The sequence below is a fragment of the Pseudomonas sp. GYB4201 genome (assembly GCF_056312595.1).
Genome location: NZ_JBWGIG010000018.1, coordinates 1 through 57,399 on the forward strand (window position 1 = coordinate 1; position 57,399 = coordinate 57,399).

Genomic DNA, 57,399 nt, shown 5'->3' on the forward strand with positions numbered 1-57,399 from the left:
CGCTGCTACAGGGGTGTAGCAGCGGCCGCAGGCCGCGTCCGGGGCGTTACTGGCCCCCCACGCGGTACACGCTGATCAGCACCTCATGCTCGCTGATGCCATCGATGGTACCGGTGAAGATGTAGTCGTTCAGCCACGCATGGGCCCCCGGCGCGGTCTTGAACGACGGCACGGTGCGGCAGTAGAAGTCGCTTTCCTGCATATCCTTGATCGCAAGGCCCTTGGCCTTTTTCGCCAGCCCCGACTCGTTGAGGCGCCAGATGCCGGCGTTGTTGATGATGATCACCTGGCCGTCGTCGGTCTTGAGCCGGTACAGGGCGTTGATGTGGGTGACGCCGTCGTCGCGGGTCACCGACATGTCGGCGCCGCCCGGCACCACGGTGCCCTTCATGCCCTTGCCCGCGAAGGTGCCGCCGATGATCGGGTAGTTGATGCGCGCGCCATCCGGGCCCTTGCCCATGTCTTCCTGCGGGCCGAGCTGGACGTCGATCTGCATCACCAGCTCGTGGGTCAGGCGGTCGGGAATACGTTCCTTGAGTTCGGCGGCCATGGACGGCGCAGCCAGGGCAGCCGCGAAGGCGATGCCGGTCAGGGTCTTGAAAGTAGTGAGCATGGTGTTTCCTCAGTTCAAAGGGTCGGGACGGCAAGGTTGTTTGAGCAGCGCGCCACAGGCCGGCCGGGCCGCTGGCACCGCTACCCCGGTGAGTTCACCCAGCACCAGGCGCGAGGGGTGCGCGGCGTCGTGCAGCACGCTGTTGCGGCTGGGAATGGAGAAGTAATCGAAGCCATAGCCGCCGGTGCCGGACGGCGTGTCCACCCACAGGCGCAGGCGCGAGCCCTTGCGGAACGGGTGCGAGAACGGCGGTATTTCCACCCGGCCCAGGGCGGGCACGTTGGGCAGCATCGGCTGGATGCCGTCCGGGTCGTCCAGCAACCAGGGGCGCAGCGCCGTGGAGCGCGCCTCGTCCAGCTTGCGCAGGGACATGCGCAGCCAGCCGCGCTGCACGAACACCTCCTGGCCGTCGGGCCGCACTTCGGTGACGGTCACCTGCAGGTCGGTGTCCGGCGCCAGGAAGGTGGTCAGCCACAGGTCGGCGCTGGCGGTACCGTAGGTCAGCAGGTCACGCTGCAACGGCGCGCTGGTATAGGCCAGGCTGCCCTGTTTCCACACCGGGTGCTGCGCGCCCCAGGCGTTGTCGTTGAGGTAGGTGTTCACCTCCGGGCCGGGGATGGGGTAGTTGTAGCTGTCTGGCGCACCGCCGCCCTGCCCGTGCTCCACCAGGCTGCCGTGTTCGCCCAGGGCGAAGGTCACCGGCTGCACCGCCAGGGGGAAATGATCGCGCTCGATGGTCCAGCCGGGGCGCGCGGTTTCATTGGGTTCATGGCGGCCGCCGTCGCGCTGGTCGGCCACGGTTTCCTGCCACACCTCCACGCGCGGGCTGTGCTCGAAGCCGTTGGCCTTGCCTTTGACGAAGTGGTCGAGGAAGGCGATCAGCTTCTGCCGGAAGCGCTCCGACTCATACAGGTTGTGGCCGCCGCTGGATTCCACCAGCCACAGCTGGTTGGGGTCCAGGCGCTCCTGGTAATAGCCCTCGCGGGCCAGCACGGCCTCGTCCTGCCAGCTGTGCATGGACAGCACCGGCACCTTGATGCGCGCGGCCTGCTCGCGCGGGCTGCGCTGGTTGGCCCAGGCGTCGCGCAGCGGGTGGCGCAGCAGGTTGTACATCAATGAAGTGCTGACCACCTTGGCCTGGTTCTGGGTGACCTGGGCCAGGCAGCGCTCATCGTTTTCCGCCTTGGCGCTGGCCTTCACCGCGTCCCAGCGCATGTCCACGAACCAGTGCCACGAGGTGGTGAACGCCTGGTTCGGCACCCCGCCCGGCGCCCAGCTGTCGCTGCGCGCGTCGCCGATCACCATGCCCGGGGCGATGGCCTTCAGGTGCGGTGGCTGCGCGGCGGCAGTCATCAACTGCGACATGCCCGACCACGACCAGCCGAACATGCCGATGTCGCCGTTGGACCAGGGCTGCGCGGCGGCGAACTCCACCGCGTCGCGGCCGTCCAGGCCATAGGCCGGGCCCAGGAAATCGAAGGTGCCCTGGCTGCAGCCGGTGCCACGGGCCTGCACGCCCATCACCGCATAGCCCTGCTCCACCAGTTGCTTGTCGGTGGCCACCGAAAAGGTTTCGTTGTCGTGCAGGTACGCCGGGCCGCCGATGCTGCCCGAGTCATAACCGCTGTAGCGCACCACCACCGGGAAGCGCCCCTCGCCCTTGGGCAGCAGCACCGAATAGCGCAGCTGGGTGCCGTCGGCGGCGGCCAGGTAGCCGGTCACGCGCTTGCCCCAGAACGGCTGCCAGCTGCGCGCTGGCCCCTCCTGGGCCCCGGGTTCGGCGGCCTGCACGGCCACGCTTGCCAGCAGCGACAGGGCCAGCGCACAAGTGATGTGATTGAATTTTTTCGCGAACATGGAAGGCCTCGACCTGCACAGTGAAAGACGCCTCAAAAGGATTTGGTCACGGACGCGACCACCGTGGCCGAACAGTCGCCGGCGCTGCCGAACGCCGAATAACATTCGGCCTTGGACAGGTCGGTATCGATGTAGGCCGCCTTCCACAGCAGGCCCAGGAACGGCTTGCTCAGCGACACGCCCCAGTCGCGGTAGGTGCTGCGGAACGAGCCGTCGCCGGCCTGGTAGGCCTGGTCATCGTGGGTGTCGGTGTAGCCGTAGCGCAGGTTGAGCAGGGTCTGGTACGGCAGCGGCACGTTGTATTCCACCCAGGTGATGAAGCGGTCGTTGTCGCGCGGCTTGATCACCACGCCATAGGGCGCCAGCTGCGCGGCCAGGGCCTGGCGTGCCGGCGGGTTCTGCAGGTTGCTGGAATACTTGAAGCCCAGCGTGGCGCCGTAGACGCCGAACGTGCCGATCCATTCGTTGAAGTTCACCCAGCTGTCCTTGGGGTAGTCGTAGGCCACGTAGGCCAGGGAAAAGCGTGTGTTCTGGCTCAGGGGCCGGGCAATGCCGGCGTAGTAGTCGAACTCCCGGCGCGTGGCCGTGCCGAAATCGACGTTGGTGGTGAACACCCCGGCGAACAGCCCGCTGGGCTTGTGCACCAGGGTGGCCGCGGTCAACAGCGCCGGGTTGCCCTGGGTCAGCGAGAAACCGCCCACCCGGTAGTCACTGGCGGCGGTGGCGTCGACGTTGAGCATCACCTCCGGGGTCAGGTCAAAGGCCTGGCTTGGCAACGTGCAGCTCGCACTGGCGAGCCCCACGGCCACGAATACCCACTTGTTCATGTACTTCTGCTCCGTTGTTTTGTTTGAAATGGCAGAAAAGTTCAAGCGACAGCTGTTTTGTTTTTGGTGTGTGAATGTTGCGGGTGCAGCGGTGCCCGGGCCGTGCTCAGGGAGCCGGCCGTGTGGGTTAGCGGGTGAACGGGGTCAGACGTCCGAGCGGATGCGGTTCCACAAGCGCGTGATCAGGCGCTGCACCTTCAGCGACGGCGGCTCTATCTGGAACAGCAGCCCGCGGTCCTTGTCCGGCACGAACAGGTTTTCCTCGGCGCGCAACGCCGGGTCTATCAGCGGCGTGCTGGCCGGGTTGGGGTTGGGGTAGCCGATCTCGTTGCTGACGCGGGCGATCACCGCCGGCTGCAGCAGGAAGTCCATGAAGGCATGGGCCTGCACCAGATTCTTCGCGCCCTTGGGAATGACCATGTCGTCGGACCACATCAGCGTGCCCTGGCGTGGCAACGCCAGGCCGATGTCATTGCCGTTGTGCGCGGCCTTGGCCATGTTGCGCGCCGCCAGCATGCCGCCCGACCAGCCCAGGGCCACGCAGATATCGCCATTGGCCAAATCCTGCGGGTACTTGGCCGAGTTGAAGTAGCGCACGTACGGGCGTATCGCCTGCAACAGCGCGGTGGCCTTGTCGTAGTCGGCAGGGTTGCTGCTGCTGGGGTTCAGGCCCAGGTAATTCAGGGCGATGGGGAACACCTCGCTGGGGCTGTCGAGGATGGCCACCCCGCACTGGCTGAGCTTGGCGATGTTCTCGGGCTTGAACAGCAGGTCGTAGTCGCGCATGTCCACGCCCTTGCCCAGCACCGCCTCGACCTTGGCCTTGTTGTAGCCCAGCAGCGTACTGCCCCACAGGTACGGCACGGCGAAGCGGTTGCCCGGGTCCAGGCCTTCACGTTGGTGCATCAGCACAGGGTCCAGTTGCTGCCAGTTCGGCAGTTGCTGGCGGGTCAGCGGCAGCACCGCCCCGGAGTTGATCAGCGTCGGCAGCTGGCTGCTGCTGGGGAACGCCACGTCGTAGCCGGAGTTGCCGGTCAGCAGCCGCGCTTCCAGGGTTTGCGGGCTGTCGAAGATGTCGTAGATCACCTCGATGCCGGTGCGCTGCCTGAAGTCTTCAAGCACGTCCTTGGGCAGGTACTCGATCCAGTTGTAGATGTGCAGCTGGCCGCCGATGGGTTCGGCCCGGGCGCCCAGCCCCGCCACCGCGCACAACAGCCCGGCCAGGCTTGCAGATAACAAGCGTTTCATCGAAAGACTCCAGCAAAGGTCAGGGTTACAGCGCGGTTGCCAGCGCCCGGATCAGGCGCAGGGTGTCGACGTCCAGCACGCTCTCGGCCACCGGCAGCGAGGACTGCTTGACGATGACCACCTGGCGGCTGAAATCCACGTAAAGGTACTGGCCATGAATGCCCACCGCCAGCAGCGCCTCGCCGGGGTACACGTACCACTGGCTGCGGTAGGTGGCGCCGGGGCTCCACTGGGCGAACGCCGGGTTGGCGGCGTACACCGCCGGGTCGCCGCCGGCCAGCACGTTGTCGATCACCTGGCGCGGCAGCAAGCCCTGGCCGCCGGCCAGCAGCATGGCGCCGAAGCGGGCCATGTCGCGCAGGGTGGCGTTGAAGCCTGCGCCGGCGACGTTGCGGCCCCAGGGGTCGGCGATGAAGAAGCCGTCGCGGTCACAGCCCAGGCCCTGCCACACCGTGCTCAACTGCCGGGCGCAGCTGACGCCGCTGGCGCGCTCCATCACCCAGGCCAGGGCCTCGGTGGTGGCGGTGACGTAGTGGAAGAAGCCGCCGTGCTCGCCGTTCTTGCGGGTGGCGGGCAGGTATTCGTACAGCGATTGGTAAGCTGCCTGCACGTCGGCGGGTGGCAGCGTCAGGCCGCAGGCGTAGCCGAACTGCGAGCTGCCCGAGCGGGGGTCGTCGTAGACCTCGTCGTAATCGATGGCCACCGCCATGTCCAGCAGCTGCCGCACCGTGGCGTCGCCGAAGGCGCTGCCGGCCAGCTCCGGCACGTAGGCCGTGGCCAACGCCTGCTCCACCAGCACGCCCTGGCGCACCAGGTCCTGGGCCAGCAGGCCGATCAGCGACTTGGTCACCGAAAACATGATGTGCCGCTTCATGGGCGCGTGGCCGTTGAAATAGCGCTCCTGCACCACCGCCCCCGCTTTCATCACCAGCCAGCCGTCAGTGCAACTGGCCAACAGGTGCTCCTGCAGGCCCACGCTGGCCCCCGAGGCGCTGTGGAACTGAAAGTTTTCAAGCCGTGGTTCGCCCTGGGGCAGCGGCTGCGCCGGCGCCTGGCCACGGGGAACGCTGATGCTGGGGCGAATACGGCCCAGGTTCAGGAACGCCCAGCGGTTGTACGGCGGCTGCATGAAGTTGTGCCAGGTAACGCGCGCCGCTGGCTGCGGCGGGAAGCCCTGCATCAACGCCGGGTGCGGCTCGGCGTCGGTGGCAGCGTAGGCGCTGCGCAAGGCCTGGTGAAAATCGGTGGTCATGAACGCTTCCCTCTGTCGTGATAGGAATAGTTTTATTGCGATAAAACGTTTTAGTCAAATAAAACATTTGCCTCGACTAATCCTTCGATTAGAATCAAGCACTTAAACCTTCGGGGTGCGGGAGACGGCATGAGCGGATTGCGGGAAAGGCAGAAGCAGCAGCGGCGAGAGGCCATTCTCGAGGCGGCGCTGGGCTTGTTCGACGACCAGGGGTTCGCCGCCACCACGGTGGAGCAGATAGCCGAGCGCACCGGGGTGTCGATCCCCACGGTGTTCAACTACTTCGGCAGCAAGCAGGACATTCTGCTGGCAGTGGTGGAACAGGCCGACCTGCGCGCCGTCAACGATGCGCAGCTATCGATGCCGGCGTTCGATAACGCCGTGGACGCCATGTGCCACCTGGAAGCGCTGATCGTGCAGCACGAATTGCAGGTGCTGCCGCCCAGCATCTGGCGCGAGCTGCTGCCGCTGGGGCTGGTGGGGCCCAAGCCTGCGACCGTGCTGCCGCTCAACGCGCGGCTGGTGGAAGAGATAGCGCGGCTGCTGCGCGACCTGCAGGCGCGCAAGTTGTTGAACCAGGCCATCGACGTGGATTTCGTGGCGTACTTCCTCAACGACTACAGCTCGATGCAGTTCATGCGCCTGGTGCAGGAAGACCCACCGGACTTCACCGCGCACCAGGCGCGGGTGCGGCAGATGACGCAGATGCTGTTCGACGGCTTGGCGCCGCGGCCCGCTACCGCGTAGCAGCTGCCGAAGGCTGCGTCCGGATAACCGCGGTGCCTTCGGACGCGGCCTGCGGCCGCTGCTACAGGGGCCTTGCGTAGCAGCTGCCGCAGGCTGCGTCCGTATAACCGCGGCGCCTTCGGACGCGGCCTGCGGCCGCTGCTACAGGGACCTTGCGTAGCAGCTGCCGCAGGCTGCGTCTGGACAATCCCGGCGCCTTTGGACGCGGCCTGCGGCCGCTGCTACAGGGAGCAGCTGCCGCAGGCTGCGTCTGGATAACCGCGGTGCCTGTGGCCGCTGCTACAGGGACCTTGCGTAGCAGCTGCCGCAGGCTGCGTCTGGACAACCGCAGTGCCTTCGGACGCGGCCTGCGGCCGCTGCTACAGGGAGCAGCTGCCGCAGGCTGCGTCTGGACAACCGCGGCGCCTTCGGACGCGGCCTGCGGCCGCTGCTACACGTGCTTATCAACACTGCTGCTGAACAACCTGCCATTCACCGCTCTCACCCCAGATTCTATTCCTTCTTCTAGACACAAGCTGCCGCAGGCTGCGTCTGGATAACCGCGGTGCCTTTGGACGCGGCCTGTGGCCGCTGCTACAGGGACCTTGCGTAGCAGCTGCCGCAGGCTGCGTCTGGATAACCGCGGCGCCTTCGGACGCGGGCCTGCGGCCGCTGCTACAGGGAGCAGCTGCCGCAGGCTGCGTCTGGACAACCGCGGTGCCTTTGGACGCGGCCTGCGGCCGCTGCTACAGGGGCCTTGCGTAGCAGCTGCCGCAGGCTGCGTCCGGATAACCGCGGTGCCTTTGGACGCGGCCTGCGGCCGCTGCTACAGGGGCCCTGCGATATATGCGGTTGGGTGATGCTGCCAGCCCCATACGTTCACACCACGTAATCCACCTGGTGCCGGGCAATGCGGCAGTCGCCCAGGGCGCGTTTTACCCGCAGGTGCTCGGGGTGACCCAGGGCCCCGGACGCTGCCTGACGGCAGCTGCTACAACACAGTTGCTGCTACGAGGCTGTTTGCCATTTTTGGCGCAGGAAGGTGGCGCTTTCGCGCAAGGCCTGCACAGGGTCGGCGCCATTGGGCAGGCTGCATTCGCTGCTCAGCAGGCCCTGGTAGCCGCCCGCTTGCAGGTGCCGGAAGAAGCTGTCGTAGTCGTATTGGCCAGTGCCGGGGTTGAGGCGGCCGGTGTCGGCCAGGTGCACGTGGCTCAGCCAGCCCGGGTAGGCGCCGACCTCGGCCAACGGCTCGTGCTCCTGGTCCATGTGGTAGAAGTCGGCCAGGCCGCGTACTTCGTTGCGGTTCACGCGCCGCGCCAATTGCACGCCCTCGCCCACGCTGTTGATGAGGTTCGATTCGCTACGGTTCAGCGGCTCTATCACCAGCGTGGTAGGGCCGCCTTGCAGCAGGTCGGCGCACCAGCCCAGGGTGTGGGCGAACTGGTCTTCGGCCTGGGCGCGGCTCCAGCCGGGTGGAATGTCGCGGGTCCAGCCGCTGCCCAGCACCACGATGCGCGTGCCGGCCAGGGCCAGCAGCTGCACCACGCGGTCAAAGTAGCGGCGGTTGCGTGGCTCGTCGCGCTGCGGGCCGACTATCCTGAAGTCCCGCGGAAACAGGTAGCTGGAGGCCAGCGCCGGCAGGGGCAGGTCGCGGATGCGCTGTTTGGCCTCGGCGAAGGCGGCGTCATCTTCAAGGTTCAACGGCACCAGTTGCACCTCGATGTAGTCCAGGCCGGCGGCGGCCATGTCGGGGGCTTTGTCGAGGGTGCCACACCATCCGAATTTCATCTGTGCGTCCTTGTAGCGGGTCAATGTCGTGTGCGGCGAATGGTGAAACCCGCCTGGCGGGCGGTCAAATCGCGGCTCTCCAATCAGCCCACGACACGCTGCCCACAGGCGCGTTCGAACAGCGCTAAAATTCGTCATTTACCATACAGATCAATAGGTTGCATTTATTCCATTGTGGACTTTCTGTTAATTCCACCCCCAATGCCCATTTCCCACAAGTGCGCTGCGTTATGATGACCGCCCTCACCCGCCGACAAGGACCTTCTCGGTGTTAAACGACGTCCCCCTGCGCGACCTGCAGCTGTTCTGCCTGGTGGTGCGCCACGCCAGTTTCCTCGGTGCTGCCCAGGCCAGCGGCGTCACCCAGGCGTCGGTGAGCAAGCGCATCAAGCAGCTGGAGACGGCGTTGGGGGTCAAACTGCTGCACCGCACCACCCGCAAGGTGAAAATCTCGGAAGCCGGCACCACCGTGTACCAGTACGCCCAGGCGCTGCTGGAACAGGCCCGCGCACTGGAAGAACAACTGGCCGGCGCGCGGGCCGAACCCACGGGGGCGCTGCGGGTCAGTTCCAGCCAACGCCTGGGCCGGCGACATATCGCGCCGCTCATCGACGCGCTGCAACAGGCCCACCCGGGGTTGCAGGTGTGGCTGGAACTGATGGACCGGCGGGTGGATCTGATCGAGGAAGGCTTCGACATCGACATCCGCGTTGGCGAGGTGGAAGAACCAGGGCTGATCCCCCATCACATCGCCAGCACCCCGCGCATCCTGTGCGCCAGCCCCGCCTACCTGGAGCGACATGGCCGACCGCGCACGCCCACAGATCTCGCCAACCACGACTGCATGGTGTTCCGCGACCGCGACGAGCCGTTCGGCACGTGGAAGCTCAAGGGGCCCGACCGCTGGGAGACGGTCAACGTGACGGGCAGCCTTGCGTCCAACGACAGCGAGGTGGCGTTGCGCTGGTGCCTCGCCGGCCGCGGCATCGTGATGATGGCGGACTGGAACGTGCAGCAGCAACTGGGCGACGGCCGCCTGGTGCGGGTGCTGTCGAAATGGAGCCAGCCGGCGGATGTGTGGGCAGTAACCGTGGCCCGCACCGACCAGTCGGCCAAGGTGCGGGTGTGTATTGATTACTTGCGCCGTGAGTTGCGTGAGGGGCCGTATGCGTTGAACCAGGCACAGGCGTGATGACCAGGACGCGGCCTTGCGGCCGCTGCTACGGGGTTTTCGCTTACACCACGTAATCCACCTGGTGCCGGGCAATGCGGCAATCGCCCAGGGCGCGTTTTACCCGCAGGTGCTCGGGGTGGGTGGCGTAGGCCGCCAGGGCCTGGGCCGAGGCGAACTCGCTGTACAGCACCACGTCGCAGGCGTAGTCGATACGACTGAAGTCCACCCCCACTTCGATCTTCAGCAGCCCCGGAATCAAGCCCGCCAGGCCCTCGAACTGCTCCTTGAGGAACTGGCAGGCCTGGCGGTGGCGCGCCGGGGTGTCGGCGGCCAGGTTCCACATGACGATGTGCTTGACGGTGCGCTCAGCCATGGCCTTCAGCCTGCGCCAGCAGCACTTCCTGGCCGTTGGCATCCGCCGAGGTAAACAGTGCCTCGAGGATGACGTTGATGTCATGGGCCTGGGTGGCCGGCACGTTGGATGGCGCGCCGGTGTACACCGAGTGCATGAAGGCCGCGGCTTCGCGGTCGAAATACACCGGGTTGCCGATCTCGGCGATTTCCGGTGAATAGACCGTCTTGCGCACCGCCCAGATCTCCGGGAAGCTGTTTTCGTTCCAGTGGGTCCAGCCCTTCTGGTGGCCGTTCTTGCCGTCGTGGTACAGCTTGTACGAGGCCGGCATGGGCGTGGAATGCATCACGCCGTGGGTGCCGTAGGCGGTGATGTCCCAGCTTTCGGTCCAGGGCATCGGGTCCCAGGACATGAAGTCGATGGTCACCAGCTTGTCGTCATAGTTGAGCACCGCGCCCACGGCATCTTCGCGGGCTGAATCGCTCATCTGCCCGGCGAACTTGGTGATGCGCGCGTTCACTGATTTCGGCTTGCCGAAGTGCAGCAGGATGCGGTCGATGGTGTGGCAGCCGATCACGTAGAACGCGCCGCCACGGTCGCCCGGCTGCTTCATGTGGTTGGTGTCGGCCTCGTCGTGGGAGCAGCCGGCGTGGGCGCGTACCTGCAGCACCTTGCCGATCTCGCCGCTCTGCAGCACCTGCTGCATCTTTTCCACCGACGGCGCGTAGCGCCAGCAGTAGCCCACCTGGAACAGACCGCCGGTGCGTTCGACGGCTTCGACGATACGCTGGGTGTCCTGGGTGCCGCGGCCGGCGGGTTTTTCGCACAGCACTGCCTTGCCGGCTTCCAGGGCCTCGATGGCCCACTCGGCCATCAGGTAGCTCTTGGGGTGCACCAGCACGATGTGCACGTTGGGGTCGGCGAGGATCGCTTCCTTGCTGCGCGGCTGCACGTCCAGCGCGTCGCAGAACGGCTGCAGCAGCGGCGTGTCGTCGTAGGCGCCGTGGAACTGCACGTTGGCCAGGCGCTTGAACGCCTTGACGCGGCCCGAGGTGTGCGGGTGGGTGATGCCCAGGCAAGCGACGCCGATGGGGGTGCCGCGCTCACGTTGATAGGTCATGGTCATACTCCTTTTATCCGCGGCTTAAAGCTTGACCGTGCGGCCGCTGGCCACCGATTCCACGCAGGCGTCGGCCAGCTTCAGGGCTTTCAGGCCATCCTGCACGGTGGTGGGCAGCGGCTTCTTGTGCACCAGGGCGTCGATGTAGGCTTCCAGCTCCGCCTTGTAGGCCTGCTGGTAGCGTTCCAGGAAGAAGTTCAGCAGCGGCTCGCGGGCGTCGGTGACGTCCTGGCTCCAGCGGCGGATGGTGGTGGGCCGCAGGTTGTCCATCTGCAGCATGCCCTTGGCGCCGAACACCTCGATGCGCTGGTCGTAGCCGTACACCGCGTTGCGGCAGTTGTTGATGTGGCACTGCTTGCCCGAGGCGGTTTGCATCTGCACCATGGCGGTGTCGTAGTCGTCGTACTTTGCCATCATGGCCGGGTCGATCAGGCGGCTGCCGATGGCGTTGACTTCCACCGGTTCCTCGCCCAGCAGCCAGCGGCCGATGTCCAGGTCGTGAATGGTCATGTCGCGGAAGATGCCACCTGAATGCTGGATGTAGTCTTCGGGGGCCAGGCCAGGGTCGCGACTGGTGATGACTACTTGGCGCACTTCGCCGATGTCGCCTGCGTCGATGGCAGCGCGCATTTCGGCGAAGGTGCTTTCAAAACGACGGTTGAAGGCCAGCATCACGCGGCCGTTCAGGCGCTCCACTTCTTCCACCGCGGCCAGGCTCTTGGCCATGTCCAGGTCGATGGGCTTTTCGCACAACACCGCCTTGCCTTGGCGCACGGCGCGCAGCATCAGGTTGATGTGGGTGTGTGTGGGCGTGCCAATGACGATGGCGTCGACGTCGGCGCGGTCGATGGCCGCCTCGCAATCGGTCATGGCTTCGGCCCCCAGTTCATCGGCCAGCCGCGAGGCGGCCTCGGCGAAGGGGTCGGCCACCACCACCAGTCTGGCCAGTTTGCTCGCGGCCACGTTGGCGGCGTGGATCTTGCCGATACGGCCTGCGCCCAATACTGCGATACCTACCATGTTGTTTCTCCTGAATACGCTGTTGTTGGTTGTTGTCGCGAATCGTATGGGGTTAGAACTTGATGTTTTCAAACTGCGCCATGGTGGTCTCGAAGGCCCGCTTGGCCGCGACTTCCAGGGGCAGCTTGCGCAGCTCGGCGCTGATCAGCTCCACGCCCCACGGGCCGCGGTAGCCGACGTCGGCCACTTGCTGAATGAACTCCGGCACGTCCAACTGCCCTTCCCCACACAGCTTGCGGTGGTGGGTGGAGTCGTTGAAGAACGACTCGACCACCGCATGGTTGGCGTCGTCCAGCTCGATGGACTTGATCAGCTCCAGCGGGATCTTGCTGATTTCGTCGAAGCTCATGCCGCCACGGGCCACGTGCCAGGTGTCCACCAGCAGGCCGCCGTTGGGGCGCACGCCTTCGGTGACGGCGATGGCGCGGTCGATGGTGTTGACGCTGGAGAACGGCAGGAACTCGATCACCACGTTGGTGCCGTAAGGCGCCGCGGCATCACAGAGGATGGCGAAGGCATCACGCATGCGCGCCACGTCGGGGGGGCCTTCCTCGAACAGCCCGCCGGCCACTTTCAGGCTGCGCGCGCCCAGCTCGCCGGCGATTTCCAGCAGCTCGTCGCGAATCACGTGGGAGGCCGCCAGCACGTCACCTTCCAGGTGCCAGTCGGTCAGGAATTCGACTTCCACGTGCTTGATGCCGTTGTCCCTGAGGATGTTGCGCACGGTGGAGATGCCCAGCTTGGCGACGTTGTGCACAAGGTCCGCGTGCACCAGGCCCATGCCGCGCCAGCCGGCCTTGGCCGCCGCCTCGGCACGCGCCTGCAGGGAAAACGGGCTGATCTCGCTGGGCGCGCCGGGGTAGGTATCGCCGGCCAGGGTCCAGTAGGCTGCAAGCAGTTCAACGTTTTTGTCGGGCATGTCGATCACTTTTGATTGTCGTTGAAGATCGGGCTGGTAGGTCAGGCAGGCGTCAGGACGAAGTCCCAGTTCACCGCCAGGTAAGGCACTTGCAGGTCGTAGCGCTGGGCCGTGGCCGCGTCGCGCTGCGTGGTGAATTCGGCGATCAGCTCCTTCTTCACGCCGAACACCGTGTCCTCGTGCAGGTATGGGCAGTTGGGGGTGAAGATGTGGGTGATGACCTGGTCGTAGCCGGGCGCGGTGACGATGAAGTGCAGGTGCGCGGCGCGGTTGGGGTGGCGCCCCAGTTGGCCCAGCAGCTTGCCCACCGGGCCGTCGGCCGGAATCGGGTAATGCCGTGGCTTCACCGTGCGGAAGGCGTAGTAGCCGTCGGCGTCGGTGGTGAACAGGCCGCGCAGGTTGTACTCGGGCTGCACGCCCTTCTGCTGCACGTCGTAGAAGCCGTCGTCGTTGGTCTGCCAGATGTCCAGGGTGGCGCCGACGATGGGGTTGCCCGCGGTGTCCAGCACCCGGCCGCTGACCAGGGTGGGCTCGCCCTTGCCGTCCAGGCAGATGTTGGCGCCGTTCGCATAGCGCGGCGCGTCGGCCACGTAGAACGGGCCGAGGATGGTGTTGGGGGTGGCGCCACTGGGGCGGCGGTGGTTGATGGCGTCCACCAGCATGGTCACGCCCAGCACGTCAGACAGCAGAATGTATTCCTGGCGCCAGTCGGTGCACATGTGGCCGGTGGTGGTGAGGAATTCGATGGCCTTGAACCACTCTTCGTGGGTGGGCTCGATTTCCTTGATGGCCGCGTGCAGGTGGCGGGTGATGACTGACATGACCTCGCGCAGGCGCGGGTCGGCTTCGGCGGTGATGCGCGCGTTGACGATCTCGGCCGAACGCTCTTCCTCGAAGAGCCCGCCTACGGGCGTGTCGGTGTTCAGGTGCGCAGTCATGGCTTGATGTCCTTGATCATTATTGTGGGTGGCCGGCGTACGGTGTCAGCAGGCATTGGCGTTGGCGCCGGCGCGGCGCCAGGTGCGGCCGCCCAGGCGCTGCTGCATGAATTGCTCGATCTGCTCCAGGGTCATGCCCTTTGTTTCAGGCAACCACAAGGTGCAGAACACGATGGAGCCGATGTTGATCACGGCGAACAGGAAGAAGGTCATGCCGCCCATCACGCTGAGCATCAGCGGGAAGGCGAAGGCGACGATGGCGTTGAAAATCCAGAAGATGCCGACGCTGATGCCGTTCATCAAACCGCGCACGTGGGTGGGGAACAGTTCGGACATCAGCAGCCAGTACACCGGGCCGATGCACATCTGCATGAAGAACAGGAACATCAGCACGCCGCCCAGCGCCAGGTAGCTTTGCAGCAGCGAGTGGGGCATGAAGTTCATCACCACGCCGAGGAAGACCTGCGCCAGCACCACCACGGTCAGGCCCAGCAGCAGGATCGTGCGCCGGCCCAGGCGGTTGATCAACCACATGCCGATCAGCGTCGCCACCACCGCCACCAGGCCGTTGCCGATGGTGGCGATCAGGGCAGCGTGGGTGCCCATGCCGGTTTCCTTGAGGATCATGGGGGTGTAGTACATGAAGGCGTTGACGCCGGTGAACTGGATGATGAAGCCCAGGGCGATGCCGATGCCCAGCAGCTTGAGCAGCCAGGGCTCGGCGAGCTTGGCCAGGCTGCCGCCATGGCGGCGCTCGACGTCGCACTGGGCGATGATTTCCTTCAACTCACGGTCCACTTCGCGGTGGGTGTCGCGAATGCCCAGCAAGGTGGCCTTGGCCTCGTCGATGCGGCCCTTGCTGACCAGCCAGCGCGGCGACGACGGCACGAAATGCATGCCCACGTACAGCAGCGCCGCCGGAATCAGCGCGATGGCCAGCATGTAGCGCCACACCTGGGGGCTGTCGAACAAGTGCACCAGGCCGGCGCTGGCGATGTAGGCCAGGCATTGGCCGGAGACGATCATCAGTTCGCTCTGGCACACCAGCCGGCCGCGGTGCTTGGGCGCCGCCAGCTCGGCGATCAGCACCGGCACCGCCGACGAGGCGCCGCCTACGGCGATGCCCAGCACGAAGCGGGTGGCGACCATGCTCCACAGGGTCGGCGACAGCGCGGTGCCCAGGGCGCCCAGGGCAAACAGCACGGCCAGGGCCTTGAGCACGCCCAGGCGGCCATAACGGTCGGAGAGTTGCCCGGCGAACAACGCGCCGAAAGCGCCGCCGAAAATCAGTGCCGAGGCCACCAGGCCTTCAGACACGGGCGTCAGGCCCAGGCCGCCCTGGGCGGGTTCCAGGGCCATGAAGGGCAATGCGCCGGAGATGACCCCGGTGTCGTAACCGAACCCCAGCGAGCCCATGGTGGTGATGGCGGCGATGCGCCAGAGGATTTTCGCGGACGCGCCGGTAGCGGCTTGAGTGCGGGGCATGAGGTCAACCTTTATTGAAGTTATGTGTTCGCTCAGTGGGGTCGAGACTACCGGGGTTGAAGTGGAAGAAAAATGCCGCAACGGCAATTGTGTTTTCCGCTGGGTGGAAGACTGAGGTACCGCGTATTCCCAGCAACACCGCGGCGCGGCCGGACGCCGCCTGGCGGCAGCTGCTACGGGCTACCCCGCCCGCCGCCCCCCCGTAGCAGCGGCCGCAGGCCGCGTCCACGAGCGCCGCACATTTCCAGCCAGCCTCAACGCGTCCAATGACGCTCATATTCGTGCGTGTTGAAATCAGCCAGCAGAAACTCGATGAACACCCGCAACTTCGCCGGCATGTAACGCCGGCTCTGGAACGCCATGTTGATGGTCAGCCGTGGCAAATCCCAATCGTCCAGCACCGGTATCAAGCGCCCCGCCACAAGGTCGGCGTTGATGATGTACCTGGGCTGCACCAGGATGCCGCCGCCGGCCAGGGCGGCAGCGCGCACTATCTGGCCGTCGTTGGTTTCCAGGATCGGCTCGGCCTTGAACGCCGCCTCTTCCTTGCCCCGGGTAAAGCGCAGGGTGCGCGGCTGGTTGGCGTGGCTGTAGATCAGCAGGTCGTGGTCGGCCAGGTCCTCGATGCAGCTGGGCATGCCCTTGCGCTGCAGGTAGCCGGGCGACGCCGCCAGCACCCGGCGGGTCTCGGCCAGGCGGCGGATGGTGATGTTGGAGTCCGGCTCGTATTCCTTGGTGCGGATGGCCAGGTCGATCTCGCTGTCGATGATGTCGAAGTAGCGGTTCTCGCCCAGCAGCTTCACGGTGATGTGCGGGTACAGCGTGCGGAAAGCCGGAATCAGCGGCGCGATGTGCAGCATGCAGAAGGAAATCGACGAGGTGATGGTCAGCGTGCCCACCGGCTGCACCAGCGATTCGCTCAGCGACGCCTCGGCTTCCTTCAGTTCGCCCAGCAGGCTTTTGCAGCGGGTGTAGAACTGGTGGCCGGAATTGGTCAGCGCCAGGCGCCGGGTGTTGCGGTCGATCAGCCGGGTGTTCAGGCGCTGCTCCAGGGCCACCAGGTGGCGGCTGGCGGCAGCGTTGGACAGGCCGAGTATTTCTGCCGCCTTGCTCAGGGTGCCCACTTCGGCGGTCAGTACGAACAGTTCAAGCTCGGTCAGGCGGTCCACTGTGTGCGTCCTTTTTATTTTTTCACAGGTGAAATAAAGAATTCCGATAACGGCCTTTTTTTACATCCTGCGGAACTATAACGTGCGGCGCAACAGGTGAAGGAAGGTGACCATGCGCGATCTGGACGAAACAACCATTACCCAGGCGGTGCTCGCCGCCAACCGTGGCACCCCTGACGCGCGGCTGTGCGCGGTGATGACCAGCCTGGTGCAGCACCTGCACGCCTTCGCCCGCGACATCCAGCTGACCGAGGCCGAATGGCGCCAGGGCATCGCCCTGCTCGGCCAGGCGGCGCCAGCCGACGACGAACTCGCGCTGCTCTCCAGCGTGCTGGGGCTGTCGACCCTGGTGCTAGCCCAGCACGAGCGCAAGCCTGCGGCCTGCACCCCGGCCACTGCATTCGTCACCGCCCCCGGCCCGAACGCGGTGCTGCACGACCTGGGCGCCGACATCACCCCGCACCTGGGGGGCCCCAAGGGCTACGTGCAAGGGGTGGTGCGCGACCACGGCGGCGCTGCCGTGCCCAACGCCCGCTTGCACCTGCAGGTGGCCGGGGTCGAAGCCCTGCTGCAGGCCGACGGGCACGGCCGCTACCACTTCAGCACCTCGTTGCCCGGCAGCCAGCCGGTGCGCCACGAAGGCCCGGCGCACCAGCTGCTGGCCGCGCTCAACCGCCACGCCTGGCGCCCGGCGCACCTGGCCCTGGGCGTGAGCGCCGCCGGCTGCCAGGCACTGGCCACGCACCTGTACCGCGAAGGCGACCCCTACCTGGCCACGGACCCGCTGTTTGCCGTGCGCCCTGCCCTGACCATTCCCTGGCACTGCCAGCCGCCGGGCCCCACGCCCGATGGCGGCCACAGCGACGAGGTGTTCTACACCCTGGCGTTCGATGTGGTCCTGGCCCGGCTTGCCTGACGCTTTTGCGCTTTCACTCAAGGAGACCTGCCCCATGTCCACGCCCCCATTCGTCTATAACGGCCAGCCGTCACGCGTCATCTTCGGCCAGGGCTCGCTGCAACAACTGGAGGCGGAGATCGAGCGCCTGGGCGCCAAGCGCGCGCTGGTGTTGTGTACCCCCGAGCAGCGCCCCCAGGCCGAGCTCATTGCCCAACTGCTGGGCGAGCGCGCCGCCGACATTTTCGCCAAGGCCGTGATGCACGTGCCCATCGAGACCGCCCGCGAAGCCCGCGAAGTGGCCAGGCGCCTGGGCGCGGACTGCGCCGTGGCCATTGGCGGTGGCTCAACCACCGGCCTGGGCAAGGCCATTGCCATGGATTCCGGCCTGCCGATTCTGGCCATTCCCACCACCTACGCCGGCTCGGAGATGACCCCGGTGTTCGGCCTCACCGAAAACGGCCTGAAGCGCACCGGCAAAGACCCGCGCGTGCTGCCGAAAACCGTGATCTACGACCCTGAACTGACCGTCAGCCTGCCAGTGGAGATGTCCATCACCAGCGGCATGAACGCCATCGCCCACGCCGCCGAAGGGCTGTACGCCCAGGACGGCAACCCGGTGATGTCGCTGATGGCCGAGGAAGGCATTCGCGCCCTGGCCGCAGGTTTGAAAAGCATCCACCGCGACCCCGCCGACCTCGCCGCCCGTGGCGACTGCCTGTACGGCGCCTGGCTGTGCGGCACGGTGCTGGGCAACGTCGGCATGGCCCTGCACCACAAGCTGTGCCACACCCTGGGCGGCAGCTTCAACCTGCCCCACGCGCAAACCCACACCATCGTCTTGCCCCACGCCATCGCCTACAACCAGTCGGCGGCGCCGGCGCTGTCGCGCATCAGCCGCGCGCTGGGCGTGGACAGCAGCCCGGCGCAGGCACTGTTCGACCTGTCCAGCTCGCTGGGCGCGCCTACCCGCCTCAAGGACCTGGGCCTGACCGAGGCCGACCTGGACCGCGCCACCGACATCGCCCTCTCCAACCCCTACTGGAACCCGCGCGCCATCGAGGCCACGGCCATTCGCCAGCTGCTGCAGGACGCCTACGACGGCGTGCGCCCGCAGTAATCAGTACGGCAGGTTGAACGGGGTGACGATCTGCACCTGCGACGGTGCGATCGGCCCCGTTTTCCACACCCGGTGGTACTGCAGGATGTGCAGGAACAGGTTGCGTGCATCTACCTGCAGGTTGTGGTCGATGACCGCGGCCATCTGCTGGTGTTCCAGCAGCTGGCGGTTTTCCTCGTCCAGGTCGTGGCCGATGAACACCTCCAGCGGCCGCCCGCACGCGGCGAAGGCGTCGACGATGGCGCGGTTGCCGCCGCCCACGCTGTACACCGCGCGCAAGCCGGGGTGCTGGGCGAGCGCCGCGGTAACCCGCTCGCGGGTGCGCTCGTACACCCCATAGCCGCCGCTGATATCAACCACCTGCACGTGCGGGGCGTGGGCGCGCAGCCACATGCGCAGGCCCATCTCGCGCTCCTCCTCGCCGCGGAACAAGGCGCTGCCGATGACCACCGCCACCTGCTGCGCCTGGGGCGCCAGCCAGCGCGACAGCAGGTAGGCGGCGGTCTGCCCGGCGGTGCGGTTGTCCATGCCCACGTAGCCGATGCGCTCGCTGTGCGGCAGGTCGGTGACAAGCGTCACCACCGGGATGCCGGCCGCGTTCAGTTGCTTCACCGCCTGGTTCACCGCCGGCTCGTCGGCGGCCTTCAGCACCACGCCCTGGCTGCCGGTGTGCAGGCAGCGCAGCAACTGGTCGTGCATGGCCTGGGGCTCGATTTCCTCGAACAGGTGAAAGCGCGGGGCGATGCGGAACGGCGCCAGGCTGCCCAACTGCTGGGTAATGGCCGCCTGCACGGCGGCGCTGAAGCGCCTGGGCGTGTGCATGACCACGTCGACATGGAAGGTGCGGCCCACGGCCAGGCCGTTCTGCTCCTGGGCCTCCAGTTCGCCCAGGGCCTGCTCGATGCGCCGCTGGGTCTGGTAATGCACGCTGCCGCGCTGGTGCAGCACGCGGTCGACGGTGGCCTTGCTGACCCCGGCCTGGGTCGAGAGCTGCTTGATGGAGAAGTGCCTGGCGCGTTCGAGAAGGGTCATGGGCGTGAGGTTTTTCTGAGGTCTTTTTGGGGTTTGACGAGGTCAGCGCAATGCTAGTCTCAGTTTCGCCAGGCGTCGAGCCAGGGCAGCACAACAACAAAAAACCAGGAGAATTCCCATGGCAGCAGCTGACCTCAACCGCCCCTTCCACGGCCAGTATTTCGTCGTCACCGGCAGCACTCAGGGCCTGGGCGCGGCCGTGGCGCACACCCTCGCCCAGCGTGGCGCCGCCGGCCTGATCATCTGCGGCCGCCGCCAGGCCGAGGGCCAGGCCCAGGTGCAGGCACTGGCCCGGCTCGATTGCCAGGCGCACTTCGTGCAGGCCGACCTCGAACGCGTGGAAGACTGCCGCGCCATCATCCAGGCCGCGCGCACCCACTTCGGCACCCTGCACGGGCTGGTCAACTGCGCGGGCATGTCCGACCGCGGCACCATCCTCGACACGTCGCCCGAGCTGTTCGACCGGTTGTTCGCGGTGAACGTGCGCGCGCCGTTCTTCCTCATGCAGGAGGCCATCAAGCTGATGATCGGCCAGGGCGTGGCGGGCGCCATCGTCAACATCCAGAGCATCGTCGGCCACGGCGGCCCGGCCTACCTGTGCCCCTATTCCACCTCCAAGGGCGCGCTGGCGGTGCTGAGCAAGAACGTCGCCTTCAGCGCCCTGCGCAACCGCATCCGCGTCAACGGCCTGAACATTGGCTGGATGGACACGCCCCACGAGGACGAGATCCAGCGCCGCTACCACGGCGCCCAGGACGGCTGGCTGGAACGGGCCGAGCAAGGGCTGCCGTTTGGCCGCCTGCTCAAGCCTGAAGAAGTAGCGCGCAGCGTGGCCTACCTGCTGTCCGCCGAGTCGGGAATGATGACCGGCACCGTGCTCGACCTTGAGCAAGGCGTGGTCGGCTGCGGCGACGACACCGCGCCGCGTCCCAGCGGCCCGTTGACCTTGCCGGAGGGCGCCTGATGAACAGCCCATCGGTATTCGTGAGCAGCGACGCCGTGCAGCTGCAGGACTTCAGCCGCCTGTGCGAGCAGCAGGCGCTGCCCCGGCACTACCCGCTCTGCTCGGAGGTGCAGGCCAACGTGCCCATCTACCAGGCACACACCCTGCGCGACGCCGAGCGCGGCGCGGTGCTCGACGAGCTGCACCGGCTGTTCAGCCAGGGCCCCGGGGTGATGGTGGTGCGCCAGGCCTACACCGACCTGGCAGTGGTGGACCGCCACAGCGAGTTGTTCGACGCCATCTTCGCCCAGGAAGCGGCCCAGGGCGTGGCAGCCGACCATTTCGCCAAGGCCGGCAGCAACGGGCGCATCTGGAACGCTTTGCAGAAGGCCGCGCTGCACTCGCCGGCCTCGTTCATCGAGTACTACGCCAACCCGCTGCTGGGGCTGATCGCCGAGGCCTGGCTGGGCCCGGACTTCCAGGTCACCGCCCAGGTCAACGTGGTGCACCCCGGCGGTCAGGCGCAGCAGCCACACCGCGACTACCACCTGGGCTTCCAGGTGCCGGAAGTGGTGGAGCGTTTCCCGTTGCCGTTGCACGTGCTGTCCCAGTACCTGACCCTGCAGGGCGCCATCGCCCATTCGGACATGCCGCTGGACACCGGGCCGACCCTGCTGCTGCCGTTTTCCCAGCAGTACCCGCTGGGCTACCTGGCCTGGCGCCGCCCGGAGTTCATCGAGTACTTCCAGGCCCACGCGGTGCAGCTGCCGCTGAACAAGGGCGACCTGCTGTTCTTCAACCCGGCGCTGTTCCATGCGGCCGGTACAAACCGCACCGCCGACCGCCAGCGCATGGCCAACCTGCTGCAGATTTCCTCGGCGTTCGGCAAGCCCATGGAGGCCCTGGACCGCGAACGCATGATGCTGGCGCTGTACCCCTGCCTGCTCGAACAAGTGCGCGACCAGGTGCTGAGCGCCGAGCAGGTGGCGGCGGTGGTGGCCTGCACTGCGGACGGCTATTCGTTCCCCACCAACCTCGACACCGACCCGCCCCTGCACGGCCTGGCTCCGCAGACCGGGCAACAGCTGATGCTGGCGGCGCTGGCCGAAGGCTGCAGCGTGGCCACTTTTACCGAGCGCGTGCAGCAGTTGCGCGACAAACGCCGGGCCTGAACATCCTTCCAACAATAACGATAAAGCGGATCTACCCATGAAAAAACAAATGCTCGCCGTGCTGTTCAGCGCCCTACTGTCCCCCCTGGCCATGGCCGATGTGCGCATCGGCATCAGCATCGCCCAGGTCGACGATGTATTCCTGGCGCAGATGCGCGACTACATGGCCGCCCACGGCAAACAGCTGCAGGGCGTGACCTTGCAGTTCGAAGACGCCCAGGGCGACGTGGTGCGCCAGCTCAACCAGGTGCTGAGCTTCACCGCCCAGGGCATGGACGCCATCATCGTCAACCCGGTGGACACCGCCGCCACCGCGAAAATCACCGAAGACGCGCAAAAGGCCCACATCCCGCTGGTGTACGTCAACCGCCGCCCGGAAACCCCGCAGTTGCCAGTGGGCGTGGGCTACGTGGGCTCGGACGAAGTGAAGGCCGGGGAAATGCAGATGCGCTACCTGGCCGACAAGATGGGTGGCAAGGGTAACCTGGCGATCATGCTCGGGCTGCTGTCCAACGACGCCACCCACAACCGCACCCGCGGGGTGAAAAGCGTGCTCAAGGACTACCCCAATATTCACGTGGTGGAAGAGCAGACCGCCGACTGGCAGCGCAGCAAGGCCATGGACCTGATGAACAACTGGATCGTCTCGGGCAAGCAGATCGACGCCGTGGCCGCCAACGCCGACGAGATGGCCATTGGCGCCGCCATGGCCATCCGCCAGGCCGGCCTGCAGCCGGGCAAGGACATCCTGGTGGGCGGCAGCGACGGCGGCCCTGCGGGCCTCGAGGCGATCAAGAAGGACGACCTGAGCGTGACCGTGTACCAGGACAACAAGGGCCAGGCTTATGGCTCCATCGACCTGGCGCTGAAGATGGTGCGCAAGGAACCCTACCAGGCGGAGCTGACCATCCCCTACCAGCTGATTACCAAGGCCAACTACCAGCAGTTTGTGAACCCCTAGCGGTGACCGGGGCGCCTCGGTCTATACTGGGGCTGCTTCCCCCGTACAGCCGACCGGGCAGGACACGTGAAATCGACGACACTCATCACCGCGTTGCTCTGTCTGTTGCTGGGCCCACTTGGCAAGGTCGCCGCCGCCGAGCCTTACCGGGTGGTCACCGAAGAGTGGGCCCCGTACAACTACCTGGAAAACAATCAGCTCACCGGCATGACCACCGACGTGGTCCGGGCGATCATGGCGCTGACCGGGGATGACTTCCAGGTGCAGCTACTGCCCAGCATGCGCAGCACCCATGCCCTGCAGACCCGCCCCCGGACCATCATGTTTTCGCTGTTCCGCACTGCCGCGCGCGAGCCGCTGTACAAATGGGTCGGGCCTATCGTCGAAGAGTCGATCTACCCCTACCAGCTGGCCAGCGCGCCCCAGCAACTCGACTCCCGCGAGCAGCTGCTGCACGCCCCGCAGATCACCACCCGGCAGGCCGGGCTGGTGCCTGAACAGCTGGAGGCGCAGGGTTTCGGCAACCTCGACAAGAGCGCCGCCAGTAACCTGCAGCTGTACCGCATGCTGCTGGCCGGCCGTACTGGCATCATCATCGGCGACACCGCGGCGGGCGTCGCCTACTACAGCCAGGTGCTGCACATTGCCCCGGGCACCTTGCGGCAGATTCCCGTGGAGCTGTATCGCTCATCACTCTACATCGCTTTCAGCCAGGACTCCGATGACAGGCTGGTGGCGGCGTGGGGCCGCGCCCTGGAACAGTTGCGTCAGTCGGGCGAGCTGGCGCGCATCCAGCGCCGTTACATCGAGCGCTGAGCGGTCTACCAGCGGTACGGAAAGCGGCCGTTGCTGCGCTTGATGGCGTTGCCGCGCCAGCGCAGGTACAGGCCCCGCACCAGAATGGCTTCCAGCTGCGCAACCATCCACGGGCTGTACAGGAACGGCGTGGCGCTGGCGCTGCTTAGCACCGTCTCGGCCTTCACCCATTGCCACTCCATGACCTCGTCAGGCGCTGGCAGCGGTGCATCGCGGGTCACCGCGCGGAACACCTCGACGCCTGCGCATGCAGGATCCGCCGGCTGGCTGAAGTCGTCCATCAACAGCTCCACCTGCTCCACCGCAATGCCCAGCTCGCAGGCCGACCTGCGCAGCAGCGCCTGGTCCAGCGCCTCGCCTGGCTGGGCGTGGCCATGCAGCGAGTTGCTCCACACCCCCGGCCACTCGCGCTTGCCCAGCGCGCGGCGGGTAATCAGCACCCTGCCCTGGGCATCGAAGACGTAGCAGGAAAAGGCCTTGGCGGCGGCTTGCGGTGTGTGGAGGGCGTGCGTGGGCATAAGGACTTCGCGTCATCGGACAGGCCTGCACGATGAACGCAAATGAATGGGCAATCCATTCACTAAAGGGTACATCATTGATAAGCCCCCGCTTATGAATCCCCGTAGCAGCTGCCGCCAGGCGGCGTCCTGGGCCCTGCGGTGCTCCTATGACGCGGCCTGCGGCCGCTGCTACAAAGGTTGCCGCGGCACCTTGCGCTGCTGCGCCTCGAATCCATCACGACCTGTTTAGGGGTTGTGATATTTTGCTATGGCGGTTGTGCGTGGGAGATCTTCGGATCTGCCGGGTTGGGATGGACCGGTTCGCCAACCTGCGCACAACTGCCACCCTGTGCCCTGCCTGACCTTGCCGCCTGCGCGGGCGTGTGCAATGCAGCCTACATGGTGATAGAAGACGGCAGCCAAATGTTCGGCTTGGTGGAGCTGATCCTGCAACGTGAACGGGCATCCGCCTCTTAAGCGCCACCCCACCTTTCGTAGCAGCTGCCGCCAGGCGGCGTCATGGGCCCTGCGGTGTTGCCATGACGCGGCCTGCGGCCGCTGCTACGGGAACGCGTGTATCTTGTCGATCGCGTCGTTTGCATCGCGGCCAAGGCCGGCTCCTACCACGGACGGCGTAGGAGCCGACTTTAGTCGCGATGCAGGCAGCGCGGTTTCAAGACAGTTGCTGCTACAGTGTGCGACGTGCATGGCCTGCGCATTGCGCCCTCAAGGAGAACCCCTTCGCTCATGATTATTTCGGCTGCCACCGACTACCGCGCTGCGGCGCAAGCCAAACTGCCGCCTTTCCTGTTCCATTACCTCGACGGCGGCGCCTACGCCGAGCATACCCTGCGGCGCAACGTCGACGACCTGGCCAATATCGCCCTGCGCCAGCGAGTGCTGCGCAACATGGCCGAGCTGAGCCTGGAGACCCAGTTGTTCGGCGAGACCTTGAGCCTGCCAGCGGCGCTGGCGCCCATCGGCCTGTGCGGCATGTTCGCCCGGCGCGGTGAGGTGCAGGCGGCGAAGGCGGCGGATGCCAAGGGCATCCCGTTCACCCTGTCGACGGTGTCGGTGTGCCCTATCGAAGAGGTGGCGCCGGCCATCAAGCGGCCCATGTGGTTCCAGCTGTACGTGCTCAAGGACCGCGGTTTCATGAAGAACGCCCTGGAGCGCGCCCGCGCCGCGGGGGTTACCACGCTGGTGTTCACCGTCGACATGCCGGTGCCCGGCGCGCGGTATCGGGACGCGCATTCGGGCATGAGCGGCCCCAACGCGCCGCTGCGGCGCATGCTGCAGGCGGTCACCCACCCGGCCTGGGCCTGGGACGTGGGGTTGCTGGGCCGGCCCCACGACCTGGGCAATATCTCCACCTACCGCGGCCACCCCACCGGCCTTGCCGACTACATCGGCTGGCTGGGCAGCAACTTCGACCCGTCGATTTCCTGGAAGGACCTGGAGTGGATTCGTGACTACTGGCAGGGGCCGATGGTGATCAAGGGCATCCTCGACCCCCAGGACGCCCGCGACGCGGTGACGTTCGGCGCCGATGGCATCGTGGTGTCCAACCACGGCGGTCGCCAACTGGACGGCGTGCTGTCCAGCGCCCGCGCGCTGCCGGCGATTGCCGATGCGGTGAAGGGCGAGCTGGCGATCCTGGCGGACTCGGGGGTGCGCAACGGGCTGGACATCGTGCGGATGATTGCCCTGGGGGCGGATACAGTGTTGTTGGGCCGCGCGTTCATCTATGCGCTGGCCGTCGCCGGCGGTGCAGGCGTGAGCAACCTGCTGGACCTGATTGAGAAAGAAATGCGCGTGGCGATGGTGCTGACGGGCGCGAAGTCGATCAAGGAAATCACCCGCGAGTCGTTGGCCGCCACCGCCTTCGCCGCCGCCCCGTAGCAGCGGCCGCAGGCCGCGTCATCGGCGACGCGTTGGACCTGACACGCCCCGTGGAGAGGACGCCGCCTGCGGCAGCTGCTACAGGGGGTGTTTCAGCAGGGCCAGCATGCGTTCGACGTCGGCGCGCTGCTCTTTGCCGCCTGGCACGAACGCGCAATAGGGGTGCCCCAACTGCAACGACGCCGTGGACAGGGCAATCAACCGCCCCGCCTCCAGGTCCGGCGCGGCCAGGGCCTGCTGCCCCAGCGCAATGCCCATGCCCAGCCGCGCCAGGGTCACCGACAGGCTCGACAGCCCCGACCGGCGCCCCAGCGCCGGGTCTGGCGAGCGCTCCACCTGCCGCGCCGCAAACCAGTCGCTCCACGTAGGGTGCGAGGCGTAATTGGCGCCCCACTGGGTGTGGATGAACAGGCTGGGGGGCAACTGGCCCAGGTCGAACTGCGGGTTGCCGTGGCGGTACCACAGCTCCGGCGTGCACACCGGCACCACCTGGTCGTGAAACAACGGTACCGCCTTGCACGCCGGATAATGGTAGTCGCCGTAGCTGACGCGAATATCCACGTCATGCCGCGCCAGGTCCACCGGGTCGTCCTCCACGCGCACGTCTACCGACAGCTGCGGGTACACCTCCAGCAGCCGCGCCAGGCGCGGGGCCAGCCAGCCTTCGGCGAGGGAAAACGGCACGCTGACGATCAGCCGCGTGCGCACCTCGCCCTCCAGGGTGCGCAGGGTCATGCTGGCGATTTCGCCCAGGGCCCGGGCGGTCTGCGGGTACACCGCAAGGCCGGCATCGGTCAGCGCCAGGCGGTTGCCGCTGCGGGTGAACAGCTTCTTGCCGAAGTAATCCTCCAGGTGGCGCACCTGCAGGCTCACGGCCGCCGCCGACACCCCCAGCTCGCTGCCAGCCAGCACGAAACTGCCCAGCCGGGCAGCCACTTCAAAGGTACGCAGGGCATTCAGCGGTGGCAGGCGCATGGGGCATTCCCTCCAGTTTTTCTGCGGGAAGCCTAACAATTTCTGCCGTTGTTGCTAAGTTTTTCTCGGGTTACGGTGGCTCCATCGTCAAACGCGAGGTCCATCATGAGCAGCATCATTGATCTTCAGCGCTACCCCCTGCACCAGCCCGGCAGCGACGCCTGGCACAAACTGGTCAACGAGTCCCGCGCGCAGTTGCAGCAGCACGGCATGTTCAGCCTGGAAGGCTTCATTCGCAGCGACGCGGTGCGCGACGCCGCCCAGCAGATCCAGCCGGTGATGGACCGTGAATCCCACACCCACAGCCGCACCCACAACATCTACTTCAAGCCCACCATCGATGGCCTGCCCGCCGACCACCCGGCCCTGCGCCAGGTGGAAACCGTCAGCCACACCCTGTGCGCCGACCAGCTGCGCGCCAGCCTGGTCAGCGAGGTGTACGAGTACGCGCCGCTAGTGACCTTCCTGGCGGCGGTCATGGACAAGCCCCACCTGTACCTGATGGCCGACCCGCTGGCCCGGGTCAACGTGATGAGCTACCGCCACGGCGAAACCCTGAACTGGCATTTCGACCGCTCCGAATTCACCACCACGCTGATGCTGCAATCGCCAGCCGAAGGCGGCGAGTTCCAGTACCGTACCGACCTGCGCAGCGCCGATGACCCCAACTACGCCGGCGTCGCCGAACTGCTGGAAGGCCGCGACCCGCAGGTGCAGACCCTGGCCCTGCAGGCCGGCACCCTCAACGTGTTCCGCGGCAAGCACACCGCGCACCGCGTGACCCCGGTGCGCGGCGACCGCGAGCGCATGGTGGCGGTGTTCTCCTACTACGAAACCCCCGGCGTGCTGTTCAGCCCCGAGGAACAACTGGGCTTCTACGGCCGCACCGCCTGAGCCCAGCGCGTCAGCACAATAACAACAGCGTCAGCACCTTTTGCCCCTGCCGAACCACTCGAACTTCTGGGGAAACACATGAACGCGATCAGCCGCAACACCCGTACCCTTGTCACCTGCTGCCTGCTCGGCGGCGCCCTGCTCACATCGGCCATGGCCAACGCCAAGGAATGGACCCAGGTGCGCGTCGCCACCGAGGGCGCCTACGAGCCCTGGAACACCACCCTGCCCAGCGGCGAAATCGCCGGCTTCGAACCCGAGCTGCTGAGCAACCTCTGCGCCCGCGTGCAGCTGGACTGCAAGCTGCAGGCCCAGGACTGGGACGGCATGATCGCCGGCCTCAACACCGGCAAGTTCGACATGCTGATGGACGCCATCGTCATCACCCCGGAGCGCCAGGCCATCGTCGACTTCTCCCGCCCCTACGCCGCCACCCAGGGCGTGTTCGTCAGCGCCACCCCGGCGCTGATCGCCAGCGCCCCCAGCGACACCGTGGTCAAGCTGGACGGTGACGCCGCCCACGACCGGCCGACCATCGAGGCGCTGAAGGCGCTGGTGAAAGGCAAGACCATCGGCATCCAGTCGGGCACCGCCTACACCGACTTCATCGAGAAGAACTTCGCCGACGTCGCCACCGTGCGCGTCTACAAAAAGTCCGGCGAGCACATGATGGACCTCAACGCCGGGCGCATCGATTTCGCCTTCGACGACGTGACCTTCTTCGCCTCGGCGCTGCAGAACCCCGACAACCAGGCCGTTCACATGGTCGGCCCGAAGATCGGCGGCGCCATCTGGGGCCCGGGTGAGGCGCTGGCCTTCCGCAAGAGCGACGGCGACCTCAAGGCGCGCCTGGATGCGGCGCTGACAGAAGCCCTGGCCGACGGCACGGTGCAGAAACTCTCGCAGAAATGGTTCAAGGCCGACGTCGCGCCCTGAGCCTCCCCCCGGCCGACTCCTTGAAAGCGGCCAAAATAGACCATCAAGTCCAATTACTGCAACACGGGACAGCGCAACCTTCGACTGCCGTCAAAGGGCTGCGCTGCCCGCCCTTCTTTGCACGCAAGTGCCTGTTTTCATGACCATTCGGTTGAATTTCGACACCACAATAGTATTATCCGCGGCCCCTACACTGGCTGATTCACCATGACCTTCCTCTGCAACGTCGCTCCGGCGTACTTCCATTCCTCCAAGCATAAATAAGACCGAGAGCCATTTCATGACCGGCACTGCCACTGCCAAACCAGAGCTGAACTCCCTTGCCACCGGCAACGTCCAGCGCCTGAGTTTTTTCGTTTTCTCGCTGTTTTTCATTTTCGGCAGCATCACCAGCCTCAATGACGTGCTGATCCCGAAACTCAAGAGCCTGTTCAGCCTGACCTACGCCCAGGCCATGCTGGTGCAATCCTCGTTCTTCCTGGCCTACGTGATTGCCTCGATTCCGGCCGGCCTGCTGCTGGCGCGGGTGGGTTACATGCGCGCCGCGGTCATCGGCCTGCTGACCATGGCGGCCGGCTGCCTGATGTTCATCCCCGCCGCCCTGGTGGGCGTGTTCGGCGCGTTCCTGGGTGCGCTGTTCGTGCTGGCCATCGGCGTGACCATCGTGCAAGTGGTGGCCAACCCGCTGATCAACCTGCTGGGCCCGACCGACACCGCCAGCAGCCGCGTCACCTTCGCCCACGCCTTCAACTCGCTGGGCACCACCGTGGCCCCGTACCTGGGCGCCATCCTGATCCTGGGCACGCTGAACGCCGTCGACCCGGCCAGCCTGTCGCCCCAGGCGCTGATCGCCTTCCTGGCCGAAGAAGCCCAGGTCATCAGCCACACCTACCTGGGCATCGCCCTGGCGCTGGTGGCCGTGGCGCTGATCGTCTGGCAGCAGCGCAAGCAACTGCCGCCGACCATCAACCCCGAAGCCACCAACCCACTGGCAGCCCTGAGCCTGCTCAAGCGCCCGCGCTTCGCGTTCGGCGCCGCCAGCCTGTTCTTCTACGTGGGCGCGGAAGTGGCCATCGGCAGCCTGCTGACCAACTTCCTGATGCAGGACAACACCTTCGGCTTCAACGCTGAACTGGCGGGCAAGCACGTGGCCTACTACTGGGGTGGCGCCATGGTCGGCCGCTTCATCGGCGCCGCGCTGCTGCGCCGCTTCGCCCCGGGCAAGGTGCTGGCCTGCGCCGCCGCCTGCTCCATCAGCCTGATCCTGCTGGCGGCCAACAGCCACGGCGCCGTGGCCGGCTGGTCGATCCTGGCGGTGGGCCTGTTCAACTCGGTGATGTTCCCGACCCTGTTCGCGCTTGCCTGCGCCAACCTGGGTGCGCGTTCCGCCGAAGGTTCGGGGCTGATCTGCTGCGCCATCGTCGGCGGCGCCATCGTCCCGCCGCTGACGGGCCTGGTGGCCGACTTCAGCACCCTGTCGTTCTCCCTTGCGGTACCGGCAGTGTGCTACGCCGCCATCGCCGGCTACGGCTGGTACACCCGCAAGCCCGCCTGATGTAACCCCGTAGCAGCGGCCGCCGGCCGCGTCCTGCACCTGACACGGACGCAGCCTGCGGCAGCTGCTACGCAATCTCTGTACCAGCGGCCACAGGCCGCGTCCTGCGCCCCAGATCATTGCGCCCCTCGCAACGCTGCTTTGAGCGATCCCTCGTTAATTTCCAGTGCCAGTCGTCGTACCCTGCCGCGGCAAGTTTTCCTGTCCCGAACCACTGGCGTTACCTGCATGACATTAGCGTACCTGGATTCCTACCGGCTCATGACCCAAGCGCGTGGCACGCTTGAGCGCACGCTGAGCCAATGCCTGGCCCCCCTTGGGCTGACGATCTCGCAGTTCAACCTGCTCGACCAACTGGTGCAGCACAAGACCAGCGTGTCGATGCACCTGAGCCAGCAGCTGGGCATCTCGCTGTCGGGCGTGACCACCCTGGTCGACCAGCTGGAACGCAAGCAATGGCTCGAGCGCCTGCACCACCAGCCCGACCGACGCCGGATAAAACTCAGCCCCACGCCCGCCGGCAGCGAGGTCCACGCCCGCGCAACCGCCCTGCTGGCGCGACTGCCCGACGAGGCTGAGCGCGTTGTGCCGGGGGCTTATTTCGAAGCGTTGAACGTGATGTTGCGGGCGTTTTGAGCCGCCCCGTTTGGTAGCGAGCTTGCGTTACTGAAGGGGCTTGCGTTGAGGAATGGCGCCAGCTGATGAAGCCGCCGTAGCCGCTGCCGAAGGCTGCGCTGGCCATGAGCCACGCTGAGGATCTCCAGCGTATGTACGGACCAGCGCAGCCTGGCGGCAGCGGCCACGGGGCGCCCGCCTTGCTGCCGTAGGACCCACCGTAGGACGCTTCTGATTCTTCCCGGCCAGCTTGTGAGGGCCCGGTTGCCCCCGTAAGCTTTTCCTGTCACCTGCACCCAGCCTTCGGCACCTGGGCTGCGCTGGAAGAGGATGAATCAGCATGAACGGAAGCATCGACTGCAAACGGCATTTCAAGACGCCTTCAGCCACCGCGCTCAAGCGCAGTGAACCCAACCGGGGCAACTGCCGCCCAGGTTCCAACCCGTCGGGAGGAAACGGCATGGAAAAGCGCATCGAACAACTGGAGCACACCTTGCCCGAGATTCGCGACAAGCTCACCCGCGTGGAAGGCAAGGCCGACTCGATCGAGAAACATGGCGCCACCAAGGCCGACCTCGCGGGCATGGAATCGACGCTGATCAAGTGGCTGGTGGCCACCGCCTTCACCCTCACCGCACTGGCCAGCGCCATGACCTTCGGCATCGCGCGCCTGCTCAACGGCTGAACGGGGCCAGGCCCGCCCGGCGGCCTTCACCGGGCGGGCGGTAATTTTCTGTTACTCTTCTGCGGTTTACACGCTCACCGCACAAAGAGAACCGAGAATGCAGCAAGCCAAGCTGAACCGTTGGTACGCCGGGGTGCTCACCCTGCTACTGCTTTGTACCACCTTGCCAGCCTTTGCGCAGTCCAGTGCTGCCCCGTCCCAGACCGCTACCGCCCTGCCGACGCTGGCCGACGGCGCCACCCTGGAAACCCTCAACGACCAGCTCGACCTGATTCGCCAACGGGTCACCGGCAGCGCCAACGACGACCAGCTGTCCACCCTGCGCCAGGCGGCGCTGCAGGTGCAGAAGCAGGCGGATGACCTCAACACCCAGCGCTCGGTCAGCATCGAGCACCTGGACGACCAGCTCAAGGTCATCGGCCCGCTAGTGCCGGACGAGGCGCCCACCCTCACCGCCCAGCGCCAGGCCCTGACCGGCAAGCGCAACGCGCTGGTGGACGACGAGAAGCAGCTGACGGCCCTGAGCCAGTCGGCCCGCGACCTGGCCACGCAGATCGTCAACCTGCGCCGCGGCCTGTTCAACTCGCAGATCAGCGCCCGTTCGGCCAGCCCGCTGAGCCCGACCTTCTGGTCTAATCTGATCCGCCCCACCGACGACGACGTGCGTCGCCTGAGCAGCCTGGCCCAGGACGTGGGCAACGGCAGTGCCGCGGTCATGGCACCGCAGGCCCGCTGGTTCTTCCTCGGCGCACTGGTCATGGCCGTGCTGATCTGGACCAGCGGCCGCCGCCTGCTGGAGCGCCTGCTGGCCTGGTCGATGACCCGCTTCCTGCCCGAAGGCCGCCTGCGCCGCAGCGCCCTGGCGCTGAGCGTGGGGCTGACCACCGTGCTGACCATCGGCGTCTCGGCGCAGGTGCTGCACTGGGGCATCACCGGCAACGCCGACCTCAGCGCCAACGTGGTCAACCTGCTGGACCAGATGATGACCCTGGCGATCTTCTGCGCCTTCATCGTCGGCCTGGGCCGCGCCATGCTGATGCTGCGCAGGCCCTCGTGGCGCCTGCCCAACATTGCCGATGAGATCGCCAGCGCCCTGGGCCCGTTCCCGAAACTGCTGGCCCTGGCACTGATGCTGATCGGCACCCAGGAACGCATCAACAGTGTGATCGCCAGCAGCCTGGCCCTGACCGTGGCCGTCAACGGCCTGACCGCCCTGGTGGTCTCGCTGATCGCGTTCTGGGCGCTGGTGCGCTACCACCGCAGCCACCACCAGTTCGAGGTGGAACGCCCCACCGGCTTCCCCGCGCTGCTGCCGCTGCTGCTCGGCGCCTGGGTGGGCGTGATCCTGCTGGCCCTGGTGACCGGCTACCTGACCCTGGCCTACTTCCTCACCGTGAAGATGCTGTGGATCAGCGTGGTGGCCACCAGCGCCTACCTGCTGATCGCCTTCTTCGGCGACCTGTGCGAAACCCTGCTGTCGCCCAAGGAACCCGGCGGCCTGGCCCTGGCCTCGGCGCTGGGCCTGTCGCAACGCCACCAGGCCCAGGTCAGCACCCTGCTGGCCGGCGTGGGCCGCACCCTGCTGCTGTTCTCCGGCATGCTGCTGGCGTTCATGCCCTCGGGCTCCAGCCCCGCCGAGATCCTCGAGAGCTTCACCCTGCTGGACCTGGGCGACAAGCCCCTGGGCGGCCTGAAAGTGCTGCCCGGCGACATCCTGCTGGCCCTGGCCCTGCTGGTCGGCGGCCTGCTGGGCATTCGCATCCTCAAGGCCTGGCTCACCGAGCGCCTGCTGCCGGAAACCACCATGGACGCCGGCATGCGCGCCTCCCTGGTGACCCTGGTGGGCTACATCGGCTACGTGCTGCTGGCGATCATGGTGATGTCCACCCTGAGCATCAGCCTCACCAACCTCACGTGGGTGGTCAGTGCCCTGTCGGTAGGTATCGGTTTCGGCCTGCAGGCGATCGTGCAGAACTTCATCTCCGGCCTGATCCTGCTCACCGAGCGCCCGGTGAAGGTAGGCGACTGGGTAAGCCTGGCCGGCGTTGAAGGCGACATTCGCCGCATCAACGTGCGCGCCACGGAAATCCAGATGTCCGACCGTTCCACGGTGATCGTGCCGAACTCGCAGTTCATCACCCAGAACGTGCGCAACGTGACCATGGGCAACGCCCTGGGCGTGGTCGGCATCACCCTGACCCTGCCGCTGGACACCGACGTGCTGAAAATCCGCGAGCTGCTGCTCAACGCGCTGAACGCCCATGAGTCGATCCTCGATGCCCCGGCGCCGTCGGTGTCGTTCAAGGACCTGACCGCCAGCGGCCTGATCATCAGCGCCAGCGGCTACGTGAACAGCCCGCGTTCGGTGTCGGGCGCGCGCAGTGACTTGCTGTTTACCATCCTTGGCCAGCTGCGCGAGATGGGCGTGGCGCTGTCTTCGCCGCAAAGCATGCTGCTGATCAACGACGAATCCAGCAAAGCCCCCCTCCCCCTGTAACAGCGCCCCCCAGCCGCGCCCGGCATCCCTCGCCGGGCGCGGCACACACAGGCGTTGCGTACGATGCGCTTGTGATCTGCTTGTGATCTAGCTTTTGATCTTGATCTAGCTTTTGATCTTGATCTGGCTTTCGATCTTGATCTGGCTCTTGATCTTGATTGTATGCCCCGTAAAGCGCCCGGGCCGACTGGAGGCGTCGCTCAACGGGCTGCCCGAAGGGCCGAGGCCGCAGGCCGAAGAGACGGTAACCCGCAGGCTTCTATAGCGGGTGCCGTCTGCCCGTTGAGCGGCGCCGGAAGGAGGGGACCCGTAGCGCAGCGGAGGGCCCAAGCAGGGGCAAGCCCTTTTTGCTTACTTTTTGGGGCGACTGCCAAAAAGTGAGTCGGCGTAAGGCCGAAACGGTCGGTGATCGCACCGCGAAAATGGATATGTCCGAATCCCTCAGAAGCGAGATTCGAAAGCCATGCACATATCCAATACCAAGGGTGATGCACAATCACCTTTCCGCCCTTACGGCGGCTCACTTTTTGTCAAACGCCACAAAAAGTAAGCAAAAAAGGCTTGCCCCTGCTTGGTCCCTACGCTTCGCTACGGGTCCCCTCCCTCCGGCGTCGTCCAAGCGCCCGACGGCCCGGAATAGAAGCGCCTCCGGTTCCGTCTTCCCCGGCTACGCCGTGGACCGCTTGGCCAACGCCTCCAGTCGGCCCTGGCGCTTTATGGGGCACACAATCAAGATCAAAGGCCGCACGGGATCAAGGTCAAAGGCGGTCCGTGGGGTAGCTGGGGGCATAAAAAAAGGGCCCCGAAGGGCCCTTTTCTGCTATCGGGTAGTTACACGCCGGAAGCCTTTGCTGCAGCTACGTCCTTGATGGACAGCTTGATACGGCCGCGGTTGTCCACGTCCAGCACCAGTACTTCAACTTCCTGGCCTTCTTTCAGGATGTCGGTCACTTTCTCTACGCGAGCGTCGCTCAGCATCGAGATGTGAACCAGACCGTCCTTGCCAGGCAGGATGTTGACGAAGGCGCCGAAGTCGACGATACGCTCGACCTTGCCCACGTAGATCTTGCCGATCTCGGCCTCGGCAGTGATCGACAGCACGCGCTGCTTGGCAGCCTCGGCCGCGTCCTTGGTTTCGCCGAAGATCTTGATCGAGCCGTCGTCCTCGATGTCGATCGAAGCCTTGGTCTCTTCGCAGATGGCGCGGATGGTGGCGCCGCCTTTACCGATGACGTCACGGATCTTGTCGGTGTCGATCTTCATGGCGATCATGGTAGGCGCGTTTTCCGACAGCTCGGTACGCGACTGGCCAATGATCTGGTTCATCTGGCCGAGGATGTTCAGGCGCGCTTCCAGGGCCTGGCCCAGGGCGATTTCCATGATCTCTTCGGTGATGCCGTTGATCTTGATGTCCATCTGCAGAGCGGTAACGCCCTTGGCAGTACCGGCCACCTTGAAGTCCATGTCGCCCAGGTGGTCTTCGTCACCCAGGATGTCGGTCAGGATGGCGAACTTCTCGCCTTCTTTAACCAGGCCCATGGCGATACCGGCAACCGGTGCCTTCATCGGTACACCGGCGTCCATCAGGGCCAGGGATGCACCGCACACCGAAGCCATGGAGCTGGAACCGTTGGACTCGGTGATTTCCGATACCACGCGGATGGTGTACGGGAACACGTCGGCGGCTGGCAGCATGGCCTGTACCGAACGACGAGCCAGGCGGCCGTGACCGATTTCACGACGACCAGCGCCGCCCATGCGACCACACTCGCCCACCGAGAACGGAGGGAAGTTGTAGTGCAGCATGAAGGGGTCTTTCTTCTCGCCTTCCAGGGTGTCCAGCAGCTGGGCGTCACGGGCAGTACCCAGGGTCGCAACGACCAGGGCCTGGGTTTCGCCACGGGTGAACAGGGCCGAACCGTGGGTCTTCGGCAGCACGCCGACTTCGATGTTCAGCGGGCGCACAGTCTTGGTGTCGCGGCCGTCGATACGTGGCTTGCCGTTGACGATGTTCTCGCGCACGGTGCGGTATTCGATCTCGCCGAAGGCAGCCTTGACGTCGCTGGCAGAAGGCTGGCCTTCTTCACCGGACAGCTTGGCAACGACCTGGTCCTTCAGCTCGCCCAGGCGAGCGTAGCGGTCGGCCTTGACGGTGATGGTGTAGGCGTCGGAGATGGCAGCGCCGAACTCGGCACGGATAGCGCCCAGCAGTTCGGTGGCTTCGGCTTGAGGAGCCCAGGCCCAGGTAGGCTTGGCAGCTTCGGCGGCCAGTTCCTTGACAGCCTTGATGACCGCCTGGAATTCGTCGTGGGCGAACAGTACGGCGCCCAGCATCTGGTCTTCGGTCAGCTCCTTGGCTTCCGATTCAACCATCAGCACGGCGTCGGAGGTACCGGCAACGACCATGTCCAGGCTCGAGGCAGCCAGTTGCTCGTAGGTTGGGTTCAGCAGGTAGCCGGTGCTTTCGTGGAAAGCAACGCGCGCGGCGCCGATCGGGCCTTCGAACGGAATACCGGAGATGGCCAGGGCTGCCGAGGTACCGATCATCGCAGCGATGTCCGGATCGGTCTTCTTGCTGGTGGACACCACGGTGCAGACCACCTGGACTTCGTTCATGAAGCCTTCAGGGAACAGCGGGCGGATCGGACGGTCGATCAGGCGCGAGGTCAGGGTCTCTTTCTCGGAAGGACGGCCTTCACGCTTGAAGAAACCACCAGGGATCTTGCCGGCGGCGTAGGTCTTTTCCTGGTAGTGCACTGACAGGGGGAAGAAGCCCTTGCCTGGATCAGCTTGCTTGGCACCTACCACGGTGACCAGCACGGTGACGTCGTTGTCGACGGTGACCAGCACGGCGCCGGAGGCTTGACGGGCAATACGGCCAGTCTCGAGGGTTACGGTCGATTGACCGAACTGGAACTTCTTGATTACCGGGTTCACGGTTTCCTACCTTCTTCAATGGCTCTGGGGGAACTGGTTTCTTGCGAAATTCTTGGGCAGCAAGGGGAATCGGCCCCTTTTGGCAGTCCAGATAAAACTTGAGGCTGGAAGCCTGCCCTGCATCAGCGCCTAGGCGCCGATACAGGACAGTCAACCAACCTCATTGATACGCACGGCGTGTTCGTCAGCTCCGGCGCCAGGCGCCGGGTTCGACGGAGGCAACACGCCGCGCACACCACAAGCCCGGGCCGCTATTAGCGACGCAGACCCAGACGGCCGATCAGGGCGCTGTAACGAGTGGTGTCTTTGCCCTTCAGGTAGTCCAGCAGCTTACGACGCTGGTTAACCATACGGATCAGGCCACGACGCGAGTGGTGGTCTTTGCCGTTGGCCTTGAAGTGGCCTTGCAGCTTGTTGATGTTGGCAGTCAGCAGTGCAACTTGCACTTCTGGCGAACCAGTGTCGCCAGCGGCTTGCTGGAACTCACCAACGATCTTTGCTTTTTCTTCAACGTTAAGTGCCATGAGGGCATCTCCATTACTAAGGAAAACCGTTTGACCGGCTTTCCAACAGGCCGAGGACAAATCCTCGTATTTAAAAGTGAGGGATAACCGTGCCTGTTAACAGCCACCCTCGTTCGGTCATTCTGACCGAATCAGTCGACGTGGCGCGATGCGCCCGTCTTCGCTCACTTCACCGATACCGATGAAGCGACCGTTGTGATCCTGCACCCGCACCATGCCGAATTTCGGCGCGTCGGGGGCGCGAACCGGTTGCCCGTGCAGCCAGTAGAACGCACTGTGCTCGGAGAACTGCAACAGGGGCCAATCCAGCAGGCCGCTGTCAGAAGGCATCAGGAACTGGTCCACCGCCTCGTTGCCACCTTCGGCATGCACGCGCTCGAGTTCCTCGAGGGTGACCGTCTGGGCCAACGTGAAGGGGCCAGCCTGGGTGCGACGCAGTTCTGCAACGTACGCGCCGCAACCCAATTGCTCGCCGATGTCCTCCACCAGGGTACGGATGTAGGTGCCTTTGGAGCACCCTACCGACAACCGTGCGCGGGTCTCATCGAAGGCGAGCAATTCCAGCCGGTCAATAGTAACAGAACGCGCTTCGCGCTCCACTACTTCCCCTGCACGTGCCAGCTTGTAAAGCGGCTGGCCATCACGCTTGAGGGCGGAGTACATCGGCGGTATCTGACTGATTTCACCACGAAATTGTGGCAAAACGGCTTCGATGTCGCCGCGACAAACGGTTACATCTCGAGTGCGCAAAACCTCACCCTCGGCGTCTGCCGTGGTGGTGGTCTGGCCCATCTGCATGACGGTCTCGTAGCCCTTGTCGGAATCGAGCAGGTATTGCGAGAACTTGGTTGCCTCGCCGAAGCACAGCGGCAGCACGCCGGTGGCCAGGGGGTCGAGGCTGCCGGTGTGGCCGGCCTTCTCGGCATTGAGCAGCCAGCGGACCTTCTGCAGGGCGGCGTTGGAAGTGAAGCCCAACGGCTTGTCCAGCAGGATGATGCCGCTGACGTTACGACGGATACGCTTGACCTGAGCCACCGCTTACTCCTCGGTGCCTGGTTTGCTGTCGGCGTCCTGGTGCTGGCTGTCTTCGGCCACGGCACGCTCGATCAGCGCGGAAAGCTGGGCACCACGGGTGACGCTTTCGTCGTAGTGGAAGTGCAGTTGCGGCACGCTGCGCAGCTTCATTTCCTTGCCCAGGTGCACGCGCAGGAAGCCTGCGGCGGAGTTCAGCACCTTGATGGTCTGCTTGATGTCCTCGGCGCTGTCCTGGCCCATGACGGTGATGAACACCTTGGCATGGCCCACGTCGCGGCTGACGTCGACGGCAGTGATGGTCACCAGGCCCACGCGCGGGTCCTTGACCTCACGGCGGATCAGTTGCGCCAGCTCGCGTTGCATCTGGTCGCCGATGCGCTGGGTACGGCTGTATTCTTTTGCCATGAATTCTTACCTGTAACTGAAGCGGCAAACGCCCGGCCAGGCGAAGAGCCGGACCGGGCGTTGCGTTTAGAGTGCCCGGGCGAACCCGGTGCACTCCTCTAGCTCGCGTGTTAGAGCGTACGAGCCACTTGGACCTTCTCGAAGACTTCGATCTTGTCGCCGACCTTGACGTCGTTGTAGCTCTTCACGCCGATACCGCATTCCATGCCGGCACGGACTTCCGAGGCGTCGTCCTTGAAGCGACGCAGCGATTCCAGCTCGCCTTCGAAGATAACGATGTCTTCGCGCAGTACACGGATCGGACGGTTCCGGTAAACGGTACCTTCGACGACCATGCAACCTGCGATAGCACCGAACTTCGGCGAACGGAACACGTCACGCACTTCGGCGATGCCCAGGATGTTCTCGCGAACGTCGCTGCCGAGCATACCGGTCAGGGCTTTCTTGACGTCTTCAATGATGTCGTAGATCACGTTGTAGTAACGCATATCCAGACCTTCCTGCTCGACGATCTTGCGCGCGCCGGCATCGGCACGCACGTTGAAGCCGAACAGTACTGCATTGGAGGCCAGTGCCAGGTTGGCATCGGATTCGGTGATACCACCGACGCCGCCACCGACCACGCGCACTTGCACTTCGTCGTTGCCCAGGCCGTTCAGAGCGCCCTGCAAAGCTTCCAGCGAACCACGGACGTCGGATTTGAGGACGATGTTGAGCGTCTTCTTCTCTTCCTGGCCCATGTTCTCGAAGATGTTTTCCAGCTTGCCTGCGTGGGCGCGGGCCAGCTTGACTTCGCGGAACTTGCCTTGACGGAACAGAGCCACTTCACGGGCTTTCTTCTCGTCGGCAACCACGCTCATCTCGTCGCCAGCGTCCGGGGTACCGTCCAGGCCCAGGATCTCGACCGGAATGGCCGGACCTGCTTCCTTGATTGGCTTGCCGTTCTCGTCGAGCATGGCACGTACACGGCCGTAGTTCGAACCGACCAGTACCATGTCGCCTTGGCGCAGGGTACCGTCTTGAACCAGCACGGTGGCAACCGGGCCACGGCCCTTGTCCAGGCGCGATTCAACTACCACGCCACGGCCTGGGGCCGAAGGGGTTGCCTTCAGTTCCAGTACTTCGGCTTGCAGCAGGACAGCTTCCAGCAGCTCGTCGACGCCAGTACCCATCTTCGCCGAGACCGGTACGAATGGAGTGTCACCACCCCAGTCTTCCGAGGTCACGCCGTGTACCGACAGCTCGCTGCGGATACGGTCCAGGTCTGCACCCGGCTTGTCGATCTTGTTCACTGCGACAACCAGCGGCACGCCAGCAGCAACGGCGTGCTGAACGGCTTCGATGGTCTGCGGCATCACGCCGTCGTCGGCAGCAACGACCAGGATCACGATGTCGGTAGCCTTGGCACCACGGGCACGCATGGCGGTAAACGCGGCGTGGCCAGGGGTGTCGAGGAAGGTCACCATGCCACGGTCGGTTTCAACGTGGTACGCACCGATGTGCTGGGTGATACCGCCGGCTTCGCCAGCAGCTACCTTGGCACGACGGATGTAGTCCAGCAGCGAGGTCTTACCGTGGTCAACGTGGCCCATTACGGTCACGACTGGGGCACGGGAGAACGCCTCACCTTCGAACTTCAGCGATTCGGCCAGGGAGTCTTCCAGGGCAGTGTCGCTGACCAGGGTCACCTTGTGGCCCAGTTCTTCAGCAACCAGCTGGGCAGTTTCCTGGTCCAGTACCTGGTTGATGGTGGCCGGGGTACCCAGCTTGAACATGAACTTGATGACTTCGGCAGCTTTCACCGACATCTGCGCGGCCAGGTCGCCGACAGTGATGGTCTCGCCAATCTGCACGTCACGAATCACAGGACCGGTAGGATTCTGGAAGCCGTGGGCGTTGCGCTTCTTGAGCTTGGACTTGCCACGACCGCCACGACGGAAGCCATCGCTTTCCTCGTCGGTGGTGCGTGGGGCGGCACGTGGAGTCGGCGCCTTCTCTTTTTCCTTGACCGAAGCACGATGCGGCGCGTTCTTGCGCTCGCCATCGTTGCGGCGGCTGTCGTCGTTGCGCGGTTTGTCCGGGCGACGCGGCTCGTCTTTCTTGCGGTCGGCAACCGGCGCAGGGGCAACGGCTACATCGGCAGCGGCGGCAGGCGCTTCCACGGCAGGTGCCGGGGCAGCAGCCGACGCAGGCGCGGCAGGACGGCGTGCTTCTTCTTCGGCACGCTGACGGGCAGCTTCCTGTTCGGCTTTCTGACGCGCAGCGTTCTCGGCTGCACGGCGCTCTTCCAGCTCGCGCTTCTGCTCGGCCTGAATTTCTTCAGGGCTGCGCTGCACGAATACTTTCTTCTTGCGTACTTCTACGCTGATGCTCTTGCTGCCAGCCACACGCAGGGTGCTGGTGGTCTTGCGCTGCAAGGTGATCTTGCGTGGTTCTTCCGCTTTAGCCTTGTGGCTGCTTTTCAAATGAGCCAGCAGAGCCTGCTTCTCATTATCGGTCACAACTTGTCCGGCGTCGGTGTGCGGCAGACCTGCCTCACGCATCTGCTGTAACAGGCGCTCTACCGGTGCGGCGACCTCTGTGGCCAGTTCTTTCACCGTGACTTGCGTCATGCACTTCTCTCCTCAGGCCGCGCCTACTTACTCGAACCAGTGGGCTCGGGCGGCCATGATCAACTTGCCGGCACGATCATCGTCAATGCCGTCGATGTCGAGCAGATCATCAATAGACTGCTCGGCCAGGTCTTCGCGGGTAATTACGCCGCGCACCGCCAGTTCCATCGCCAAATCCTTGTCCATACCCTCAAGCGAGAGCAGGTCTTCGGCCGGATGGGCGTCTGCCAGCTTTTCCTCTGTAGCGATGGCTTTGGTCAACAGGCGATCCTTGGCACGAGCGCGAAGCTCGTTGACGATGTCCTCGTCAAAGCCGTCGATGTTGAGCATTTCTTCCAACGGTACGTAGGCAATCTCTTCCAGGCTGGTGAAGCCTTCATCAACCAGCACCTGTGCCAGCTCTTCGTCGACTTCCAGCTCGTCGATGAAGTTGCGCAGGATGTCGCCGGTTTCTGCTTGCTGCTTAGCCTGGATGTCCGATTCGGTCATCACGTTCAGGGTCCAGCCAGTCAGCTGGCTGGCCAAACGTACGTTCTGACCACCACGACCAATGGCCTGAGCCAGATTGTCAGCGCCGACAGCGATGTCCATTGCATGGGCATCCTCGTCGACAATGATCGCCGCCACTTCAGCTGGGGACATCGCGTTGATCACGAACTGCGCAGGGTTGTCATCCCACAGGACGATATCCACACGCTCACCGCCCAATTCACCCGATACCGCCTGGACGCGCGAACCGCGCATACCGATGCAGGCACCTTGTGGGTCGATGCGTTTGTCCTTGGAGCGGACCGCAATCTTGGCGCGCGAACCCGGGTCACGGGACGCAGCCATCACTTCGATCAGGCCTTCGGCAATTTCCGGCACTTCGATGCGGAACAGTTCGATCAGCATTTCCGGCGCTGTACGCGACAGGATCAGCTGCGGACCGCGGTTCTCGGTGCGGATTTCCTTGAGCAGGGCGCGCAGGCGCACACCTACCCGGAAAGTTTCGCGAGAAATGATGTCCTCGCGGGCCAGCAGGGCTTCGGCATTGTTGCCAAGGTCCACGATGACGTTGTCACGGGTAACCTTCTTAACAGTACCGGAGATGATCTCGCCCAGGCGCTCGCGATAGGCGTCAACCACTTGGGCGCGCTCTGCTTCACGAACTTTCTGGACGATCACCTGCTTGGCAGTCTGTGCTGCAATGCGACCGAATTCGATCGACTCGATCTTCTCTTCGATCACGTCACCGGCGACGGCGCCCGGCTTCTTGGCCTGGGCCTGGTCAACGGCCAGCTCGATCGCCGGGTCGTCCAGGTCTTCATCCTCGACCACTGCCCAGCGACGGAAAGTTTCATAGGCACCGGTGTGGCGGTTGATTTCCACACGCAGGTCCACTTCATCTTCGAAGCGCTTCTTGGTAGCGGTTGCCAGAGCAATCTCCAGCGCTTCGAATATTACGCCGGCCGGTACACCCTTTTCGTTGGATACCGACTCAACAACCAGCAGTACTTCTTTGCTCATCGTACGCCTCGCCTTTCGCAAGCCATTGGATCCGCGGGATCCGCAGTATCTGGCACGTCTCAGTCAAAACTGGGAATAATGTTGGCCTTGTCGATCATATCGATCGGCAGCAGGAACTCATGGTCATCAACCTGCACCACGACGTCCTGCTCCTCCACCCCGCGGAGAAGGCCCTGAAAGTTGCGACGCCCTTCAAAGGGAGAGCGCAGCTTGATCTTCACTTGGTCCCCGGCATACTTGGCGAACTGTTCAAGGGTGAACAGCGGGCGTTCCATGCCAGGAGAAGAGACTTCAAGGGTGTACTCGACAGCGATAGGGTCTTCAACATCAAGCACCCCGCTGACCTGACGACTGACAATGGCGCAGTCATCCACCAGCACACCGCCTTCTTTGTCGATATAAATGCGCAACATTGAGTGACGGCCTTGAGCCGAGAACTCGATACCCCAGCATTCATAGCCTAGGGCCACGACCACCGGGGCCAGCAAGGCCTGCAACTGTTCTAGCTTGCTCGACACCTGAACCCCCTCGTGCATGCTTATGCAAATAAAAAATGGGCGAAGCGCCCATCCCTGAAACGCCGTTGAATACCGGCGCTATGATCTTTTCAGCTAACAAAAAGCCCCTGTAAAAGGGGCTCCAGTAAAACTGGTTGCGGGAGCTGGATTTGAACCAACGACCTTCGGGTTATGAGCCCGACGAGCTACCAGACTGCTCCATCCCGCGACAAAGCTGGGGCAAAAGTATACGTCTGATACCCTTTTGGGTCAATCGCACACTTCCACCGACAAGAAAGCCCGCTGTTGCGGGCTCTCCTGAATAAATGGTACCGAGAAGGGGACTCGAACCCCTACACCCTATGGGCACAACCACCTCAAGGTTGCGTGTCTACCAATTCCACCACCTCGGCAATACTACGTTTGAAACCTTTTTACTTCTGCTCTTGAGCGGGAGGTACGTCAGTGGAATTCACATCAGTCTTTTGCTCTTGAAGCACCGGTACATCATCTGAGGCCGGCTTTTGCTTTGGCGCTTCAACTGCGGCCGGAGTGGGTAACCCTACTTGAGTCAGCTGGTGAGCCTTCTCTTTAGCAAAGTATCCTAACCCCAAGCTGGTTATGAAGAAACCTGCGGCAAGTATAGCAGTAAACTTACTAAGAAAGGTAGAGGAACCTTGGCTTCCGAACACAGTATTTGATGCACCTGCTCCGAAAGACGCGCCAGCGTCCGCACCTTTACCCTGCTGCAGCAAAACCAGGGCAACTACACCCAGGGCAGCCAGCAGATGAAACACGACTACGACTGTTTCCAGCATCTTCTCAGTTTCCCGCGGCGCGACAGATCGCACCGAACTCATCTGCATTCAAGGAGGCTCCACCAATGAGCCCCCCATCGATATCCGGCATGCCGAACAGCTCAGCCGCATTGGCCGCCTTCACGCTGCCGCCGTATAGAAGCCGCACACCTTGCGCGACTTCAGAATTCTCTGTTGCCAGTTGAGCACGAATGGCTGCGTGCACATCCTGCGCCTGCTCTGGCGTTGCCGTCAGACCAGTGCCGATGGCCCATACAGGCTCATAAGCGATCACTGCGTTGGCGAAGGCACCGATGCCCAGGGCGTCGATGACACTGCTCAGCTGGCGCCCTACCACTTCCAGGGTCTTGCCGGCTTCGCGCTCTGCCAGGGTCTCGCCGATGCAGAGCACCGGAACCAAGCCACCTGCCTGAGCCGCCTCGAACTTGCGAACCAGCACTTCGTCCTGCTCGCCGATGATCTGGCGGCGTTCGGAGTGACCGATCAACACAAGCTTGCAACCGGCATCAGCCAACTGAGTCGACGAAACCTCGCCGGTCAGGGCGCCTTGCCCGGTTTGCGTTGCGCAGTTCTGCGCACCTACTTCAATCGATGCACCTTGCAGGCCGTCGATCACTCGTTCGACGTGCAGGGCGGGTGGAAATACCACCACATCAACACCGCCAGGCAGGGCCTCATCTACAAGGCCCTTGAGCAGCTCAGCGACGCTGGCGCGGGTACCGTGCATTTTCCAGTTACCAGCTACCATAGGGCGACGCATGCTGTACCTCGTCGGTCAAAGTGGGCGCAGATGTTACCCAACGAAGCGACTACTGGCAAGCCGTATCAAGCGCAAACTTCACTAACGACCTTCGCGAGCTCTTCGGCATAGCCGTGCACGGTCTTTTCGTCGTCGCCTTCGACCATCACCCGCACCAGCGGCTCGGTGCCGGATTTGCGCAGCAACACGCGCCCGCGACCGGCCATGGCCTGGGTCACACGCTCGCACGCCTGCTGTACCGAAGGGTGCTCGATGGGGTTCACGTCGCCACCGGCGAAGCGCACGTTGAGCAGCACCTGCGGGCACTTGCGCAGGCCATGGCGGGCGTGGGCCAGGGTTTCGTCACGACGTTTGAGCGATAACAGCACCTGCAGCGCGGCAATGATCGCGTCACCCGTGGTGGTGTGCTGGCAGCAGACGATGTGGCCGGAGTTCTCGCCACCCAGTTGCCATTCACGCTCTTTGAGCTCGGCCATCACGTAGCGGTCGCCGACGTTGGCGCGGGTGAACGGAATCGACAGCTCTTCCAGGGCCAACTCCAGGCCCAGGTTGCTCATCAGCGTGCCGACCACGCCGCCGTGCAGCTTGCCGCGCTCGTGCAGGTCGCGGGCGATGATGAACAGCAGCTCGTCGCCGTCGACGATGGCGCCCGTGTGGTCGACCATCAGCACGCGGTCGCCGTCACCGTCGAAGGCGATGCCCAGGTCGGCGTGGCCGACCAGCACGGCAGCCTGCAGGGCCTCCATGTGGGTGGAGCCGCAGTTGTCGTTGATGTTCAGGCCGTCAGGCGCTGCCGACAGCACGGTGACCTGGGCGCCCAGCTCGCGGAACACGTTGGGGGCAACCTTGTAGGTGGCACCGTGGGCGCAGTCGATCACCAGCTTCAGGCCGGCGAAGTCGGTGCTGGTGGGCACGCTGCTCTTGCAGAACTCGATGTAGCGGCCGGCCGCGTCGTTGATGCGCGACACCTTGCCCAGCTTGCTCGACTCGGCGACGGTCATCGGCGCGTCCAGCAGCTCCTCGATCATCAGCTCGATCTCGTCCGGCAGCTTGGTGCCCTGGCCCGAGAAGAACTTGATGCCGTTGTCGTCATGGGGGTTGTGCGAGGCACTGATGACGATGCCGGCTTCGGCGTGGAAGGTGCGGGTCAGGTAGGCGATGGCCGGGGTCGGCATCGGGCCCAGCAGCATCACGTCGGCGCCAGCGGCCGACAGGCCGGCTTCCAGGGCCGATTCGAACATGTAGCCGGAGATGCGCGTGTCCTTGCCGACCAGTACGCGGCAGGCGCCCATCTTGCGGAAGGCCATGCCGGCGGCCCAGCCCAGCTTGAGCATGAAGTCAGGCGTAATGGGGTATTCCCCGACACGACCGCGGATGCCGTCGGTGCCAAAATATTTTCTGCTCATGTGTGCTCCGTCATTCTTATTCAGCGGTTTCTACCGCTGTGATCATGCGTACGACGTCGGCGGTTTCCGCCACATCGTGCACGCGAAGGATCCTTGCGCCCTTGAACATGGCCAGCGCTGCCAGCGCCAGGCTGCCGTAGAGGCGTTCAGACACCGGCCGGCCCAACGCCAGGCCCACGATGCTCTTGCGCGACACACCCACCAACAGGGGCCGCCCAAGGGCTTCCAGGGCCTGCATGTGCTTGAACAGGCTGAGATTGTGCTCGTGGGTCTTGGCAAAGCCGAAGCCCGGGTCGAGGATGATGCGCTCGGCCGGGATACCCGCCGCCGCACAAGCCTGCATGCGCTCGTCGAGGAACTGGGTCACCTCGCCCACCAGGTCGTGGTAGTGAGGGTCGTCCTGCATGTTGCCGGGCTCGCCCAGCATGTGCATCAGGCACACCGGCAGGCCGGTGGCGGCCGCGGCATCCAGGGCGCCGTCACGCTGCAGCGAGCGCACGTCGTTGATCAGCCCGGCGCCTACCCGCGCGGTCTCGCGCATGACGGCCGGCGTGGAGGTGTCCACCGAGATGATCACGTCGATTTCCCGGGCGATGGCTTCCACCACCGGCGCCACGCGCTCCAGCTCTTCGAGCGGGGTGACCACGCGCGCACCGGGCCGGGTGGACTCGCCACCGACGTCGATCAGCGTGGCCCCGGCCTGCACCATGGCTTCGGCGTGGCGCAGGGCCACGTCGAGCTGGTTGAACCGGCCGCCATCGGAGAAGGAATCGGGGGTGACATTGAGGATACCCATGACATGGGTACGGCTTAAATCAAGAACCCGGTTGCCGCAAGGCAACCGGGTTGGGTACTGCTGTGAAGTCATGTCAGGCCTTAGTGTTGAGCTGCAGGACCGCCGATCGGGCTCTCGGGACGGTCGTCCCGCGGCACTGGGGTGCCGGTAGAGCCTGAGCCGCCCGACCAGTCACGCGGTTCGCGCGGCGTGCGGCCAGCCATGATGTCGTCGATCTGATCGGCATCGATGGTCTCGTACTTCATCAAGGCGTCCGCCATGGCGTCCAGCTTGTCGCGGTTATCGGTGAGGATCTGCTTCGCCGTGCCGTAGCACTGGTCGATGATGCTGCGCACTTCCAGGTCGATCATCTTCGCGGTTTCACCCGAGACGCTGGAATTGGCACCGCCGCCGCCACGACCCAGGAAGCCCTGGTCTTCGTCTTCGGCGTACAGCAATGGGCCCAGCTTCTCGGACAGGCCCCACTTGGTGACCATGTTCCGGGCAATCTGGCTGGCACGCATGATGTCGTTGGACGCGCCGGTGGTGACACCGTCGAAGCCCAGGGTCATTTCCTCGGCGATACGGCCGCCGTACAGCGAGCAGATCTGGCTGATCAGCGCACGCTTGGACAGGCTGTAGCGGTCTTCCTCGGGGAGGAACATGGTCACGCCCAGGGCGCGGCCACGAGGAATGATCGACACTTTGTAGACCGGGTCGTGCTCGGGCACGATACGGCCGACGATGGCGTGACCGGCTTCATGGTACGCAGTGTTCTGTTTCTCTTTCTCGGACATGACCATGGTCTTGCGCTCGGCGCCCATCATGATCTTGTCTTTCGCCAGCTCGAACTCCTTCATCTCGACGATGCGCTTGCCGTTGCGGGCAGCGAACAGCGAGGCCTCGTTGACCAGGTTGGCGAGGTCCGCACCGGAGAAGCCAGGGGTACCACGGGCGATGACCGCCGGGTTGACGTCGTCACCCAGTGGCGCCTTGCGCATGTGTACCTTGAGGATCTGCTCGCGGCCGCGGATGTCCGGCAGGCCAACCACCACCTGGCGGTCGAAACGACCTGGACGCAGCAGCGCAGGGTCGAGCACGTCCGGACGGTTGGTCGCGGCGATGACGATGATGCCGTCATTCATCTCGAAGCCGTCCATCTCCACCAGCAACTGGTTGAGGGTCTGCTCACGCTCGTCGTGACCGCCACCCATGCCGGCGCCACGGTGGCGACCCACGGCGTCGATCTCGTCGATGAAGATGATGCAGGGTGCGTGCTTCTTGGCCTGCTCGAACATGTCGCGCACACGGCTGGCACCGACACCCACGAACATTTCCACGAAGTCGGAACCGGAAATGGTGAAGAACGGCACCTTGGCTTCGCCCGCGATGGCCTTGGCCAGCAGGGTCTTACCGGTACCTGGAGGGCCGACCATCAGCACGCCGCGCGGGATACGACCGCCCAGGCGCTGGAACTTGCCCGGGTCGCGCAGGAACTCGACCAACTCGCCCACTTCTTCCTTGGCTTCGTCGCAACCGGCGACGTCGGCCAATGTAGTCTTGACCTGGTCTTCGGACAGCAGGCGCGCCTTGCTCTTGCCGAAGCTCATCGGCCCGCCCTTGCCGCCCGCACCGCCCTGCATCTGGCGCATGAAGAACATGAACACCGCGATGATCACCAGGATCGGGAAGCTCGCCACCAGCAGTTGAGTCCAGATGCTCTGCTGCTCGGGCTGCTTGCCTTCGATGGCCACGTGGTTGTCGACCAGGTCGCCGATTAGGCCGTTGTCGGCAATGTTCGGACGAATGGTCTTGAAGCTGTCGCCATCATTGCGCTTGCCGGTGATGACCACGCCGTCAACGGTAATTTTCTCGACCTTGCCATCCTTGACCTGCTGGATGAAGTCGGAATAGTTGAGGGTCTGAGGCTCATTGGGGCTGGAGAAGTTGTTCATCACCGTCACCAGCACGGCCGCAATGATCAACCACAGGATCAGATTCTTTGCCATATCGTTCAATTCGCTACCCTCTGAAGCCTGCTACCCGCAACCCGCGCAGGCGTGCTTCGCATGATAATCACCGGCTTAACTTACTACATAACCTGTTTGTCTGCAGGTGCCGTCTGTAACCCTTTGTGAAAACTAGACTACACGATGTCGATCCCGGCCACGCAGTCCATCCGATTGGAAAAAACTATGGGCTACCTCGACACCTGCCCGGCGCAGGCCTTACTCGCCCTTGTAACCACGCCCCAGCATGTACTGTTCGCGGGAACGGTCACGCGAGGAGTCCGGCTTGAGCATGATCACCTTGTCGAACTTCTTGCGGGCGTCCTTGAGGTATTGATCGAACCCTTCGCCCTGGAAAATCTTGATCACGAAGTCGCCGCCAGGCTTGAGCACGCGGGTCGCCAGGTCAAGCGCCAGCTCGCACAGGAACATCGCCTTGGGCATGTCCACTTCGGGCGTACCACTCATATTGGGGGCCATATCCGAAATCACAAGGTCCACGTGCGAATTACCCACGGCCTCGAGAATCTGCGCCAGCACTTCGTCCTCGGTGAAGTCACCCTGGATGAAGGTCACGTCCGGGATGCTGTCCATTTCCAGGATGTCGGAGGCGATGAGGCGGCCCTGGCCACCAATCAGACGACTGGTCACCTGCGACCAGCCACCAGGCGCTGCGCCCAGGTCGATCACGCTCATGCCGGGACGGATCAGGCGGTACTTTTCCTGGATTTCAAGCAGTTTGTAGCTCGCTCGCGAGCGATAACCGTCCTTTTGCGCCTTTTTGACGTAAGGATCGTTGAAATGTTCTTTCAGCCAACCAAGGCTTGTCTTGGAACGCGCCATTGGGCACCTCGATGATAAGGGTCGTGATTAATTGGGCGGATCCACGGGCCCTCGGGTAAAATGGCCGCCATTTTTGCAAAATCCAAACTAAGGGTCAGATTATGCCGCTCACTAACGAGCAGAAGAAACAGTACAAATCCATTGGCCACGATCTGAAACCAGTTCTGATTGTGGCAGGCAATGGCCTGACTGAAGGAGTTCTGGAAGAACTCGAACGCGCACTCGTCGACCACGAATTGATCAAGGTCGAGATTCGCTCCGAAGATCGTGAAGCCCGTGCCGCGACCATTGCCGAGCTGTGCAAGGCTGGCCGCGCCGAGCTGGTGCAGACCATCGGCAAGAAAGCGCTGATCTATCGCCGCAACCCACAGCCGAACAAGCAGCTTTCGAACATCCATCGCTACAAGTGATGTTCGCGACGGTCAGTGGCGCGCCTGGCGCGCCCTGGCCGGCACCGGTTGCAACACCAGCGCCAGGCCACAAAGGCCCAGCGCCAGGTAACAGAATATCTGCCACCGCAACGGGTCGAGCGCCCCGACGGTCACCACGCCGTACAACGCGGCGGCCATCAGGGCCATGGACAGCAATTGTCCACGCGAGTCACGCCACAGGGCCGCAAAGCCCAGGCCACTGATCAGCACCAGCGCCTGCAATACCACACAGAACGCACAGAAACCCACCAGCAGCGCGGTCATTTGCGCGCCCACGTCCTGAATGAGCACCGGCGCCAACCCGATGTGGGTCAGCGCCGGCATCACGCCCAGTTGCAGGAACCACAGGCCGCCCACCCAGAGTACCTGGGCAAGCTGCCAGATGATCGCGCCCGCCATGAACGGGCGACGTTTTTCAAATGTGGCTGACTTCGACAATCTCGTACTCGATAACGCCGCCTGGCGTCTTGACCACCACCACGTCGCCTTCCTGCTTGGCAATCAGGGCGCGCGCGATCGGCGAGCCGACCGAGATCTTGCCCAGCTTGATGTCGGCTTCGTCTTCGCCAACGATCTGGTACTTGACCCGCTCGTCGGTCTCGACGTTGGCGATCTCGACGGTCGTGCCGAAGATCACCTTGCCGGTAGGCTCGATGGTGGTGACGTCGATGACCACGGCGTTCTGCAGGCGGCCTTCGATGTCACGGATGCGCGCCTCGACCATGCCCTGCTGTTCGCGGGCAGCGTGGTACTCGGCGTTTTCCTTCAGGTCACCCAGTTCACGGGCAGTGCCGATGTCCTGGCTGAGCTTGGGGCGCACGACCTTGGTCAGGTGGGCATGCTCTTCCTCCAGGGCGCGAGCGCCCTGGACGGTCATGGGGTATTTATTCATGCATTCAATCCTGCGTGAAGATCCTGCAAGCGACGCACGGTCTTTTCCGGACCGAACTTCAACGCTTCGCAGATCGCTTCGCCAGCAGCAATGGTCGTGGTGCAGTAGATCTTGTGCTGCAGCGCGTTGCGACGGATGGAGTAGGAGTCAGCGATCGACTGGCGGCCTTCGGTGGTGTTGATGATCAGGGTGACTTCGTCGTTCTTGATCATGTCGACCACGTGCGGGCGACCTTCGGTCACTTTATTCACACGGCGTACTTTCAGGCCGGCTTCTTCGATGACGCGCGCGGTGCCAGCGGTGGCAACCACTTCGAAGCCCAGGGCGATCAGGTCGCGGGCAACGCCAGCCACCAGTGGCTTGTCGTCGTCACGCACGCTGATGAACGCGGTGCCGCCGGTAGGCAGCACTTCGCTGGCGCCCATCTGGGCCTTGGCGAAGGCTTCGCCGAAGGTGTCGCCGACACCCATGACTTCACCGGTGGACTTCATCTCTGGGCCCAGGATCGGGTCTACGCCAGGGAATTTGGCGAACGGGAAGACCGCCTCTTTCACGCTGTAGAAGTTAGGAATGATTTCCTTGGTGAAGCCCAGCTCTTTCAGGGTTTTGCCAGCCATCACGCGGGCAGCGATCATGGCCAGGGAAGTGCCGATGCACTTGGACACGAACGGTACGGTACGCGAGGCGCGCGGGTTGACTTCGATCACGTAGATCTTGTCGCCCTGCAGGGCCAGCTGCACGTTCATCAGGCCGACCACGCCCAGTTCCAGGGCCATCTTCTTGACCTGCTCGCGCACTTCGTCCTGCACGTGGGCAGGCAGCGAGTACGGTGGCAGCGAGCAAGCGGAGTCACCGGAGTGAACGCCGGCCTGCTCGATGTGCTGCATGATCGCGCCGATCACCACGTCGGTGCCGTCGCAGACCGCGTCCACGTCCATCTCGATGGCGCAGTTGAGGAAGTGGTCCAGCAGCACCGGGCTGTCGTTGGACACTTGCACCGCTTCACGCAGGTAGCGTTTGAGCTCGTCCAGTTCGTAGACGATTTCCATCGCACGGCCGCCCAGAACGTAGGACGGGCGCACCACCAGCGGGTAGCCGATGGCGCCGGCAGCGCGGATGGCTTCTTCTTCGCTGCGCACGGTGGCGTTTGGCGGCTGCAGCAGGTTCAGGCGCTGGACCATCTGCTGGAAGCGCTCACGGTCTTCGGCACGGTCGATGGCGTCAGGGCTGGTGCCGATGATCGGCACGCCGGCTTCTTCCAGGGCACGGGCCAGTTTCAGCGGGGTCTGGCCGCCGTACTGGACGATCACGCCTTTCGGCTTCTCGACGCGTACCACTTCCAGCACGTCTTCCAGGGTCAGCGGCTCGAAGTACAGGCGGTCGGAGGTGTCGTAGTCGGTGGACACGGTTTCCGGGTTGCAGTTGACCATGATGGTTTCGTAACCATCGGCACGCAGCGCCAGGGCCGCGTGTACGCAGCAGTAGTCGAACTCGATGCCTTGGCCGATACGGTTCGGGCCACCGCCCAGGATCATGATCTTGTCGCGGGTCGACGGGTTGGCCTCGCACTCTTCCTCGTACGTGGAGTACAGGTAGGCGGTGTCGGTGGCGAACTCGGCGGCGCAGGTGTCAACGCGCTTGTAGACCGGGAAGATCTCCAGCTTGTGGCGGTGACGACGCAGGTTCTTGTCGGTAACACCCAGCAGCTTGGCCAGGCGCTGGTCCGAGAAGCCCTTGCGCTTGAGTTTCAGCATCAGGGCCTTGTCGATGTCGGCCAGGCCCAGGGTCTTGACGCGCTCTTCATCCTTGATCAGGTCTTCGATCTGCACCAGGAACCAGTGGTCGATAGCGGTCAGGGCGAAGATTTCGTCGCAGGTCATGCCCGAACGGAAGGCGTCGGCCACGTACCAGATGCGCTCGGCGCCCGGCACGGTCAGTTCGCGCTTCAGAATGCTGTGGAACTCGGGGTTGCTTGGCTCGACTTTCGGGTCCAGGCCGCAAACACCCACTTCCAGGCCGCGCAGGGCTTTCTGCAGGGATTCCTGGAAGGTACGGCCGATGGCCATGACTTCACCCACGGATTTCATCTGGGTGGTCAGGCGGGCGTCGGCTTTCGGGAATTTCTCGAAGGCGAAGCGTGGCAGCTTGGTGACGACGTAGTCGATGGACGGCTCGAAGGACGCCGGGGTCTTGCCGCCGGTGATGTCGTTCTGCAGTTCGTCCAGGGTGTAGCCAACAGCCAGCTTGGCCGCGACCTTGGCGATCGGGAAGCCGGTGGCTTTCGAGGCCAGTGCCGAGGAACGCGATACGCGCGGGTTCATCTCGATCACGACCATGCGGCCAGTGTTCGGGCAGATACCGAACTGCACGTTCGAACCGCCGGTTTCCACGCCGATCTCGCGCAGCACCGCCAGGGAGGCGTTACGCAGGATCTGGTATTCCTTGTCGGTCAGGGTCTGTGCAGGGGCAACGGTGATCGAGTCACCGGTGTGCACGCCCATCGGATCGAAGTTCTCGATGGAGCAGACGATGATGCAGTTGTCCTTTTTGTCGCGGACCACTTCCATCTCGTACTCTTTCCAACCGATCAGCGATTCGTCGATCAGCAGTTCCTTGGTCGGCGACAGGTCCAGGCCACGGGCGCAGATTTCTTCGAATTCTTCACGGTTGTAGGCGATACCGCCACCGGTGCCGCCCATGGTGAACGATGGACGGATGATGCACGGGAAGCCCAGGGTCTCGAGGACCGCGTTGGCTTCTTCCATGGAGTGGGCGATACCGGAACGCGGGCACGCCAGGCCGATGGCCTTCATGGCCTTGTCGAAACGCGAACGGTCTTCAGCCTTGTCGATGGTGTCGGCGTTGGCACCGATCATTTCCACGCCGAACTTTTCCAGCACGCCTTCGCGTTCCAGGTCCAGGGCGCAGTTCAGGGCGGTCTGGCCACCCATGGTCGGCAGCACGGCGTCCGGACGCTCTTTCTCGATGATCTTGGCAACGGTCTGCCACTTGATCGGCTCGATGTAGGTGGCGTCGGCCATGTCCGGGTCGGTCATGATGGTGGCCGGGTTGGAGTTCACCAGGATGACGCGGTAGCCCTCTTCGCGCAGGGCCTTGCAGGCCTGGGCGCCGGAGTAGTCGAATTCACAGGCCTGGCCGATCACGATGGGGCCGGCGCCGAGAATCAGGATGCTTTTTAAGTCTGTACGTTTTGGCATGGTTGTCACTCAAATCCGCAGGTCAGTCGGCAGGCCCTCAGGCGAGCCGCCTTGAACATTCTTTGGCGGCGCCGGGCAGGCTGTCTCCGCTTGAAGCGGGGCCTGCACGGCGCGCGTTACGCTTCCAACAGCTTCACTCAGCGGCGCTTGGCCATGGCGTCGATGAAGCGGTCGAACAGCGGGGCCACGTCGTTCGGGCCTGGGCTGGCTTCAGGGTGGCCCTGGAAGCTGAACGCGCTCTTGTCGGTGCGCTCGATGCCCTGCAGGGTACCGTCGAACAGCGACTTGTGGATCGCCCGCACGTTGCTTGGCAGGGTCGCCTCGTCAACGGCAAAACCGTGGTTCTGGCTGGTGATCATCACAACGCCGGTGTCGAGGTCCTGGACCGGGTGGTTGGCACCGTGGTGGCCGTGGCCCATCTTCACGGTCTGGGCGCCGGAGGCCAGGGCCAGCAGCTGGTGGCCCAGGCAGATGCCGAAGACCGGGATCTCGGTTTCCAGCACGTCCTTGATGGCCTGGATAGCGTAGTCGCATGGCGCGGGGTCGCCCGGGCCGTTGGACAGGAACACGCCGTCAGGGTTGAGGGCCAGCACGTCGGCGGCAGGGGTCTGCGCCGGCACCACGGTCAGGCGGCAGCCGCGCTCTACCAGCATGCGCAGGATGTTCAGCTTGACGCCGTAGTCGTAGGCAACCACGTGGTACGGCAGTTCGCTGTCAGCGATTTCCGGGTGGCTGTCGGTGGCCAGGTTCCAGACGCTGGAGCGCCACTGGTAGGCTTGCTTGGTGGTCACTTCCTTGGCCAGGTCCATGCCTTTCAGGCCTGGGAAGGCGCGAGCGGCGGCGATGGCGGCTTCTTCGGAAATGTTGTCACCGGCCATGATACAGCCGTTCTGGGCGCCTTTTTCACGCAGGATGCGGGTCAGGCGACGGGTGTCGATACCGGCGATGGCAACGACGTTGTTGGCCTTCAGGTATTCGTCCAGGGGCTGGGTGTTGCGCCAGTTGCTGGCAACCAGTGGCAGGTCACGGATGACCAGGCCGGCGGACCAGACGCGGTTCGACTCGGCGTCTTCGGCGGTGGTGCCGGTGTTGCCGATGTGCGGGTAGGTCAGGGTAACGATTTGCTGGGCATAGGAAGGATCGGTAAGGATTTCCTGATAGCCGGTCATTGCGGTGTTGAACACCACCTCACCGACAGTCTGGCCGTCGGCGCCAATGGCTTCACCGCGAAAAATGCTGCCATCAGCAAGGGCAAGTATGGCTGGCTTAGTCAAGAAGACCTCCCGTAAATAAAACCTGAAAGGGCGATCGCAGGTTGTAAAAAAGCGGAATGACGTATAGACACGTCACCCCGCTTCTTCATCGAATTATCTGCGCGCTTTTAGTGGACACACTAAAGCTGTAGCTTACAGAAAAATGATTTTTTTATCTACCGCCAATGAGCCTGAAAGGCAGAGGAATGCGACAAGGAATCGCGTGGCGGGGTTAAAACGGGGTCTGGAGCCGTAATTGTACGTGGGAGCAGGCCTGCCAGCGAGCTTTTTCGCCCCCGGCAACCCGTAGCAGCTGCCGAAGGCTGCGTCCGGCCGCCACACGGTGCGGCGACGGGACGCAGCCTGCGGCAGCTGCTACAAGTGAAAGATCAATGCAGGTCCAGCACATCCTGCATGTCGTAAAGCCCGGCAGCCTTGCCATCCAGCCACAGGGCAGCGCGCACGGCGCCCTTGGCGAAGGTCATGCGACTGGAGGCCTTGTGGGTGATCTCCAGGCGCTCGCCTTCGGCGGCGAACAGCACGGTGTGGTCGCCCACCACGTCACCGCCACGCACGGTGGCGAAGCCGATGGTGTCGCGCTCACGCACGCCGGTGTGGCCTTCACGGCCATAGACCGCCACCTTGGACAGGTCGCGCCCCAGGGCCTTGGCCACCACTTCACCCATGCTCACGGCCGTGCCCGAAGGCGCGTCGACCTTGTTGCGGTGGTGAGCCTCGATGATCTCGATGTCGGCCTCTTCGCCCATCACCCGCGCCGCCAGGTCCAGCAGCTTGAACGACAGGTTCACGCCGACGCTGAAGTTGGAAGCGAAGACGATCGGGATGTCCTTGCCCGCCTCCACCAGCAACTGCTTCTGCTCGGCGTTCAGGCCGGTGGTGCCGATGACCATGGCCTTGCCTGCCTTGCGGCAGAACGCCAGGTTCTTCAGCATCACGTCCGGCAGGGTGAAGTCGATGAGCACATCGAATTCATCCGCCACCTGCTCCAGGTTGCCGGTCAACTGCACGCCGATACGGCCCAGCGAGGCCAGCTCGCCGGCGTCGGCGCCAATCATCGTGCTGCCCGGGCGAACGATCGCCGCGGTCAGGCCGGTCAGCGGCGCGCGCTGCTGCACGGCCTCGACCAGGTTCTTGCCCATGCGCCCGGCAGCGCCCATCACCGCAATACGTCTCATGCCAGATTCCTTACAGATCGCCGAAGAAGCGCTTCACGCCTTCAAACCAGCCGCTGGCCTTGGGCGAATGCGAGCTGTCGCCTTCCAGGGTCGAGCGGAACTCCTCCAGCAGCTCGCGCTGACGGCGGCTAAGGTTGACCGGGGTTTCCACCGCCACGCGGCACATCAGGTCGCCAGCACCGCCGCCACGCACAGGGGCCACGCCCTTGCCACGCAGGCGGAACTGCTTGCCGGTCTGGGTGCCTTCGGGGATCTTCAGCTTCACGCGGCCGTCCAGGGTCGGCACTTCCAGC

At 64.3% G+C, this 57,399-nt stretch carries 51 protein-coding genes and 2 tRNA genes (1 of these 53 only partly in view); 16 read left to right on the forward strand and 37 right to left on the reverse strand.

Annotated elements, in window-relative coordinates; translation table 11 throughout:
• Positions 1-46: 46 nt before the first annotated feature.
• The 5 genes from AC0Z2B_RS17860 to AC0Z2B_RS17880 form a co-directional block, all read right to left on the reverse strand.
• Entirely contained in the window at positions 47-613 is a 567-nt protein-coding gene (locus AC0Z2B_RS17860) for a DUF3237 domain-containing protein (RefSeq protein ID WP_476298413.1), read from the reverse strand.
• A gap of 9 nt (positions 614-622) precedes the next feature.
• Complete coding sequence (locus tag AC0Z2B_RS17865; RefSeq protein ID WP_476298415.1) at positions 623-2,470, reverse strand: CocE/NonD family hydrolase; 1,848 nt, start codon at positions 2,468-2,470, stop codon at positions 623-625.
• A 32-nt stretch (positions 2,471-2,502) separates the two neighbouring features.
• Entirely contained in the window at positions 2,503-3,297 is a 795-nt protein-coding gene (locus AC0Z2B_RS17870) for a TorF family putative porin (protein ID WP_416424107.1), read from the reverse strand.
• Positions 3,298-3,441: 144 nt separating this feature from the next.
• The gene (locus tag AC0Z2B_RS17875) at positions 3,442-4,545 is read right to left on the reverse strand and encodes a polyamine ABC transporter substrate-binding protein (RefSeq protein ID WP_476298417.1); all 1,104 of its coding nucleotides are present in this window, start codon (positions 4,543-4,545) and stop codon (positions 3,442-3,444) included.
• A gap of 25 nt (positions 4,546-4,570) precedes the next feature.
• The gene (locus tag AC0Z2B_RS17880; protein ID WP_476298419.1) at positions 4,571-5,797 is read right to left on the reverse strand and encodes a serine hydrolase domain-containing protein; all 1,227 of its coding nucleotides are present in this window, start codon (positions 5,795-5,797) and stop codon (positions 4,571-4,573) included.
• Positions 5,798-5,926: 129 nt separating this feature from the next.
• Here AC0Z2B_RS17880 and AC0Z2B_RS17885 point away from each other — a divergent pair, with 129 nt between their 5' ends.
• Positions 5,927-6,544, forward strand: coding sequence for a TetR/AcrR family transcriptional regulator (locus tag AC0Z2B_RS17885; protein WP_476298421.1), 618 nt, complete (start codon positions 5,927-5,929; stop codon positions 6,542-6,544).
• 987 nt (positions 6,545-7,531) lie between these two features.
• Here AC0Z2B_RS17885 and AC0Z2B_RS17890 read toward each other — a convergent pair.
• Positions 7,532-8,311 (reverse strand): sugar phosphate isomerase/epimerase family protein, encoded by a 780-nt coding sequence (locus tag AC0Z2B_RS17890; protein ID WP_476298423.1) that lies wholly within the window; start codon positions 8,309-8,311, stop codon positions 7,532-7,534.
• Positions 8,312-8,579: 268 nt separating this feature from the next.
• On the opposite strand from AC0Z2B_RS17890, the gene AC0Z2B_RS17895 reads away from it, so the two are divergent.
• A complete protein-coding gene (locus tag AC0Z2B_RS17895; protein ID WP_476298425.1) occupies positions 8,580-9,503 on the forward strand; it encodes a LysR family transcriptional regulator in 924 nt (307 codons plus the stop codon).
• A 43-nt stretch (positions 9,504-9,546) separates the two neighbouring features.
• Here the strand turns inward: AC0Z2B_RS17895 and AC0Z2B_RS17900 are convergent, their stop codons facing one another.
• From AC0Z2B_RS17900 to AC0Z2B_RS17930, 7 genes are all read right to left on the reverse strand, one after another.
• Entirely contained in the window at positions 9,547-9,858 is a 312-nt protein-coding gene (locus tag AC0Z2B_RS17900) for a Dabb family protein (RefSeq protein ID WP_476298427.1), read from the reverse strand.
• Complete coding sequence (locus AC0Z2B_RS17905) at positions 9,851-10,957, reverse strand: Gfo/Idh/MocA family protein (RefSeq protein ID WP_476298429.1); 1,107 nt, start codon at positions 10,955-10,957, stop codon at positions 9,851-9,853. The genes AC0Z2B_RS17900 and AC0Z2B_RS17905 overlap by 8 nt, the downstream gene beginning before the upstream one ends.
• A 24-nt stretch (positions 10,958-10,981) precedes the next feature.
• On the reverse strand, positions 10,982-11,977 hold the full coding sequence (iolG, locus tag AC0Z2B_RS17910) for an inositol 2-dehydrogenase (protein ID WP_476298431.1): 996 nt from the start codon (positions 11,975-11,977) through the stop codon (positions 10,982-10,984).
• A gap of 52 nt (positions 11,978-12,029) precedes the next feature.
• Positions 12,030-12,896 carry a sugar phosphate isomerase/epimerase family protein gene (locus AC0Z2B_RS17915; RefSeq protein ID WP_476298433.1) on the reverse strand — a complete coding sequence of 289 codons (867 nt, stop codon included), beginning with the start codon at positions 12,894-12,896 and terminating at the stop codon, positions 12,030-12,032.
• A gap of 41 nt (positions 12,897-12,937) precedes the next feature.
• Complete coding sequence (locus tag AC0Z2B_RS17920; RefSeq protein ID WP_476298435.1) at positions 12,938-13,834, reverse strand: intradiol ring-cleavage dioxygenase; 897 nt, start codon at positions 13,832-13,834, stop codon at positions 12,938-12,940.
• Between the two features lie 45 nt (positions 13,835-13,879).
• Complete coding sequence (locus AC0Z2B_RS17925) at positions 13,880-15,355, reverse strand: sugar porter family MFS transporter (RefSeq protein ID WP_476298555.1); 1,476 nt, start codon at positions 15,353-15,355, stop codon at positions 13,880-13,882.
• Positions 15,356-15,573: 218 nt separating this feature from the next.
• The gene (locus AC0Z2B_RS17930) at positions 15,574-16,488 is read right to left on the reverse strand and encodes a LysR family transcriptional regulator (protein WP_476298437.1); all 915 of its coding nucleotides are present in this window, start codon (positions 16,486-16,488) and stop codon (positions 15,574-15,576) included.
• 112 nt (positions 16,489-16,600) lie between these two features.
• Between AC0Z2B_RS17930 and AC0Z2B_RS17935 the strand changes: the two genes are divergently transcribed.
• Positions 16,601-17,404 (forward strand): dioxygenase family protein, encoded by an 804-nt coding sequence (locus AC0Z2B_RS17935; RefSeq protein WP_476298439.1) that lies wholly within the window; start codon positions 16,601-16,603, stop codon positions 17,402-17,404.
• Positions 17,405-17,438: 34 nt separating this feature from the next.
• The gene (locus AC0Z2B_RS17940) at positions 17,439-18,503 is read left to right on the forward strand and encodes a maleylacetate reductase (RefSeq protein ID WP_476298441.1); all 1,065 of its coding nucleotides are present in this window, start codon (positions 17,439-17,441) and stop codon (positions 18,501-18,503) included.
• On the opposite strand, the gene AC0Z2B_RS17945 is transcribed toward AC0Z2B_RS17940, so the two are convergent.
• Positions 18,504-19,535 carry a LacI family DNA-binding transcriptional regulator gene (locus tag AC0Z2B_RS17945; protein ID WP_476298443.1) on the reverse strand — a complete coding sequence of 344 codons (1,032 nt, stop codon included), beginning with the start codon at positions 19,533-19,535 and terminating at the stop codon, positions 18,504-18,506.
• A gap of 118 nt (positions 19,536-19,653) precedes the next feature.
• Between AC0Z2B_RS17945 and AC0Z2B_RS17950 the strand changes: the two genes are divergently transcribed.
• The 4 genes from AC0Z2B_RS17950 (at position 19,654) to AC0Z2B_RS17965 (ending at position 23,427) form a co-directional block, all read left to right on the forward strand.
• Positions 19,654-20,499, forward strand: coding sequence for an SDR family oxidoreductase (locus AC0Z2B_RS17950; RefSeq protein WP_476298445.1), 846 nt, complete (start codon positions 19,654-19,656; stop codon positions 20,497-20,499).
• Positions 20,499-21,650: a phytanoyl-CoA dioxygenase family protein gene (locus tag AC0Z2B_RS17955; protein ID WP_476298447.1), complete on the forward strand. Its 1,152-nt coding sequence runs from the start codon at positions 20,499-20,501 to the stop codon at positions 21,648-21,650. Before AC0Z2B_RS17950 ends, AC0Z2B_RS17955 begins: the two co-directional genes overlap by 1 nt.
• Positions 21,651-21,687: 37 nt before the next feature.
• On the forward strand, positions 21,688-22,611 hold the full coding sequence (locus AC0Z2B_RS17960) for a substrate-binding domain-containing protein (protein ID WP_473006556.1): 924 nt from the start codon (positions 21,688-21,690) through the stop codon (positions 22,609-22,611).
• Positions 22,612-22,677: 66 nt separating this feature from the next.
• Positions 22,678-23,427 (forward strand): substrate-binding periplasmic protein, encoded by a 750-nt coding sequence (locus AC0Z2B_RS17965; protein ID WP_416424083.1) that lies wholly within the window; start codon positions 22,678-22,680, stop codon positions 23,425-23,427.
• A gap of 5 nt (positions 23,428-23,432) precedes the next feature.
• Here the strand turns inward: AC0Z2B_RS17965 and idi are convergent, their stop codons facing one another.
• Positions 23,433-23,945 (reverse strand): isopentenyl-diphosphate Delta-isomerase, encoded by a 513-nt coding sequence (gene idi / locus AC0Z2B_RS17970; RefSeq protein WP_476298449.1) that lies wholly within the window; start codon positions 23,943-23,945, stop codon positions 23,433-23,435.
• 729 nt (positions 23,946-24,674) lie between these two features.
• On the opposite strand from idi, the gene lldD reads away from it, so the two are divergent.
• Complete coding sequence (lldD, locus tag AC0Z2B_RS17975; protein WP_476298451.1) at positions 24,675-25,829, forward strand: FMN-dependent L-lactate dehydrogenase LldD; 1,155 nt, start codon at positions 24,675-24,677, stop codon at positions 25,827-25,829.
• Between the two features lie 78 nt (positions 25,830-25,907).
• Here lldD and AC0Z2B_RS17980 read toward each other — a convergent pair whose 3' ends face one another.
• Entirely contained in the window at positions 25,908-26,804 is an 897-nt protein-coding gene (locus AC0Z2B_RS17980) for a LysR substrate-binding domain-containing protein (RefSeq protein WP_476298453.1), read from the reverse strand.
• 105 nt (positions 26,805-26,909) lie between these two features.
• Here AC0Z2B_RS17980 and AC0Z2B_RS17985 point away from each other — a divergent pair, with 105 nt between their 5' ends.
• The 6 genes from AC0Z2B_RS17985 (at position 26,910) to AC0Z2B_RS18010 (ending at position 33,986) form a co-directional block, all read left to right on the forward strand.
• Positions 26,910-27,698, forward strand: coding sequence for a HalD/BesD family halogenase (locus AC0Z2B_RS17985; protein ID WP_476298455.1), 789 nt, complete (start codon positions 26,910-26,912; stop codon positions 27,696-27,698).
• Between the two features lie 78 nt (positions 27,699-27,776).
• Positions 27,777-28,634: a transporter substrate-binding domain-containing protein gene (locus AC0Z2B_RS17990; RefSeq protein WP_476298457.1), complete on the forward strand. Its 858-nt coding sequence runs from the start codon at positions 27,777-27,779 to the stop codon at positions 28,632-28,634.
• A gap of 280 nt (positions 28,635-28,914) precedes the next feature.
• On the forward strand, positions 28,915-30,189 hold the full coding sequence (locus AC0Z2B_RS17995; protein ID WP_416424076.1) for a sugar MFS transporter: 1,275 nt from the start codon (positions 28,915-28,917) through the stop codon (positions 30,187-30,189).
• A 261-nt stretch (positions 30,190-30,450) separates the two neighbouring features.
• Complete coding sequence (locus tag AC0Z2B_RS18000) at positions 30,451-30,825, forward strand: MarR family winged helix-turn-helix transcriptional regulator (protein WP_476298459.1); 375 nt, start codon at positions 30,451-30,453, stop codon at positions 30,823-30,825.
• 319 nt (positions 30,826-31,144) lie between these two features.
• Positions 31,145-31,489 (forward strand): hypothetical protein, encoded by a 345-nt coding sequence (locus AC0Z2B_RS18005; RefSeq protein WP_476298461.1) that lies wholly within the window; start codon positions 31,145-31,147, stop codon positions 31,487-31,489.
• A gap of 97 nt (positions 31,490-31,586) precedes the next feature.
• Positions 31,587-33,986, forward strand: coding sequence for a DUF3772 domain-containing protein (locus AC0Z2B_RS18010; protein WP_476298463.1), 2,400 nt, complete (start codon positions 31,587-31,589; stop codon positions 33,984-33,986).
• 831 nt (positions 33,987-34,817) lie between these two features.
• Here the strand turns inward: AC0Z2B_RS18010 and pnp are convergent.
• The 15 genes from pnp to rlmE form a co-directional block, all read right to left on the reverse strand.
• On the reverse strand, positions 34,818-36,923 hold the full coding sequence (gene pnp / locus AC0Z2B_RS18015; protein ID WP_416422409.1) for a polyribonucleotide nucleotidyltransferase: 2,106 nt from the start codon (positions 36,921-36,923) through the stop codon (positions 34,818-34,820).
• 254 nt (positions 36,924-37,177) lie between these two features.
• Positions 37,178-37,447, reverse strand: coding sequence for a 30S ribosomal protein S15 (gene rpsO / locus AC0Z2B_RS18020; protein ID WP_158157548.1), 270 nt, complete (start codon positions 37,445-37,447; stop codon positions 37,178-37,180).
• Between the two features lie 117 nt (positions 37,448-37,564).
• Positions 37,565-38,482: a tRNA pseudouridine(55) synthase TruB gene (truB, locus tag AC0Z2B_RS18025; RefSeq protein ID WP_416422408.1), complete on the reverse strand. Its 918-nt coding sequence runs from the start codon at positions 38,480-38,482 to the stop codon at positions 37,565-37,567.
• A 3-nt stretch (positions 38,483-38,485) separates the two neighbouring features.
• Positions 38,486-38,887, reverse strand: coding sequence for a 30S ribosome-binding factor RbfA (gene rbfA, locus AC0Z2B_RS18030; RefSeq protein WP_416422407.1), 402 nt, complete (start codon positions 38,885-38,887; stop codon positions 38,486-38,488).
• Between the two features lie 110 nt (positions 38,888-38,997).
• Positions 38,998-41,499, reverse strand: coding sequence for a translation initiation factor IF-2 (infB, locus tag AC0Z2B_RS18035; protein WP_476298465.1), 2,502 nt, complete (start codon positions 41,497-41,499; stop codon positions 38,998-39,000).
• 27 nt (positions 41,500-41,526) lie between these two features.
• Positions 41,527-43,008, reverse strand: coding sequence for a transcription termination factor NusA (gene nusA / locus AC0Z2B_RS18040; protein ID WP_027981880.1), 1,482 nt, complete (start codon positions 43,006-43,008; stop codon positions 41,527-41,529).
• A gap of 59 nt (positions 43,009-43,067) precedes the next feature.
• Entirely contained in the window at positions 43,068-43,526 is a 459-nt protein-coding gene (gene rimP, locus AC0Z2B_RS18045) for a ribosome maturation factor RimP (protein WP_027981879.1), read from the reverse strand.
• Positions 43,527-43,657: 131 nt separating this feature from the next.
• Positions 43,658-43,734 (reverse strand) — tRNA-Met (locus AC0Z2B_RS18050).
• Positions 43,735-43,832: 98 nt separating this feature from the next.
• A tRNA-Leu gene (locus AC0Z2B_RS18055) sits at positions 43,833-43,918 on the reverse strand.
• Positions 43,919-43,939: 21 nt separating this feature from the next.
• Positions 43,940-44,323, reverse strand: coding sequence for a preprotein translocase subunit SecG (gene secG / locus AC0Z2B_RS18060; RefSeq protein WP_416422405.1), 384 nt, complete (start codon positions 44,321-44,323; stop codon positions 43,940-43,942).
• A 4-nt stretch (positions 44,324-44,327) separates the two neighbouring features.
• A complete protein-coding gene (gene tpiA / locus AC0Z2B_RS18065; protein ID WP_416422404.1) occupies positions 44,328-45,083 on the reverse strand; it encodes a triose-phosphate isomerase in 756 nt (251 codons plus the stop codon).
• Positions 45,084-45,148: 65 nt separating this feature from the next.
• The gene (gene glmM / locus AC0Z2B_RS18070) at positions 45,149-46,489 is read right to left on the reverse strand and encodes a phosphoglucosamine mutase (protein ID WP_473005337.1); all 1,341 of its coding nucleotides are present in this window, start codon (positions 46,487-46,489) and stop codon (positions 45,149-45,151) included.
• A gap of 16 nt (positions 46,490-46,505) precedes the next feature.
• Positions 46,506-47,357, reverse strand: coding sequence for a dihydropteroate synthase (folP, locus tag AC0Z2B_RS18075; protein WP_476298467.1), 852 nt, complete (start codon positions 47,355-47,357; stop codon positions 46,506-46,508).
• 8 nt (positions 47,358-47,365) lie between these two features.
• A complete protein-coding gene (gene ftsH / locus AC0Z2B_RS18080; protein WP_416422401.1) occupies positions 47,366-49,273 on the reverse strand; it encodes an ATP-dependent zinc metalloprotease FtsH in 1,908 nt (635 codons plus the stop codon).
• A 219-nt stretch (positions 49,274-49,492) separates the two neighbouring features.
• Positions 49,493-50,116 (reverse strand): 23S rRNA (uridine(2552)-2'-O)-methyltransferase RlmE, encoded by a 624-nt coding sequence (gene rlmE / locus AC0Z2B_RS18085; protein WP_416422400.1) that lies wholly within the window; start codon positions 50,114-50,116, stop codon positions 49,493-49,495.
• 101 nt (positions 50,117-50,217) lie between these two features.
• Between rlmE and AC0Z2B_RS18090 the strand changes: the two genes are divergently transcribed.
• Positions 50,218-50,526, forward strand: a complete 309-nt coding sequence (locus AC0Z2B_RS18090) for a YhbY family RNA-binding protein (protein WP_416422399.1) — start codon at positions 50,218-50,220, stop codon at positions 50,524-50,526.
• A 12-nt stretch (positions 50,527-50,538) separates the two neighbouring features.
• Here the strand turns inward: AC0Z2B_RS18090 and AC0Z2B_RS18095 are convergent, their stop codons facing one another.
• From AC0Z2B_RS18095 to dnaJ, 6 genes are all read right to left on the reverse strand, one after another.
• Positions 50,539-50,985, reverse strand: coding sequence for an MFS transporter (locus AC0Z2B_RS18095; RefSeq protein WP_476298469.1), 447 nt, complete (start codon positions 50,983-50,985; stop codon positions 50,539-50,541).
• Entirely contained in the window at positions 50,963-51,439 is a 477-nt protein-coding gene (gene greA / locus AC0Z2B_RS18100) for a transcription elongation factor GreA (protein ID WP_416422397.1), read from the reverse strand. Before greA ends, AC0Z2B_RS18095 begins: the two co-directional genes overlap by 23 nt.
• Complete coding sequence (gene carB / locus AC0Z2B_RS18105) at positions 51,436-54,657, reverse strand: carbamoyl-phosphate synthase large subunit (protein ID WP_416422396.1); 3,222 nt, start codon at positions 54,655-54,657, stop codon at positions 51,436-51,438. Before carB ends, greA begins: the two co-directional genes overlap by 4 nt.
• A 137-nt stretch (positions 54,658-54,794) precedes the next feature.
• A complete protein-coding gene (gene carA / locus AC0Z2B_RS18110) occupies positions 54,795-55,931 on the reverse strand; it encodes a glutamine-hydrolyzing carbamoyl-phosphate synthase small subunit (protein WP_476298471.1) in 1,137 nt (378 codons plus the stop codon).
• Positions 55,932-56,299: 368 nt separating this feature from the next.
• Positions 56,300-57,106 (reverse strand): 4-hydroxy-tetrahydrodipicolinate reductase, encoded by an 807-nt coding sequence (dapB, locus tag AC0Z2B_RS18115; protein ID WP_416422394.1) that lies wholly within the window; start codon positions 57,104-57,106, stop codon positions 56,300-56,302.
• A 10-nt stretch (positions 57,107-57,116) separates the two neighbouring features.
• Positions 57,117-57,399, reverse strand: the 3' portion of a protein-coding gene (dnaJ, locus tag AC0Z2B_RS18120) for a molecular chaperone DnaJ (RefSeq protein ID WP_416422393.1). The gene runs 848 nt beyond the window's last position; only the last 283 of its 1,131 coding nucleotides appear in the window; the start codon falls outside the window, past its right edge — the gene reads right to left on this strand; it ends in the stop codon at positions 57,117-57,119.

Coding starts and splice junctions, on each gene's coding strand:
- AC0Z2B_RS17955 (WP_476298447.1), top strand. CDS start 20,499: ATGAACAGCCCATCGGTATTCGTGAGCAGCGACGCCGTGCAGCTGCAG.
- rbfA (WP_416422407.1), bottom strand. CDS start 38,887: ATGGCAAAAGAATACAGCCGTACCCAGCGCATCGGCGACCAGATGCAA.
- rpsO (WP_158157548.1), bottom strand. CDS start 37,447: ATGGCACTTAACGTTGAAGAAAAAGCAAAGATCGTTGGTGAGTTCCAG.
- greA (WP_416422397.1), bottom strand. CDS start 51,439: ATGAATAAATACCCCATGACCGTCCAGGGCGCTCGCGCCCTGGAGGAA.
- AC0Z2B_RS18010 (WP_476298463.1), top strand. CDS start 31,587: ATGCAGCAAGCCAAGCTGAACCGTTGGTACGCCGGGGTGCTCACCCTG.
- AC0Z2B_RS17985 (WP_476298455.1), top strand. CDS start 26,910: ATGAGCAGCATCATTGATCTTCAGCGCTACCCCCTGCACCAGCCCGGC.
- folP (WP_476298467.1), bottom strand. CDS start 47,357: ATGACTTCACAGCAGTACCCAACCCGGTTGCCTTGCGGCAACCGGGTT.
- AC0Z2B_RS17900 (WP_476298427.1), bottom strand. CDS start 9,858: ATGGCTGAGCGCACCGTCAAGCACATCGTCATGTGGAACCTGGCCGCC.
- AC0Z2B_RS17880 (WP_476298419.1), bottom strand. CDS start 5,797: ATGACCACCGATTTTCACCAGGCCTTGCGCAGCGCCTACGCTGCCACC.
- AC0Z2B_RS17885 (WP_476298421.1), top strand. CDS start 5,927: ATGAGCGGATTGCGGGAAAGGCAGAAGCAGCAGCGGCGAGAGGCCATT.
- AC0Z2B_RS17920 (WP_476298435.1), bottom strand. CDS start 13,834: ATGACTGCGCACCTGAACACCGACACGCCCGTAGGCGGGCTCTTCGAG.
- AC0Z2B_RS17940 (WP_476298441.1), top strand. CDS start 17,439: ATGTCCACGCCCCCATTCGTCTATAACGGCCAGCCGTCACGCGTCATC.
- AC0Z2B_RS17865 (WP_476298415.1), bottom strand. CDS start 2,470: ATGTTCGCGAAAAAATTCAATCACATCACTTGTGCGCTGGCCCTGTCG.
- nusA (WP_027981880.1), bottom strand. CDS start 43,008: ATGAGCAAAGAAGTACTGCTGGTTGTTGAGTCGGTATCCAACGAAAAG.
- AC0Z2B_RS17990 (WP_476298457.1), top strand. CDS start 27,777: ATGAACGCGATCAGCCGCAACACCCGTACCCTTGTCACCTGCTGCCTG.
- AC0Z2B_RS17905 (WP_476298429.1), bottom strand. CDS start 10,957: ATGACCTATCAACGTGAGCGCGGCACCCCCATCGGCGTCGCTTGCCTG.
- infB (WP_476298465.1), bottom strand. CDS start 41,499: ATGACGCAAGTCACGGTGAAAGAACTGGCCACAGAGGTCGCCGCACCG.
- AC0Z2B_RS17980 (WP_476298453.1), bottom strand. CDS start 26,804: ATGCGCCTGCCACCGCTGAATGCCCTGCGTACCTTTGAAGTGGCTGCC.
- AC0Z2B_RS18000 (WP_476298459.1), top strand. CDS start 30,451: ATGACCCAAGCGCGTGGCACGCTTGAGCGCACGCTGAGCCAATGCCTG.
- AC0Z2B_RS17870 (WP_416424107.1), bottom strand. CDS start 3,297: ATGAACAAGTGGGTATTCGTGGCCGTGGGGCTCGCCAGTGCGAGCTGC.
- tpiA (WP_416422404.1), bottom strand. CDS start 45,083: ATGCGTCGCCCTATGGTAGCTGGTAACTGGAAAATGCACGGTACCCGC.
- AC0Z2B_RS17860 (WP_476298413.1), bottom strand. CDS start 613: ATGCTCACTACTTTCAAGACCCTGACCGGCATCGCCTTCGCGGCTGCC.
- lldD (WP_476298451.1), top strand. CDS start 24,675: ATGATTATTTCGGCTGCCACCGACTACCGCGCTGCGGCGCAAGCCAAA.
- AC0Z2B_RS17960 (WP_473006556.1), top strand. CDS start 21,688: ATGAAAAAACAAATGCTCGCCGTGCTGTTCAGCGCCCTACTGTCCCCC.
- iolG (WP_476298431.1), bottom strand. CDS start 11,977: ATGGTAGGTATCGCAGTATTGGGCGCAGGCCGTATCGGCAAGATCCAC.
- glmM (WP_473005337.1), bottom strand. CDS start 46,489: ATGAGCAGAAAATATTTTGGCACCGACGGCATCCGCGGTCGTGTCGGG.
- AC0Z2B_RS17915 (WP_476298433.1), bottom strand. CDS start 12,896: ATGCCCGACAAAAACGTTGAACTGCTTGCAGCCTACTGGACCCTGGCC.
- AC0Z2B_RS17950 (WP_476298445.1), top strand. CDS start 19,654: ATGGCAGCAGCTGACCTCAACCGCCCCTTCCACGGCCAGTATTTCGTC.
- idi (WP_476298449.1), bottom strand. CDS start 23,945: ATGCCCACGCACGCCCTCCACACACCGCAAGCCGCCGCCAAGGCCTTT.
- AC0Z2B_RS18090 (WP_416422399.1), top strand. CDS start 50,218: ATGCCGCTCACTAACGAGCAGAAGAAACAGTACAAATCCATTGGCCAC.
- dapB (WP_416422394.1), bottom strand. CDS start 57,106: ATGAGACGTATTGCGGTGATGGGCGCTGCCGGGCGCATGGGCAAGAAC.
- AC0Z2B_RS17945 (WP_476298443.1), bottom strand. CDS start 19,535: ATGACCCTTCTCGAACGCGCCAGGCACTTCTCCATCAAGCAGCTCTCG.
- carB (WP_416422396.1), bottom strand. CDS start 54,657: ATGCCAAAACGTACAGACTTAAAAAGCATCCTGATTCTCGGCGCCGGC.
- AC0Z2B_RS18005 (WP_476298461.1), top strand. CDS start 31,145: ATGAACGGAAGCATCGACTGCAAACGGCATTTCAAGACGCCTTCAGCC.
- AC0Z2B_RS17875 (WP_476298417.1), bottom strand. CDS start 4,545: ATGAAACGCTTGTTATCTGCAAGCCTGGCCGGGCTGTTGTGCGCGGTG.
- rlmE (WP_416422400.1), bottom strand. CDS start 50,116: ATGGCGCGTTCCAAGACAAGCCTTGGTTGGCTGAAAGAACATTTCAAC.
- AC0Z2B_RS17935 (WP_476298439.1), top strand. CDS start 16,601: ATGCGCGATCTGGACGAAACAACCATTACCCAGGCGGTGCTCGCCGCC.
- secG (WP_416422405.1), bottom strand. CDS start 44,323: ATGCTGGAAACAGTCGTAGTCGTGTTTCATCTGCTGGCTGCCCTGGGT.
- AC0Z2B_RS17995 (WP_416424076.1), top strand. CDS start 28,915: ATGACCGGCACTGCCACTGCCAAACCAGAGCTGAACTCCCTTGCCACC.
- AC0Z2B_RS17890 (WP_476298423.1), bottom strand. CDS start 8,311: ATGAAATTCGGATGGTGTGGCACCCTCGACAAAGCCCCCGACATGGCC.
- ftsH (WP_416422401.1), bottom strand. CDS start 49,273: ATGGCAAAGAATCTGATCCTGTGGTTGATCATTGCGGCCGTGCTGGTG.